General features: G+C 70.6%; 44 protein-coding genes, 1 other RNA gene, 1 pseudogene and 1 riboswitch (1 of these 47 running past the window's edge). Of the genes and pseudogenes, 18 read left to right on the forward strand and 28 right to left on the reverse strand.

All coding sequences use genetic code 11. The features are described from left to right. Both ACIBAG_RS35010 and ACIBAG_RS35015 read left to right on the forward strand, forming a co-directional pair. Positions 1-471, forward strand: partial view of an RHS repeat-associated core domain-containing protein gene (locus tag ACIBAG_RS35010; RefSeq protein WP_399110931.1) — the 3' portion only. Its footprint begins 69 nt before the window's first position; 471 of the gene's 540 nt are visible here — the last part of the coding sequence; the start codon falls outside the window, past its left edge; it ends in the stop codon at positions 469-471. Positions 472-484: 13 nt separating this feature from the next. Then, positions 485-832: a hypothetical protein gene (locus tag ACIBAG_RS35015; RefSeq protein WP_399110820.1), complete on the forward strand. Its 348-nt coding sequence runs from the start codon at positions 485-487 to the stop codon at positions 830-832. 313 nt (positions 833-1145) lie between these two features. On the opposite strand, the gene ACIBAG_RS35020 is transcribed toward ACIBAG_RS35015, so the two are convergent. From ACIBAG_RS35020 to ACIBAG_RS35035, 4 genes are read right to left on the reverse strand one after another with little or no spacing between them, the layout of a single operon-like run. Further along, positions 1146-2447, reverse strand: coding sequence for a TIGR02679 family protein (locus ACIBAG_RS35020; RefSeq protein ID WP_399110821.1), 1302 nt, complete (start codon positions 2445-2447; stop codon positions 1146-1148). Beyond that, positions 2444-6619 (reverse strand): TIGR02680 family protein, encoded by a 4176-nt coding sequence (locus tag ACIBAG_RS35025; protein WP_399110823.1) that lies wholly within the window; start codon positions 6617-6619, stop codon positions 2444-2446. The genes ACIBAG_RS35020 and ACIBAG_RS35025 overlap by 4 nt, the downstream gene beginning before the upstream one ends. Further along, positions 6616-7959, reverse strand: coding sequence for a TIGR02678 family protein (locus ACIBAG_RS35030; protein WP_399110824.1), 1344 nt, complete (start codon positions 7957-7959; stop codon positions 6616-6618). Before ACIBAG_RS35030 ends, ACIBAG_RS35025 begins: the two co-directional genes overlap by 4 nt. Then, entirely contained in the window at positions 7959-9566 is a 1608-nt protein-coding gene (locus tag ACIBAG_RS35035) for a TIGR02677 family protein (protein ID WP_399110826.1), read from the reverse strand. The genes ACIBAG_RS35030 and ACIBAG_RS35035 overlap by 1 nt, the downstream gene beginning before the upstream one ends. Before the next feature lie 688 nt (positions 9567-10254). Between ACIBAG_RS35035 and ACIBAG_RS35040 the strand changes: the two genes are divergently transcribed. After that, the gene (locus tag ACIBAG_RS35040; protein WP_399110827.1) at positions 10255-10383 is read left to right on the forward strand and encodes a DUF6408 family protein; all 129 of its coding nucleotides are present in this window, start codon (positions 10255-10257) and stop codon (positions 10381-10383) included. A gap of 52 nt (positions 10384-10435) precedes the next feature. On the opposite strand, the gene ACIBAG_RS35045 is transcribed toward ACIBAG_RS35040, so the two are convergent. The 3 genes from ACIBAG_RS35045 to ACIBAG_RS35055 all read right to left on the reverse strand — a co-directional run bounded on the left by ACIBAG_RS35045 (position 10436) and on the right by ACIBAG_RS35055 (position 20905). Beyond that, positions 10436-12442, reverse strand: a complete 2007-nt coding sequence (locus ACIBAG_RS35045; RefSeq protein ID WP_399110829.1) for a DNA/RNA helicase domain-containing protein — start codon at positions 12440-12442, stop codon at positions 10436-10438. 290 nt (positions 12443-12732) lie between these two features. Continuing rightward, positions 12733-14643: a DNA/RNA helicase domain-containing protein gene (locus ACIBAG_RS35050; RefSeq protein ID WP_399110831.1), complete on the reverse strand. Its 1911-nt coding sequence runs from the start codon at positions 14641-14643 to the stop codon at positions 12733-12735. Positions 14644-15364: 721 nt separating this feature from the next. Then, positions 15365-20905, reverse strand: coding sequence for an AAA domain-containing protein (locus ACIBAG_RS35055; protein ID WP_399110833.1), 5541 nt, complete (start codon positions 20903-20905; stop codon positions 15365-15367). A gap of 309 nt (positions 20906-21214) precedes the next feature. Here ACIBAG_RS35055 and ACIBAG_RS35060 point away from each other — a divergent pair, with 309 nt between their 5' ends. Beyond that, positions 21215-21550: a hypothetical protein gene (locus ACIBAG_RS35060; protein WP_399110835.1), complete on the forward strand. Its 336-nt coding sequence runs from the start codon at positions 21215-21217 to the stop codon at positions 21548-21550. 1255 nt (positions 21551-22805) lie between these two features. Here the strand turns inward: ACIBAG_RS35060 and ACIBAG_RS35065 are convergent. The 5 genes and pseudogenes from ACIBAG_RS35065 to ACIBAG_RS35085 form a co-directional block, all read right to left on the reverse strand. Further along, positions 22806-23582 carry a DUF5677 domain-containing protein gene (locus ACIBAG_RS35065; RefSeq protein ID WP_399110836.1) on the reverse strand — a complete coding sequence of 259 codons (777 nt, stop codon included), beginning with the start codon at positions 23580-23582 and terminating at the stop codon, positions 22806-22808. A 193-nt stretch (positions 23583-23775) separates the two neighbouring features. Next, positions 23776-24189: RNase P RNA component class A (rnpB, locus tag ACIBAG_RS35070), an RNA gene on the reverse strand. Between the two features lie 103 nt (positions 24190-24292). Next, positions 24293-25072, reverse strand: a pseudogene (locus ACIBAG_RS35075) (DMT family transporter); the annotation flags it as partial. A gap of 19 nt (positions 25073-25091) precedes the next feature. Then, on the reverse strand, positions 25092-25916 hold the full coding sequence (locus ACIBAG_RS35080; RefSeq protein ID WP_399110838.1) for a helix-turn-helix domain-containing protein: 825 nt from the start codon (positions 25914-25916) through the stop codon (positions 25092-25094). A gap of 43 nt (positions 25917-25959) precedes the next feature. After that, positions 25960-26535, reverse strand: coding sequence for a Uma2 family endonuclease (locus ACIBAG_RS35085; RefSeq protein ID WP_399110840.1), 576 nt, complete (start codon positions 26533-26535; stop codon positions 25960-25962). A gap of 113 nt (positions 26536-26648) precedes the next feature. Between ACIBAG_RS35085 and ACIBAG_RS35090 the strand changes: the two genes are divergently transcribed. Then, on the forward strand, positions 26649-27413 hold the full coding sequence (locus ACIBAG_RS35090; RefSeq protein ID WP_399110842.1) for a MerR family transcriptional regulator: 765 nt from the start codon (positions 26649-26651) through the stop codon (positions 27411-27413). Continuing rightward, positions 27413-28042, forward strand: coding sequence for a hypothetical protein (locus tag ACIBAG_RS35095; protein ID WP_399110933.1), 630 nt, complete (start codon positions 27413-27415; stop codon positions 28040-28042). Before ACIBAG_RS35090 ends, ACIBAG_RS35095 begins: the two co-directional genes overlap by 1 nt. On the opposite strand, the gene ACIBAG_RS35100 is transcribed toward ACIBAG_RS35095, so the two are convergent. Then, on the reverse strand, positions 27984-29429 hold the full coding sequence (locus tag ACIBAG_RS35100; protein WP_399110844.1) for an RNB domain-containing ribonuclease: 1446 nt from the start codon (positions 29427-29429) through the stop codon (positions 27984-27986). The two genes, ACIBAG_RS35095 and ACIBAG_RS35100, sit on opposite strands and share 59 nt — an antisense overlap. 73 nt (positions 29430-29502) lie before the next feature. Between ACIBAG_RS35100 and yaaA the strand changes: the two genes are divergently transcribed. Further along, positions 29503-30285: a peroxide stress protein YaaA gene (yaaA, locus tag ACIBAG_RS35105; RefSeq protein WP_399110846.1), complete on the forward strand. Its 783-nt coding sequence runs from the start codon at positions 29503-29505 to the stop codon at positions 30283-30285. 110 nt (positions 30286-30395) lie between these two features. After that, complete coding sequence (gene eda / locus ACIBAG_RS35110; protein ID WP_399110848.1) at positions 30396-31052, forward strand: bifunctional 4-hydroxy-2-oxoglutarate aldolase/2-dehydro-3-deoxy-phosphogluconate aldolase; 657 nt, start codon at positions 30396-30398, stop codon at positions 31050-31052. Here eda and ACIBAG_RS35115 read toward each other — a convergent pair. From ACIBAG_RS35115 to ACIBAG_RS35125, 3 genes are read right to left on the reverse strand one after another with little or no spacing between them, the layout of a single operon-like run. Further along, on the reverse strand, positions 31035-32381 hold the full coding sequence (locus tag ACIBAG_RS35115) for a bifunctional RNase H/acid phosphatase (protein ID WP_399110849.1): 1347 nt from the start codon (positions 32379-32381) through the stop codon (positions 31035-31037). The two genes, eda and ACIBAG_RS35115, sit on opposite strands and share 18 nt — an antisense overlap. Positions 32382-32392: 11 nt before the next feature. Beyond that, the gene (locus ACIBAG_RS35120; protein WP_399110934.1) at positions 32393-33136 is read right to left on the reverse strand and encodes a zinc ribbon domain-containing protein; all 744 of its coding nucleotides are present in this window, start codon (positions 33134-33136) and stop codon (positions 32393-32395) included. Beyond that, on the reverse strand, positions 33133-33990 hold the full coding sequence (locus ACIBAG_RS35125; RefSeq protein WP_399110851.1) for a Nif3-like dinuclear metal center hexameric protein: 858 nt from the start codon (positions 33988-33990) through the stop codon (positions 33133-33135). Before ACIBAG_RS35125 ends, ACIBAG_RS35120 begins: the two co-directional genes overlap by 4 nt. A gap of 269 nt (positions 33991-34259) precedes the next feature. Between ACIBAG_RS35125 and ACIBAG_RS35130 the strand changes: the two genes are divergently transcribed. Together ACIBAG_RS35130 and ACIBAG_RS35135 are read left to right on the forward strand one after the other, a co-directional pair. Next, the gene (locus tag ACIBAG_RS35130; RefSeq protein WP_399110852.1) at positions 34260-35459 is read left to right on the forward strand and encodes a hypothetical protein; all 1200 of its coding nucleotides are present in this window, start codon (positions 34260-34262) and stop codon (positions 35457-35459) included. Positions 35460-35554: 95 nt separating this feature from the next. Beyond that, positions 35555-35719 (forward strand): hypothetical protein, encoded by a 165-nt coding sequence (locus tag ACIBAG_RS35135; RefSeq protein WP_399110853.1) that lies wholly within the window; start codon positions 35555-35557, stop codon positions 35717-35719. 64 nt (positions 35720-35783) lie between these two features. Here ACIBAG_RS35135 and ACIBAG_RS35140 read toward each other — a convergent pair whose 3' ends face one another. From ACIBAG_RS35140 to ACIBAG_RS35150, 3 genes are read right to left on the reverse strand one after another with little or no spacing between them, the layout of a single operon-like run. Next, positions 35784-36722 (reverse strand): 3-oxoacyl-ACP reductase, encoded by a 939-nt coding sequence (locus tag ACIBAG_RS35140; RefSeq protein WP_399110854.1) that lies wholly within the window; start codon positions 36720-36722, stop codon positions 35784-35786. A gap of 11 nt (positions 36723-36733) precedes the next feature. Further along, positions 36734-37810, reverse strand: coding sequence for a Zn-dependent alcohol dehydrogenase (locus ACIBAG_RS35145; RefSeq protein ID WP_399110855.1), 1077 nt, complete (start codon positions 37808-37810; stop codon positions 36734-36736). A 29-nt stretch (positions 37811-37839) separates the two neighbouring features. Continuing rightward, positions 37840-38715 carry a MaoC/PaaZ C-terminal domain-containing protein gene (locus ACIBAG_RS35150; RefSeq protein ID WP_399110857.1) on the reverse strand — a complete coding sequence of 292 codons (876 nt, stop codon included), beginning with the start codon at positions 38713-38715 and terminating at the stop codon, positions 37840-37842. 375 nt (positions 38716-39090) lie between these two features. On the opposite strand from ACIBAG_RS35150, the gene ACIBAG_RS35155 reads away from it, so the two are divergent. Continuing rightward, positions 39091-39723: a response regulator gene (locus ACIBAG_RS35155; protein WP_399110935.1), complete on the forward strand. Its 633-nt coding sequence runs from the start codon at positions 39091-39093 to the stop codon at positions 39721-39723. 28 nt (positions 39724-39751) lie between these two features. Here ACIBAG_RS35155 and ACIBAG_RS35160 read toward each other — a convergent pair whose 3' ends face one another. After that, positions 39752-41200 (reverse strand): MFS transporter, encoded by a 1449-nt coding sequence (locus tag ACIBAG_RS35160; RefSeq protein ID WP_399110858.1) that lies wholly within the window; start codon positions 41198-41200, stop codon positions 39752-39754. A 196-nt stretch (positions 41201-41396) separates the two neighbouring features. Here ACIBAG_RS35160 and ACIBAG_RS35165 point away from each other — a divergent pair, with 196 nt between their 5' ends. The 5 genes from ACIBAG_RS35165 (at position 41397) to ACIBAG_RS35185 (ending at position 47119) form a co-directional block, all read left to right on the forward strand. Beyond that, positions 41397-43142, forward strand: coding sequence for an MFS transporter (locus ACIBAG_RS35165; protein WP_399110859.1), 1746 nt, complete (start codon positions 41397-41399; stop codon positions 43140-43142). A 180-nt stretch (positions 43143-43322) separates the two neighbouring features. Continuing rightward, positions 43323-43973, forward strand: a complete 651-nt coding sequence (locus tag ACIBAG_RS35170; RefSeq protein WP_399110861.1) for a class I SAM-dependent methyltransferase — start codon at positions 43323-43325, stop codon at positions 43971-43973. A 93-nt stretch (positions 43974-44066) separates the two neighbouring features. Next, on the forward strand, positions 44067-45023 hold the full coding sequence (locus ACIBAG_RS35175; RefSeq protein WP_399110863.1) for an N-acetylmuramoyl-L-alanine amidase: 957 nt from the start codon (positions 44067-44069) through the stop codon (positions 45021-45023). A 164-nt stretch (positions 45024-45187) separates the two neighbouring features. Next, the gene (locus tag ACIBAG_RS35180) at positions 45188-46009 is read left to right on the forward strand and encodes a hypothetical protein (protein WP_399110864.1); all 822 of its coding nucleotides are present in this window, start codon (positions 45188-45190) and stop codon (positions 46007-46009) included. A gap of 99 nt (positions 46010-46108) precedes the next feature. Further along, entirely contained in the window at positions 46109-47119 is a 1011-nt protein-coding gene (locus ACIBAG_RS35185) for an LLM class F420-dependent oxidoreductase (protein ID WP_399110866.1), read from the forward strand. Positions 47120-47133: 14 nt separating this feature from the next. On the opposite strand, the gene ACIBAG_RS35190 is transcribed toward ACIBAG_RS35185, so the two are convergent. The 3 genes from ACIBAG_RS35190 to ACIBAG_RS35200 are packed head-to-tail and all read right to left on the reverse strand — an operon-like array spanning position 47134 to position 50730. Next, complete coding sequence (locus ACIBAG_RS35190) at positions 47134-47913, reverse strand: hypothetical protein (RefSeq protein ID WP_399110867.1); 780 nt, start codon at positions 47911-47913, stop codon at positions 47134-47136. Next, positions 47900-49474, reverse strand: coding sequence for a substrate-binding domain-containing protein (locus ACIBAG_RS35195; protein WP_399110869.1), 1575 nt, complete (start codon positions 49472-49474; stop codon positions 47900-47902). The genes ACIBAG_RS35190 and ACIBAG_RS35195 overlap by 14 nt, the downstream gene beginning before the upstream one ends. Beyond that, positions 49471-50730 (reverse strand): hypothetical protein, encoded by a 1260-nt coding sequence (locus ACIBAG_RS35200; protein ID WP_399110870.1) that lies wholly within the window; start codon positions 50728-50730, stop codon positions 49471-49473. Before ACIBAG_RS35200 ends, ACIBAG_RS35195 begins: the two co-directional genes overlap by 4 nt. Positions 50731-51023: 293 nt before the next feature. On the opposite strand from ACIBAG_RS35200, the gene ACIBAG_RS35205 reads away from it, so the two are divergent. Next, positions 51024-51317, forward strand: a complete 294-nt coding sequence (locus tag ACIBAG_RS35205; protein ID WP_399110872.1) for a hypothetical protein — start codon at positions 51024-51026, stop codon at positions 51315-51317. 43 nt (positions 51318-51360) lie between these two features. Here ACIBAG_RS35205 and ACIBAG_RS35210 read toward each other — a convergent pair whose 3' ends face one another. The 3 genes from ACIBAG_RS35210 to ACIBAG_RS35220 all read right to left on the reverse strand — a co-directional run bounded on the left by ACIBAG_RS35210 (position 51361) and on the right by ACIBAG_RS35220 (position 54729). Next, positions 51361-52431, reverse strand: a complete 1071-nt coding sequence (locus ACIBAG_RS35210) for a prenyltransferase (RefSeq protein ID WP_399110873.1) — start codon at positions 52429-52431, stop codon at positions 51361-51363. Continuing rightward, on the reverse strand, positions 52428-53162 hold the full coding sequence (locus ACIBAG_RS35215; RefSeq protein ID WP_399110875.1) for a class I SAM-dependent methyltransferase: 735 nt from the start codon (positions 53160-53162) through the stop codon (positions 52428-52430). The genes ACIBAG_RS35210 and ACIBAG_RS35215 overlap by 4 nt, the downstream gene beginning before the upstream one ends. 64 nt (positions 53163-53226) lie before the next feature. Next, on the reverse strand, positions 53227-54729 hold the full coding sequence (locus tag ACIBAG_RS35220; protein WP_399110876.1) for a glycosyltransferase family 4 protein: 1503 nt from the start codon (positions 54727-54729) through the stop codon (positions 53227-53229). A 221-nt stretch (positions 54730-54950) separates the two neighbouring features. Here ACIBAG_RS35220 and ACIBAG_RS35225 point away from each other — a divergent pair, with 221 nt between their 5' ends. Further along, positions 54951-55571 carry a TetR family transcriptional regulator gene (locus ACIBAG_RS35225; protein WP_399110878.1) on the forward strand — a complete coding sequence of 207 codons (621 nt, stop codon included), beginning with the start codon at positions 54951-54953 and terminating at the stop codon, positions 55569-55571. 60 nt (positions 55572-55631) lie between these two features. Further along, a riboswitch (TPP riboswitch) is annotated at positions 55632-55810 on the reverse strand. 65 nt (positions 55811-55875) lie between these two features. Here ACIBAG_RS35225 and ACIBAG_RS35230 read toward each other — a convergent pair. Beyond that, positions 55876-56109 (reverse strand): ferredoxin, encoded by a 234-nt coding sequence (locus ACIBAG_RS35230; RefSeq protein ID WP_399110880.1) that lies wholly within the window; start codon positions 56107-56109, stop codon positions 55876-55878. Between the two features lie 2 nt (positions 56110-56111). Next, positions 56112-57572 (reverse strand): aldehyde dehydrogenase, encoded by a 1461-nt coding sequence (locus ACIBAG_RS35235; protein WP_399110881.1) that lies wholly within the window; start codon positions 57570-57572, stop codon positions 56112-56114. Positions 57573-57671 lie beyond the last annotated feature (99 nt).

Below are 57671 nucleotides of genomic sequence, written 5' to 3' on the forward strand. Positions count from 1 at the left end.
CCCGCCACCGCGCGTTATACCAGCCCGGATCCCCTCGGCCTCGCGCCTGCCGCCAACCCTGTGGCATGGGTCCACAATCCCCACACGTGGGCGGACCCGTCCGGTCTCGCCGGCTGTGAGGTCGCTTACGGCAGGACAGCGGGTGAAGGCGAGAACCTCAAACGGTGGGCCAAAGTCGGCGACGACGACTGGCAGTTCAACACCGGACACGGCTATGACCGTGAGCACACAGGGCCCGGTGGGGTGAAGAACGACCTACGGAGCACCGGCCTGTCCGCGGACCAGATTGAGAAGTCGATCGTCAGGGATGTATACGATTTCATCAAGGGCGGAGGAACCGTTCCGCAACCTGGCCCAGGGGTTCGGCCCCTGGAGGGGGCTGTTGACATAGACGGACACAGCATTGGATATCGCGTGTCGCAGACGCCCGACGGTACATACCGGGTTGCAACCTACTGGTTGAACCCATAACGGAAGGCTGACTGTGTCTGAACTGACGCAACTCATGTCACAGGTCTCCACGGGCGGGGTGAATGACGGCGCCATGGGAATCCCCGTCGAGGTCCAGCGATTTATCGAGAAACTGACTTTCGCGGATCCGGACGATATCTGGGAGTCGCTGCAGGAATCCCTGGCCGAAGACTGGATGGCACTCCCGGTCTGGGCGCGCAACCTGGCTTTCCGCCTGCTGTGCCTACAGCGGCCAGACGACGCCGAAATCCTAGGGCAGGCCGGAGCGGATCTCCTGAGCTTCGGCCCCGACTGGGATGAGTTCGCCGAGAAATTGCTGGCTCGATCCGAGGCGCTGAAGGCTAAGGGGAATGACCAGTAAATAACGCTCAACTGAGGCGCCGTCAAGTGATCAAAGTGCAGACCTCCGAGGGCAGCGTGGAGCTCGACGACGAGGACCGGTTCCTGTTCCGGGCCATCGTCCGAGAGATCAGACAGGCCTCGTACATCTTCGAGGAAGATGCGGCCTGGACCGGATTCCTCGCACTGCTGTCTGCCGTGCGCGCCGAGCGCAAATCCGCCGACGTGCGGGGCGAGATCAGCACAGATCAGATGGAGTGGCTCGGCGAGCTGGCGTACCGGACCTGTGAGCACTTGGGTGCCGCGGAGTTCTGGGCACGCCGCTCCCGCAAGGGTCAGCTGAGGTCCTCCAGGAGCAAATCGAGTGCCGCCTCCTCGTGGAGGGCGACGCCCAGGGCCTCCATGGCCGGGGCCAATTCCGCATCCCACACAGCCTCTACGCGCGGGCCGGTGAGGAGGAGCTGCGGGGTGCCGTGAACCTGGGTGCGGGTGGCGAGGTACTCGTAGTCCCCCGTCCTCATGCGCCACGCCTGCGCGCCGTACCGCTCCAGGACACGATTGGCCAGCGCGATCCCCGGCCAGTCGAAGTCACCGTGGTACGCGAAGGCGCACCCGGCGGCGGCCAGCGCGTCCAACAGGGTGAGGACGACTGTCGTCGCGCTGCCCGAGGTGCAGACCAGCGGGCCGGTGCAGCCGGCGTCGGCGGCGGCTTCGACCACGCGTGGGTTCTCGCAAACGTGGATCCGGGCGCGGGACGGCATCTCCAGGTGCAGGGCACGCAGTTCGCGCAGGGTGAGATGGGTTTCCAGGTTGTGGTCCGCGCGTTCGCGCAGGGTTCTCTCGCCCCAGGTCGCGCCCGTCGGCCGCAGGCCGTAGGTGAGCACGGTGCTGGACACCTCGTCCGGGGTGACCGAGGCCAGGCGCCACAGGGCCCGGCGGCCCGGTGCGTCGACGGGGAAGTCGGTGCCGGACGCCAGGGCGATGCCGCGCAGGACCAGGCGGGAGAGCAGGGTGCCGTCGTCCAGGCCGTGGGCCGAGCCGGTGGTGCGGGTGGCCAACTCGCCGCGGCTCCAGACGGCGGGGGTGGGCTCTGCGGCGGGGCCGGGGAACAGCATGGCCAGGGTTTGGATCGCCTGCGTGAGGACCGTGGCCGCGGTGCTCCCGTCCTGGCGAGCGACCGTACCCGCACGCCGTGTCTCCTCCAGCCATCGGGCCGCCCAGGGCTGGGCCGCCAGTGGTGTGGCGGCGAGGGTCGCCTCCGCCGCGGACCACAGCCCGGTCCGTTGCGCCGCCGCCGCGTCCCTGGCCGCTCGGCGGTCGGTGAGGGCCGGGCCCAGTTCCGCCAGTGTCTCGGCCAGGCCGCGGCCGACCGCGCTGGCGCGCAGGCGGGTGTCCAGGTCCGGCAGGTGGATCGTGGCGGTGGAGGTGGTGAACGGTTTCGCGAGGAGGAGGGAGAGGGCCTCGCGTTCGTGTGCGTCCATGTGCTGGAGCTTGATCGTGCCGGTCGGTTGCAGGCCGTTGCGTTCGAGACGGGTGCGTGCGGCCGCCCAGAGGCGGGTGAGGCCGGGCCGGGTCAGGAACGCCAGCGTCTCGCCGTCCAGGGGCGGCGTCCCGTCCAGTGCTCGAGGGCTCGTCATACCGACACCAGCCGCCTCTGCCGCCCGTTCCAGGTGTAGTGGAGGGTCGCCACGCCTCTCACGTGCGGATCGCGCAGGCACTCGTAGATGTGCAGCGAGGGCACGTCGGGCCAGTTGCCGATCAGGCGTTCGCTCGTGAGGACGAAGTCCAGGTCCAGGTCGACCAGGATGCGGCCGAGGCGCGCGTGGGTGGGCTCGTCGACCTTGGCGAACGCGTCGTCCAGCAGGATCAGCCGAGGCGCGTGCGGGGCGGTTTCGGCGAGGCTCGTGAAGTGGGCGGCCGCGGCGGCGAAGAGGACCAGGTAGGACAGGACGCGTTGTTCGCCCTGGCTGAGGCCGGTGCGGCCGGAGAGTTTGCGGCGGCTGCCTGGGGCGGCGTCGTTGACCACCCAGGGGGTGAAGGTGAACCAGTCGCGGTAGTCGAGGGCGGTGCGCAGATGGGCCGCGTAGCCTGCGCCGGGGTCGGCGCGGCGGGCGTCTTCGATACGGCGCTGGAGCACGTCGCGAAGCTGCTCGGACTGGTCGCGGGTGCGCAGGCCGGACGGGCTGCGCAGGAGGTCGACCGCCGCCTGGACGTCGGCCTCCACGCCGTCCGCCAGCTTCCAGTCGAGCGTGACGCCCAGCCCGTGTGACGTCCGTACCGTGGACAGGGTGCCGTTCAGGGCGGCCACCAGGGCGCCCGCGGCCAGGACCTGACCGGAGAGGTGGTCGCCCAACTCTCCGGTCAGGAACCGCTGGAACACCTCGCGCTCACGCTCCGTCAGCCGTTCGCGGGCCTCGGCGGCCTGGGCGGCGATGCGCTCGCCGACCCCTGCGATGTCATGCGGGCCGTGGTCGTCGACGAGACGGCAGACCTTGATGCCGTCGTGTTCCTCCAAGGTGGCGTCGTAGCCTCCGGAGAGCTGGTCGCGCAGGTCGGTGTGACGGTTGAGGAGGGCGGTGTCGGAGAGGTCGCGCCGCTCGGCGTCCAGGCGGCTCCGTACGGCTTCCACGAGCCGGCGCAGCGCCTTGGTGCGGTCGGATGCGTGGTCCTCGGAGAAGTGCGCCTCGCCTTCCTCGTCCTGCGCCGTCATGTCGAGGCCCGCACCCCTGGTCACACCCGGCATGGCCAGCGCCGTACGCAGTCGCCTGCCAGTCGCGACCGCCTCGCCCTCCTGCGCGGCCAGCGCCTCCCGCCGTACTCTCTCGTCCTCCTCCGCACGCACGCGTTCGTCATGGACCTCTCGCAAGTCCCGCTCGGCACCAGGGAGTTGACGCCCCACCGCCTCCAGTCGTCGCTTCGCCCCGTCCTCGCGGGCGAGGATCTCCTGTTCCGGCGCATCCAGCGCTTCCTCCAGGCCCCGGACCGTGCGGTGGGCGGCGTCCAGGCGGGCGAGCGGCTCGGCGTAGTCGGACTCCGCTTCCCTAGTGGACGTCAGGGCGCGCTCGTAGCCTTCGCGGCTCTGGCGATGGGCGTCGGCGGAGGAAGCCACCGCACGCAGCCGCCTGCGCAGTCGTTCCGTGCCCGTGCCGAGGCGATCCAGACACAGGCGTACGGAATCGAGCGCGGCCGGGTCGACAGGAAGGTCGTTCGCGCTCGCGCTCGACTCGGCCTCACGCCGGGCGGCGACCGCGCGGGCGCGCGTCTGCTCCGCCTCGCGGGCGGCCGCGGACGCCTTGCCGGCCAGTACCTGTGCGGCGCGCTGGGCCTCGGTGGTACGGGCCCATGCGTCGGTCAGTGGGCGTGCCGCGGGCGGGTGGCTCAGCGTGTCGGCCACTTGCGAGCGGTGCTCCGTCAGGATCCGCAGGCCTCTCTCCTGCTCTGTCAGCTCCTGCTGTACGTCTGCGAGTTGCCGGTCGAGGTCGGCCAGGGCTCGGCGGCGGGTCTCGGCGCGTACCTCCGCGCCGACGTACTCCGCGGTCTGCTTGGCGTGACGGCCTCGGGCGACGCCCAGCTTCCAGGAGCCGTCAATACCGATCGCGGATTCCGCCGCGGTGCCCGTGGTCCCGTCCGTGACCAGGGCCACCGCGTGGAGCACGCGCTGGACCTGCTCGGTCGTCACCCCGCTGTCCGGTGCCATGACCGGGCGCAGCACCTCGGCGAGCGTTGGTCCGGCGGGCGGTGTGCCGGGCGTGAGGAGGGTGTCTCGCGTGGCCGGGTCCAGGACGGTGCCGTCGGCGCACACCCACGCGTCGAGCAGGCCGCTCGCTTCGAGTGCGGCTTCCAGGCCCGCCCGGGCCACCGGCTCCAGGCCCTCGGCGAAGTCCACGAGCCGGTACAGGGGTGCGCCGGTGCCGGGTGTACGGGGTGCCGAACGGTGGGGCGGGGGCGCGGGCTCGGGGTCGGTGCGGGCTTCCCAGTCGTTGCGCTCACGCCTCAGGCGGTCCTGTTCGGTGGCCAGCTCGCGGATCGCCACCGCACGCGCGTCGCGCTGTTCGCCCAGGTCCGCCAGCCACGGCTCGACGGCCGACCGGGCGGTGTCGGCCACCGCGTCGGGGGCGTGGGCGGGCAGCGGGCCCTCCGACGGGTCGTGGGCGGTCAGGACGTGTACGGCGTCGAGGGAGACGCCGGTGAGGCTTTGCAGCCGCTCGGTCCAGGTCCGCACGGCGCCCGCGTAGGCCTCCCCTTCACGTGCCGTCTCCTGCCGTCGGCGTCCGGCCCGCTCACGTGCCTCGTCCGCCTGCTCCTCCAGACGCTCCCGAGCGGCATCGGCCTCGTGCGCCGCTGCCTGGGCCCGGCGCGTCTTGTCGAGGAGCGCGGTCAGTTCACCCACGGCTCGGACGCGGTGCCTGATCACCGGCCCAGCGGCTTCCAGTTGGGTGTCCCAGGCGTGCAGGGCTCTCGCGCAGGCCTCCGTATCGACGGCCAGCACCTCGCCGTGCCGCACGAGGTGGAAGTCGCCGTCCGGGGACGTCAGTTCGGCCGCCGCCGCACCCGCGACCGGGGCGACGGCGACCACCGCGGGCTCGCCCAGATGCACGGGGTCGAGGCCGGAGCGCTCCGCCTCGCGCAGCAACTCGCTGTGTGCCGTGCCGAGCTCGACCAGTTCTCCGCCGAGCCTTCCGGCTTCTTCGGTGAGCCGCCGTCCTGTCTCTTCCTGACCGCTGTGGGCCTGGCGCAGGGCCTTGAAGGCGGTCGCCGCCGCGCTGTGCAGGGCGGTCACCGTGGCACGTTTCTCCCCGAGTTCCTGCAGGCTGCGGTAGGCGGCGCTGGCATGCAGGGCGGCGAGATCCGTCTCCGCCGCGTCCGCCTCCGCCCTGAGGACATCGAGGCGGGCGGCGCGTTCGTCCTCGCTCGTACGAAGCTTCTGCGCCTTCTTCGCCGCCTCGCCCGCCAAGCGTCGACGCTCCGCCAGCCGTTCCAGTTCGCCGTTCACCTCGTCGGCCCGGCGGCGCAGCGCCCCGTGCAGGTAGCCGCGGTAGCCGGTCAGGAAGGTCCGCAGCGCCTCGTCGGTCCGCTCCAGGCGCCCGAGGTCGGTGCGTACCGCGTCCAGGTCGTCGAGGTTGCGGGCCACCTTCTCCACGACCTCGTCGTCGAGCGCAGGCAGCGTCTCCGCGAGGACGGAGACCAGACCGCCGGAGTCGATGCGGTCGCCGATGGTGGGGCGCCGCAGGCGGTGCAGCAGGTGGAGCAGGTTGCGGTAGCGCGCCGGATCGGTGAGGCCGAACAGGTGGCGGGCGACGCGGGCCCGGTGCTCCACGGCACGGTCGGTGACGTTCTGCGGCCCGACGAGCGACTTGAGCTGGTCGACCGGCAGCGGCTGGCCGACCGGGGCCAGGTGCAGGTCCTCGCCCACCCGCAGCGGGGTGACGAAGAAGAACGGCTTGGCCGTCCTGGTCGACTGGGAGGCGCGGATCGCCACACCGAGGGTGAGGTGGTGGTCGTTCCCCTCCTCGTCCGTCCGCGTGAACTCCACCCACAGGTAGCCCAGCCGGTTGGTCTGCTCGAAACCGTCGAGCATCAACCACAAGAGCGTGGTCCGGCCGGTCCCGGTGGCATCCAGAGCGCGGGCGTCCCCGTCGAGGAGGTACGGCAGCAGCATCTCCAGGGCCTTGGACTTGCCCGCGCCGTTCTTGCCGCGCAGCAGCAGGCGGCCGTCGCCGAAGGAGAACTCCTGCTCGTCGTACTGCCAGACGTTGCGGATGCCGGCGCGGTGCAGGCGGTAGCGGTGCGGGGACTGGGGGTGGTTCACCGGGTCGGCTCCTCGGGCTCCTGGGAGACGTCGTGTGCTGGGGCCTGTTCGGTGCGGGACGCGACGGCCACGGTGGTGGCGAACCGGGCGGCCGCGGCGAGCAGCACCCACCCGCCCGCGCCTTCCTGCCCTCGGGCGCCCGAGACGTCCGTGACGGACCGGCCGTCCACCGCTGCGTCCTCGTATCCCTCGGGCAGGCCGTGGCCGTCGGCGCGCACCGGACCGGCGGGCGCCATCAGGCCCATGCGCACCAGAAGGTCGAGGACGGCGGCGAGCAGCCCGCCCCGGTCCTCCAGCAGGCCTCGCTGCCAGTTGCTGCGTCGCCCGTACTCCTCCACGAGCTCATCGAGCAGTTCGGGCAGCAGCCCACCCGGGACGGGCACGCCGATGACCAGCCTCCCGCCGACTGCGGGGTGGCCGGGATCCTCGGGGCGCAGCCGGTCGACCAGCCGGCCCACCAGCAGCAGCGCCGCCTGGGCGACGGTGCCGGTGCCGGGCAGGTGCAGGTCGGTGAGGTCGCCGTCCGGGTCGACGAGGGCGATGCCCTCGGCACGGATCTCCGCTTCCAGACCCAGAAGTTCGGAGAAGGCCTGGGCCTCACGCCGCTGCCGGGTCCGCAGCCATTCCCGCTCGGCGCCGGTGAGGTCGTCGAGGTGGACGGCCGGTGTCTCGACGAGGCGTCTGCGGACGTACGTACGCGGGCCGCCGAAGCCGGGATCGGCGGCGCGGCGTACAAGATCCGCTCCGTCGCGGCTCTGCGCCAGCGGTCCGGCGACGACCGCGCGGGCGATCTCGCGGTCCACGCTCAGCAGCGCCTCGCCGCCCCGCTCCTCGGCGACGGCCGACACGTGGCCCTCGGTCTCCGCCAGCACGCCCCAGTCGACGAGTTGGCGCAGCGCGGCGGCGAGCGTGCGCCGCTCCGCCTGACGCCCGGTGTCACTGATTTCGATCCCGGCGTCCACGGCCGTGGCCCTCAGGTCGGCGACGAGCTGGGAGAGCAGGAGCTGCTCCGGGGCGGTGACGAGGACCGAGAGGGCGAGGGCGAGGTAGGCGTACGTCCGTGGAGTGAACGGCGTGCCGGTGGACGGCCGCTCGAGGCGGTGGCCGCAGCCGGGGCCGAGGCCGGCCTTGAACAGGCGGGCGTACGACGCCTCGACGAGGAGTCGGTAGCCGAACACCTGCTGGAAGCGCTGGGCGAGCCAGTCGGCGTGGCGGCGGATCAGCGGGAAGGTGTCGCTGTGCGGGCCGTTACTGGTGACCAGGGGGTGGGCGAGCAGCAGGCGGGCGGCGGAGCGGCGTTCGGCGGCGAGTGCCACGTCGTAGGCGGAGGGCAGGGGCATCAGGCGCTCGCCTCCTCGGCTGCGGCGGGCGCCGAGGCATGCTCAACAGTCAGGGTGAGATCGTCCACGGTCAGGTCGCCGTCCGCAGACCGCAGGAGGGTGTGCCGACCCGGGGTGCGCCACGCCGTCAGTCTGATGCCCAGATCCGCATCGCCTGCCTGGGCGCCGTCGAGCTGGAAATCACCGGCCTCCTTGTGCAGTTGGGCGTTGCCGAGGGCGGCGGTAAGCAGTTCCAGCAGCAGCCGCATGGCCGCGGAACCCAGCCTGACCTGGTCGAACCGGCCGGATGCGCTGCGCAGTTCGGCGGCCGCGGCCTGGCGGGCGGCGGCCTGCTCGCGAGCCTCTTCCACGAGGCGGCGCTTCTGCTCGCCGTGGTTCTCCACCGCCGCGGCCCGCCCGCGCGGGGCCCGGCTGCCACGCTCGCGCAACGCCACCGGCACGTCCACGACGGGTCCGGTCCACCAGCTCACGTACGCCGGTACGGACCGGTCAGGGTCCGGCGCCACGCCCAGATGCCGTGCCCCATACAGCCCGAAGGCGGCGACCGCGATGTCGTGCGCCTCGTCCGGCTCCGCGGCGTCGAACCAGGCGGCGAGCCTGAGCAGGTCCTTGCGGCGGGACATCTCGCCCGACGCGGAGCGCAGCATCCGCTTGGCGTTGGCGAGCAGCGACTGCAGGGCGCGCAGGGTCGCGTCCCGGAGCTGGTCCACCTGGCTGCCGTGGCCGTCACTGTCGGCGAACCAGTCGCGCAGCCCCTCCCAGTCGGCCAACTCCCGTCCCCGGCTTCGCTGTACCCGCGTCTCGGGCAGCGCGTCCGAAAGTGCCCCCAGGCCGGCCGCATGGGCATCGATGCAGCTCAGCAGCGTGGGCAGGTGGGGCCAGATCGCGCGCAGATGGGCGGCGATGCGCGGGGCACGGAAGGACACGTCCTCGGTGATCGCCTCTACGTAGTCGAGGAGCAGTTCCTTGAACCCTTGATACTCGGCTCCGTCGAGGTCGTAGCGGGCGAGTACTTGTCCCAGGTAGGCGTAGAAGTCCCGTACCGACTCGGCGAATTCGGCGAACTGCGCGAAGAGGGTGCTGATCTTTTCCAGTGCCTGCTGCGGGTCCGCGCCGCCCGGCGCGGCGGCCAGGACCGCGATCTCTTTGAGCCCCCGGTCGACGAGGGTGAGCAACTCACTGCTGACCTCACGCGCGGCGTCCGCTCCCGCCAGCACCTCGTCGGCGTCGCGCTGCACCCGTTCGCCCAGTTTGGACAGCTGGTAGCGGGAGCGGGAGCGTTGGTACTCGGCGATGCTGGTCGCCGTGACCGTGTGCGTGCTGCGCAGCAGATTGCCCCAGCGCACGAGCTGTTCGAGTCGAGCGGTGAGTGTCTCCGCGTCGAGCGCTGCCGCCGAGTGATCTGCCTGTGCCAGCTTGGCGCGCACGTCGGGTACGGCGAGGTCCGCGAGCAGGGTGCCGCAGAACACCCGCATCACCGCGACGTACTCCAGCCGCTCGGGCGCGCTGAGGTAGGCGTAGGCACTCAGCCGCTGCCAGGTCTCGGCACCGCTCTCCCCGTCTGGCCGCTCATCATGTGATTCTTCGCGCAGTTCGTCCCCCACCATGCTGTCGAGCGTACGGACCGGCACTGACACTCCGAAGAAGGTTCGGGGAATCCGGCTTGGCCGTGTGGGCTCTCGGGCTCGGGCATGTTCACCCCGCCGATGGCCGGGGCGGCGAACGTGGCTGCAGCCCGGACTCCGGTAGTGGGTGGTGCTGCTGGCCGGCGCCGCGTTCGACCCGCATGCCTGTTCCCCGCTCCTCGTGTCCCACAAGGGCGACCGTTCCCCACGGTCTAACCCTTGACGCAGATCCCAATGGCTGGCCACGCCATGAAAAGAGATGGTGAAGGACGGGAGTGCAGGACATTCCCTCCTTATCACCCGACTCCGGTGAGTTGTGGTGCGCGGACCACCAATATCCTGGAGCCTCGCCCACGCTCTCAGATGAGGATGCGCAAACTCCACACAGCCGAATGTCATCGCGATCGACGCGTCCAGTTCGGCGCCATCGCTTCCGGCGCCCGGGCGGAGATGCCGTGGCGTCCAAAAACCGATCTGCGCCAACTGGCGTGTGCACTAGTGTGGTTGCCCGCTGCGCACCTTCCCGGAGGGTACGTCGACGGTGTTCCAGGTGCCGGTCCTCGGCGCTGAGCGACGAATGGTCTCCATCGCGTGACACACGCGATGTGACTGCGGATGCCCGGTAGGGCGATCCCTGCCATTCCCAGCTCACGCTCAGGAGTGGAGACCGATGAACCCCGTTGAGTACAAGCCTGCACGTCGTGACCGGATTCGTCAGATTCTGGTCGACGTCACGGTGGGAGTCATCACCAATCTGGTGGTGACGGCCCTTGCCGTGGTAGCGCGCCTGGTCTTCTGACCGGCAGGTGGCGGGCCCGGGAGCCCGCCACTCCGCCTACCGGTCCACCGTCTCAGAAGAGAAACATCTCTCCGGGCGGAGTGCCCTTCTTCTGACGCTTCCTGCGGCGGCGCCCTCCTCGGCCGGGTCGGGGCAGATGTGGCTGTCGCGCCTGCTCCGGCAGATTCTCCCAGGTGGGTCGCAGACCGTGTATCTCGACGTCGCCGACGAGCCCCTTCAGGTAGTCCCGGGTCTCCTCGTCCGTGGAGTAGAGCACGGTCGCCCGGCTCGCCCGGGTCATCAGCACGTGGTACGCGTGCCGGACAAGGCGGGCGAACTCGTCGTCGTCCACGCTCTTCGGCTTCACCTTGGGATCGAACGACCCGGGAACGGCTACCCGCTTGACGCCCGCCTCCTTGTCGGCCGTCTCCTTGCCCCGGCGGAACACCCAGCGGTCGCCCCGGCGCACCATGTCCTCGCCCATGATCACGCCGCACCAGTCCCACTCCAGGCCCTGCGCGGTGTACACACAGCCGATCTGGCCGAGGCCGTTCTCGTGCACGGACCAGATCTTGGAAGGCGGGACGGTCTTGTTCTCGCAGAAGGAGTCGCTGTCCGCGTTCCACGGGCGGTGCCAGTCACCTATCCGGACGTCGGGCTCAAGTCGCTTGTCCTTGCCCAGGGGTTTCGTCCAGGGCCAGCAGTAGCCGGCGACCATGCGCGCGGACGCTCCCGCCCCGGCCTCGGAACGTATGATCCGCTCGAGTTCCTCCGGGCTGTCCACGACCTCGACATGCATCAGCCCGTCCGGGGTCCACGGCTCCGGCTCCGCGTCTGACACTCCCAGCGCGCCGCGCACCCAGCGGATGTAGGCGTCGCTGCCGCCGCACCGGAACTGTTCGCGCAGGCGGCACCGGACCAGGTGGGCGTCGTAACGCCGTGCCGCGTCCTCCACGAGGGCGGCGGTGCCGACCTCCTGCGGGCGCACGGACTGGCCCTCGTCGAGGAAGAACACTGTCAAGCGGGAAGCGTCGAGGAGTTCGTCCACCTGAGGCTTGGTCCCCCAGTCCTCGGGTTTCCAGAAGCGGTTGGTCGAGCGGTCGCGCAGACGGTGGGCCTCGTCGCAGATCAGCACGTCCAGAGGCGGGTCGGGCGGGGTGACGAAGTTGCTGAAGTAGGTGAAGGTCTCCTTGAACTCCCGGTCGCCGTAACCGACATGCTCCTGCAGGGCGCCGTTGAACGCCCTGCTCCCGCTCGCGTACTTGACCGTGCGGCCCTCCGCCTCCAATGCGGCCTTGAGCTGGAGGCCGATGGCGCTCTTGCCCGTGCCGGCACCGCCCGTGACGAGGAACACCACCCGTCGATCGTCGGGGATGAGCGCGGGCCGCCGGGGATCGGGAAGCACCTTGGCGGCCGTGTCGAGGATCTGGTCCGCGACCTTCTTCTGACGGCCGCGCAGGGTGAAGACCGTGTCCTCGCCGCTGGAGCGGATCATGGCGTCGAGCAGCGGGGTGTTGCGCAGGCCCATGCTCCGTAGCAGGATCTCGGCCGCCGAGTCGGCACCGTCGGCGGCGAAGCTGCTCCGCAGGTCCGACAGCAGTTGGGCGCGGCGGTCGCTGGTGTAGACACGGGCGTAGGAACCGGTCGGCGCGTCCACGCCGACCAGTGGGAGCACTGCGGCATCGGTGGCGTTGTGCAGATAGGCGAAGCCGCCACACTCGAAGTCCAGTCCGTGCAGCGGCCCTCTGTCACTCGTGAACGCCTCGTAGTACTCCCGCAGTTGCAGTGCCGGATGCTTCTTCTCCCCCATACCGGGGACATGCACCAGTTCCGCGGTGGCTCGCTCCACCCGGGTCACCGTCGACCAACGCTTCAGCTCGACGAGTTGGACGGACAGCCCGTTCTCTTCGGGATGATGGCCCACGAGGACGACGTCGATGAGCCGCGGGTCGCCGGCGCGGTCGGTCTCGTCGAGCGTGGCCGCGCACTCGACGATCATCTCGACGTTCCCACGGTCGGCGGCGACCAGATCTTCGGCAAGATGCACCAGGCTCTCCGCCCAGGCGGAACGTTCGGTCAACGAAGCCTCTGTGCTGAGGAAGTGCTTCCATCTCGCGGCGAGGTGGGGCACCATACGGCGCCTTGAGTTCAGGTTCAGCAGATCCTGCGCTGCCAGTTTCAGCAGGAGCATGGACACGAGGTGGATCCCCCAGGGCACGAGTGACTCGTGCGGATGGGGGCGTGTCCACGTGGGGAAGCCCGTCGGGCCGCAGTTACGCCTGGGATCTTATGGAAGCGACGTCCCGTCCCGGCCCATATGACACATCAGTCGGCTGGAAGCACGGACAATCATGGCCGGATATCACGTGCTCACGGCCGCAGAAGGGGTTCCTCGGTCGTGGCAGGCCGTGGCTCCGGTCGGCCGGACACCAGTTCCCGTAGCTTCGTTCGGGTCTCCGGGTCGGTCGAGTACACGATCGTGCCGACCATCCCCCGCGTCAGCAGCACTTTGTACGTGTTCCGAATGAGACGGTCCACGTCGGTGTCCGGTGTGGACTTCTTGAACACCGGGTCCTTGGACGCGGTGCGGTCGGTGACCCAGCGGTCGCCCCGCCAGACCAGGTCGGGACCGATGATGACGCCGGACCAGTCGTACTCGAACCCCTGAGCGGTGTAGACGCAGCCGATCTGCCCGAAGCCCGCAGGGTCGGTGGCCCACAGCGCGGACGGGGGCGCGCCGGAGACCGACCGGTCCCCGCGCAGGTTCCAAGGCCGGGCCCAGCCCCCGATGACGACGTCGGCAGGCAGGGGATCGCCGGGCTTGGGCTCAGGGGACCACCGCCAGCAGTAGCCCGCGGACATCCGGGCACCGTATTTCTCGGCGCGGCGGGCGTCGAGGAACGCCTCCAGTTCTTCAGGGCTGTCGGCGACCAGCAACTGCATGCGGTCGTCGGGCTCCCACACGACCGGCCCGCCGGGCTCGAGGCCGAGGAGCCGGACCACCCAGCGCAGGTAGGCATCACTGCCTCCACAGCGGAACTGGCTCTCCAGGGGGACGACATGGCACTCGATGCCCCGTCTGCCCGCGGCCTCACGGATTTCGTCCACGGTGCCCATCTCGCCGGGACGCACCACTTGGTGCTCGTCGAGGAAGAAAACCGGTACATGGGCGACGTCGATGAGTTCGTCGATCTGTGCCCTGCCGGTCCGCAGTGCCGCGCGGGTGTAGCGGTTTGCGGAAGTCTCCCGGATGCGGTGCGCCTCGTCGCAGATCAGGGCACCCAGGCTGTTCTTCTCCGTGGTCATGAAGCTGTTGAAGTACTTGAAGAGATCCTGGACTTCCCGTTTCCGGGAGCCGGCCACCTTGCGCATCGTCTTGGTGAACGACTGCGAGCCGGTCGCGTGGACGGCGGCCACACCCCTCCGGTACAGCTCGCCGAGCAGTTGGAGCGCGATCACGCTCTTCCCGGTACCGGGACCGCCGGTGACGATGACGACTTCCTTGTGGTCAGCGCGCTTCGCCCTCTCCACCGCGTTGAGCACCATGCGGTAGGCGACCTGCTGCTCGTCGAGGAGGACGAACTGCTGTCGCTCCCGCACCTCCTGAGCTGCCACGGACATCAACTGCTTCGACGGCACGGTGGCGCCCGCGAGCAGTTCGTCCGCCGCACGGGCACCGGGCTGCTGGTCGCTCAGCCTCGACCGGAGGTAGTCCAGGAACGCACCGCGCCCCTCCCCCGTGAAGAGCCGTCCCTGCCCGTCGCGCTCGATCTCCCGCAGCCCCGCCACCCCAAACTCGGTGGCGTTGTGCAGAAAGGCCACTCCGTGGATCCGCTCGCCGTGCTCAGCCACCGCGCCGTTGAAATTGACCAGGTAGTCGCAGTATCGCCGCACCTGCTCGATCGGGTTGAGCACGGGGTGCGCGTAGGCGTCGACATGGCACAGGGTGGGGTCATCCTCGTGCGGAGCCGCCTGGCTCCACTGCTTCAGCTCCACCACAACGTAGGACGGCTCCTGCGTGACCGGGTGCAAGCCGGCGAGGACGACGTCGGCACGCTTGCTGTTCAGCGGTAGCGCGTACTCCAGCATGACCTCGACGTCGCCCAGGCCGGCGTCGTTGAGCGCGGCGGTCAGAAGCGGGATGCTGCGCTCCCAGGAACGCATCTCCGAGGCTCCGGGCCGGTAGCCGTGCATGTGGACGAACTGCTCGGTGAGGTGCAGGAACAACGAACCGTCGAGTGCCATGACGGCGACCGTTTTCGCGGACGCGCGGAACAGCAAGGACTTCCCCCAGGCAGCACGAAATGACTCGTGCGGGTGGGGGCATGTCCTTCAAGACTCCACCGGGGCGGAGCGGAAGCCCGTCGGGCCGCGTTGACGACGTGTTTGAGGGTACCTGGCGGTGCTGGCAGACACGGTGCCCGGCCTCCCCTGCCACCGCCCACATATCCATGGTCATCAGTCAGCGGTGCGTTTGTGTCGGCACCGTGCCGACTCGCTATTCCGGGGCGTCCGGTTCTTCGTGATCCGGAGAATATGGGCTATGGCCTGTGGAAATGCAGGCGGCAGACGAGTCGGGCTATACGCCGGGTTCTGCTCCGTTCAGGGAACGATCACGCTCTGACCTGTACGTTTATGGGCATCCGGCGGCGGGCTCAGCCTTTGTGATTTCTCAGGGACTTTCAGCCGAGGTCCGTGGACCACGCCTCGATGGCGGACAGTCCCCGCGGGCTGGCCGGCGGCATAAAGTGCGTGTGCGTCCGGAGGGTGAACGCCGGGTCCGAGTGCCCGAGCCACTTCGCGAGCGAGATCGACTCCCATACACGCGACGGCTTCTCGCCCGGTTGCCGCTTGGGCAGCGGCGGGATGACTCCCACGTCGGCGAGCGCGGGCTTCCATGCCTTGAGCTGAAACCGATCACCTCCCCCTGACGGAGCCCGCACCCGACCCTGAGGTCGACCGGGATCCGGGCACGGCGGTGCCTGCGGATCCCGCACAGCTCTCAGTCCTGGATGTACCGGACGACGACGCGCATGCGGGTGCCCCGCTCCATCTGCCAGCTCACCTCGTCCCCCACCTCTCGCCACATCAGCGCCTTCCCCAATGGAGTATCGGGGCTCAACCGCTCCGCCTCATTACCCGCGAGCATCGCGATCTCGTACGTCATGATCCCGGGCTCGTCCGGGTCCTCAACTCCGACGAGGCTTCCCGGGACGACCATCGTCCCTCCCGTCAGGGAGGAGTCAGGGACCACCTGGTCGAGCACGGCACGCAGGTGGCTGCGCCGCTCCTGCAGGGCTTGGCGCCGCCGGTCGTGGTCGGCGAGCTGGGCCTTCCTGGAGGACGAGTCCACGGCCACGATTTCCGGAAGCGGCTGGTCCAGCGCGTCCTGCACGCGCTGGAGCTCGCGCTGCACCCGTCGATGAGCGGCGATGCTGAACCGGTCGATCGGGAGACGGAGGGAGGACCCGGTACCGCCGGGCACCGCGGATCCCGTGACGGCGGCGGGTTCGTCGCCGCGGGTTGGCTGGCGCGGCACAGCCGGAAGACCCTTCACCGGGGCCCGGTCGGCCGCCGGTCGTGCACGCAGCAGTTCTGTCGTACGGCCGTCGGAAGCTCCTGAGGAGCCGGGTGCGTGGTGCCGCGCCAGCCCCACCTGACCGTCGTCTCCCAGTACGGGTATGTCGGCATGCGCGATCGCGGCGCGGATCATGGCATGCGCCTCGGGGTGGGCGACCCGCACGACGGCATGCCCCTCGCGCAGGATGTCCACGGCATCGGCCCCCGGGAAGCCCGGCGCACCCGCTCCTGCGAGAAACCGTGCCGTCCCGCGCACGGTCGCCCGCATGCTGAACGCATGCTGGGCCGCATTGACCTCGTCGCGGTGCAGCCGTGCAACGGTCACGAATCGGGGCTGCGCCTCGTCCGTGCCGTGCGTGGGCTCGAGTTGGATGTTGTGTCGCCCGACGGACGGGGCAGCAGAGGGGGCGGGCTCCGCGTTGCCGGTGGGTACGACGTCGCCGTCGTCTGTCGGGACCGTGCTGCCTTCGCCGGTCGGGCCCATGTGGCTGTCCTCAGCGGCTCGGTTTGCGGGTGGGTTCGCCGCCGACTCGATACCGAGTCGGTCGAGTTCCGCCCACAGCGGTTCGAGTGCCCGTTCCGGGGCGAGGAAGAAGCGGCTACCCCGGATGCGGACGAACGTCCAACCCACGCGCTCCAGTTCGCGCTGGCGTGCCGCGTCCGCGTCGGCATTCTCCTCCGTGTGAAACGCGTCGCCGTCGCACTCCACGGCAAGGCGTCTGCTGCCGCCCTCGACGACGAGGTCGATGCGGTAGCGGCCGGCGGGATACTGCGGCCGCACCCGGTAGCCCCTGGCCCGCAGGGCCAGGTAGACACGCTGCTCGAAGAGGCTGTCGAAGGCCTCGTGCGGAACGTCAGGCCGGACCTCGCCGAGTCCGAGGCCGTCCTGTTCCTCGGCCGGGCGGGAGAACCAGTCCAGATAGGCACGCCGCAGATCGGACTCGCCGAGTTCGGTGAGGGTGAAGCTGTGGAACAACCACACCTGGTCGCGGGCGCGGGATGCGGCCACGTTGAGGTGCTGCCGGTTCAGGGAACTGCTGAAGGAGCCGACGCGGCGCGGCCCGTCGGGACCGGTGAGCGACACGACCGTACTGATGAAGACGATGTCGCGCTCGTCGCCCTGGAACTCCTCGGCGTTGCCCACGCGCAGGCGTCGGCGCTGTCTCTCATCCAACGGGATCCGGTCGGCCAGCAGATCTTCGATGAGGTACTTCTGCCCCGCCCCGAGCAGGGTGATCACGCCCATGGTGCGCCCCGCGTAGGCGGGGTCGGCGATGCGCCGGGCGACCTCTTCCACCAGCCGCACCGCCTCGGGCCGGTTGACCTGCTTCTGTCCACTGCCTTCGACGTAGCCATCGGGCACATGCACCGGTCGCAAGGGCGGCAGCCGGTCGGCGCCGTACTGTCGCAGTGGCTGAAGCCGGCGGCCGTAGCAGAGCTCGTTGGAGAATCCGATGATCTCCGGCATGCACCGGAAGTGTTCCTGGAGCATCAACCTGCCGCGGCCTCCGGCCAGACCGGACGCGATGTCGAAGAGGCTGGCGGTCGGGGTGAACAGGTTACGGCGGGCGGCGGGCAGCTCGGCGAGAAGCCGTCGCTGGAGTGCGAACTGCTCGTCGTGGTCCACGCCTACCTGGGCGGGACTGACCTGCTGGTCGTCGCCGACGACAATCACCTTCGCGCCCAGCCAAGCGAGCAGCAGCGCCTCGGGGCCGGACTGGCTGGCCTCGTCGACGATCACGACGTCGAATCGCCCGGCTCGGTCCATCGGCACGGTTTCGGTCACCTGGTGCAGCGGCATGATCCAGGCGGGCACCGCCGCCTGGCTGGCCTGAAGACTCTCACGGGCCTGTCTGCGGTAGGTGGCTGCGTACTTGCCGGTGCCCTTGCCCAGTTTGCGGACGTTCTGCTGGTACGAGGTAAGGGCCACGGCCTGGTCGTCCGTGAGCCGGGACAGACAGCTGAACCAAGCCTTGTCGGCCGCCAGCCGTTCCAGGCCGATGCGAATCTCGACGTCCGCCTCGGCGAGCAGCCGCAACTGCCGCTCCTCGGCCTCCGGGTCCGTCAGCTCCGTCATACGGTCGTACCAGACCGACCACGCCCACGCGGCCTCGAAGTCCGCGAGCCGGGTGTCCCACTCGTCGTCCTCAGGTGTGGATTCCAGGCCGTCTGCGAGGTCCGGGAGTTCGGCCACGACCAGCCGGTATGCGTCGTCGCACGCCTTCTTGCGTGCCAGCGCCTCCCGCAGGTCGTCCACGTCGTTCACCGCCGCGCTGTAGGCCGCCGGATCGCGGGACTCGACTGCGGCGCGGGCCCGTTCGAGGGCTGCCGAGGCGCCCCTGCGGTGTGCCGCAGCGCGCAGTACGCGCAGGGCCTCGTCGATCAGGGCACGGGCGGGGTCGGCGGCCCGGCGTGCCGCTCTGGCCCGCAGGATGCTCCGGACGGTGTCGGCCCGGTCTTGGTTGTCCCAGTCGAGGCCTGCTAGTCCCGGCGTGGCCGAGGTCGCGTGAACCACGGCGTGGCGCAGGTCGGCGAGGGTGGTCAAGGCGGTGAGGGTGGCGAGGTCCTGGCGCAGGCGGGCGGTGCGCCGAGCTGTGGCCTCCCACGCGTCGGGGCCGTCGCCCCACTCCCGCTCTATGTCCTGAAGGTGCCGCTCCAGCGTGACGCGGTGCAGCACGGCGGACGCGGCGGACGCTGTCTCCACAGCGCGGCCGTCGACCCGAACGGTCTCGGGGAAGGCGCCGACCGCTTTGCGCAGCCGGGTCTTCAGGCCCATGGCCCCGCGCAGTTTCTCGCCGGACGTGAGCCCGTCCCGGAGGGTGGCAGCCAGCCCGAGCGCCGTCGGCACGTCGTACGCCTCCAGCCCAGTGACCAGCGCGGAGCCGAGTGCACGCGCCGCCTCCTCGATCGCGGTCAGGGCCGCGGTGGTGCGCTCGTGGCGGCTGCGCGCGCCGAGATCCTGCCCGGCGAGGATCTCGTCGCGCAGTTCGGCGGCCCAGGCGGCCGGCATCGAGGTGGACGCCCGGGCCGCTGCGGTGAAGTGGTCGAGTGCGCTGGTCAGCTGGTTCTGCTGTTCTGGGGTGAGGGCGGACACGGCGTCGTCGAGGCGGGAGAGGGAGCCGTCCTGCCGGAGTGCGGCGAGGTCGGCCTCCGACGTCTTGATCGTCTCAACCGCCTCGGCGAAGGCGGGCGCTGTGGGCAGCTGCCCGGGCTCGGGCAGTGCGGCGCTGACCGCTGCGGCGAGAGTTCGGTGTCGGTCGGTGAAGGCGAGCGCCGCACGGCGCAGGCGCGTAAGAGCCTCGGCATCCAGCGTCGGGGATTCGGCGGGAACGGCGCCGATCCAGCCGAACCGCGTGTACTCCTCGGCGAGCCGCTGGGCGATGCGGGCCAGGGTTCCCTCGTATGCGCCGATCTCGGCCGGATGGTGGTATGTCTCCTGCTCCCGCAGTGCTCGCAATGCCTTCAGGGCGAGCGCCTGCGCAGACCGAGCGGATCTGAGGCGCTCTTCGTGCTCCTGGATGCGTCGTCGGTACGCCCGTGAGGAGAAGTCGCCCTGCCGGTCGAGGATGGCCTTGACGGACTGCTCCAGTTCCAGTTGCCCGGCTCCGTCGTCGGTACGACTTACGCACAACTCGCGGATGCCAGACGGGAGTTTGTCCTTCAGGACCTTCAGGGCACGTGCCGTATGGCTGGTGATCAGTACGCGGTTGCCATGCGCGAGAAGGTCGGTGACCAGGTTGGCGATGGTGTGCGTCTTACCAGTGCCGGGCGGTCCCTGGACCACGACGAGATCCCGATCCCGAAGCCGCTCGGCGATGGTGCGCTGTTCGTCGTTGGAGGGCAGCGCGAAGTACAGCTCCGGCGGCGGTCCCGCAGCGTCACCGCTGCCTGGTTCGCTCGGTGGGCGGTCACCGTCCGCACCAGCGATCGCCCGCAGCAGAGCGGTGGGCTCGGCGCCCTGCTCGATGGACAGGGCGACACTGCGGAGTGCTTCGAGCATGCTGCGCCGGGTGCGCTCCCTGAGCAGCAGCACCGGCGCGAAGCTGACGACCGGTACGGCGGGGTCTCCCGCTGCCCGGTGCCGATTCAGTGCGCGGTCGAAGCGTCCTGCTTCATGGGCCGCGATGATCCAGGTGGTCAGGGCCCGGTGCAGATGGTCGGCGAGCTGCGGATCCGTGGTGTCGCCGGCGGCTTCCAGCTCCTGCCGTACGAGGGCACGGATTTCCGCCCGCGCCTTCTGCCCTGCGTCGAGCATGGACTCCTCCAGCACCGGGCTGCCGTGCTCGGGGTCGGGCCCGACGGTGATGGCTCCGGTGTCGGAGTCAATGGTGATGACGGCCCGGCAGGTGACGAGATGGCGACGGATCGGCTCGCTCTGCGCCGACCAGGTGAGGTAGCCGAATCCGACGACCAATTCGAGGCTCTCGCCGAGTTCGGAGGCGTCCACGCACAGGCGGTAGAGGCGGTCGTAGGCCCGTACGACGGGCTTCATGACGCGGTCGCGACGTGCCCACCCTTCCCATTCACGGGACCAGGCACGGTACTGGGCGTACACGGTGTCACGCTGAGGCGAGTCGGCCAGGGACACGGTGATGTGCCGGGTGCGTGCGCTTCCCTCGGCGGAGATCTCGTCCGCCGGTATGTCCGTCTCGGCCAGCAGCTCGGGGGGCGTTTCCCTCGCCGAGTCGCGGATCTCCCGGTCGTTTAGCCAGTGGGCGAGCGGCAGCAGTGGAACCGGCGGTTCGTGCCGTACGGGGCGATCGGCCCGCAGCCACAACGGCGTGTCGCCGGGGACGGCGTCGGTGAGGAAGGAGCTGAACTGCGCGGGCAGGTCGGCGAACCACACCTGGTGTCTGGCGTCGTCGTGCGTCCGCACCGGCTTGGTGCGGCTCTCACCCACCTCCGCGAGGTAACGGAAGACGTGGCGGACAACATCGTCGGGCGTCACCGCGGATGCGGACACGAGTCACCTCGCTGAACTGATGGAACTAAAGCATGAAGATTGTGCGCATCCTATGTGCGTAGCGCGTCGGAGAGGGCGGATATCGCCTCTGATGAGCTGCGACGTCATCAATGAACAGACAGTGGATGCACGTCCAAGCTGGCGCGTGCGACTCGAAGGCTGCATGCATTGCGAGCCGGGGGTCTCGGCGTCTTCTGATTGCGTCCCGACGCTGCCTGTTGCGGCCTAACGAGCCGTGCCGAGACGGTTGCGGAATGTCTCAACCAACAGGACGGTGCTCGGCGCGTCGCCGGGCCCAGAGTGCGGGCCATGCTCCACACCCGCAAGGCGTGGGCGTACGCGGCGATGGGCCGCACCGCCACCTTCCAACGAGCCACCACCCAGGCAGCCGAGGCAATGATGGATGCCCAGCCGGGCGAAGAGCCGTACTGGATCGCCTACTTCAACGAGGCCGAGCTCGCCATCACCCCTGGCGGTCGACTCCTCGACCTAGCCGACCTGACCGGGTTCCCCTCCATCCCGCTAGCCTTCGACGCGTGCCCCATCAGCGTCGACCTCGACAAGCTGTTCCCCAAACGCTCCTCGTTCGACGTCTACGGGCGGAGTTCTGGAGCAGGAAGCCGTCCACCGCCGACAAAGGCATAACAGTTGTTGTTGACTAGTCGCCAGTAGTCAGGTGGAGCCTTCTGGCGACCGAGACGGAGAGGGCACCGCTTAGGGTGGCTCCGGAGTCAGCCGTACGTGTGCTTTGGCGGCCGGCCTGCGGCGCTAGGCTCAAGGTATGCCGAACGCGCGCGACCTCGACGGACGAATGGTCCTCCCCCGCCAGCGACTTGATGCGTTGGGCGAGATACTGCGTCTTCGGGCGGAGACCATGGAGGCTGGCAAGCTGCCGCACCCTGAGGACTGGCCGCTTCCGTTGTGCCCAGAGTGCCACGGTGCCGTGCAGGAGTGGGTTTCCGGCAGTGGCGTCGGCTTGCCAACCAGCTACTGGTTCTCACCGTGCGGCCACGGCATTGTCGCCGACCAACCGTAGGGCCTTCGTAGCAGTACGACAGCGGCCGGCCCTGAAAACGGCAGCCACTCAATGCGCGGCGCAGCAGCAGAACGAGCCGCGGCGCGTGTAGCAGCGTGGACGCCCGACGCATCGGCACGACTGCCCGCAGTTCACCGGCTCGGTGTGCAACGTGACCTCGTCCGGGTTGCCCGGTTCGTACGCGACGTGGCAGTCCCGGCAGGCAACCCACCCAGGCGGGAGGTCTTCAGCGCATGGCGTCGGAGGCGGCTCCATGGCCGGCGATGGCCTGAGGTCCCGCTGCGTGTCCGGGTCCTCATCCTCGAAGAGGCGAAACACCTCGATGGGGCTCCACTGGTCGGGCATGGCCGCATCCTCCCAGACAGCCGCCGTCTTCGACGCCGCTCCGCCAACAGGCCGCCGCAGACCCACACAGCTGGTTTCACCCCCTCCGGGGGCGCTCAGTACTCCATGTCCTGCCGCATCTCGGCGTAGTACTCGGGGCTCTGGGCGTACGCCTTGTCGGTCCGTTGCATGGTGAACGTGTGCTGGGCCGCCACCTGCTTGAAGTCCACGTGATTAAACACCCGGGGGGATGTGGTCCAGGATGGCCCGGATCATCGCGGCGCAGACGTATGGGTTCCCGGCCGCGTAGGCATCGTTCAGTGCCTCGCACAGCGCGATCAGCTGGTGCACCCGCCACCGGGTCGTCTTCGCCGCCTCATCCAGATCCTTTAGGAGGCCTGGGTCGACGTACGGCGCGCGCGGGCTCGGCGGGCAGCGGCGGCGGCTACACAACGGTGACAGGCCCGTACTGGGAGGCCGCCTTGGTGACGGTCTCGCACGTTTCTCCACATCCTCACGGAGAGCACGTGAGTCCGGCCGTCACGGGCGCTTCGGAACCAGTTCCTCGGGCAACCCGAGGTCACGACATGCCTCTCTGATCAGCTTCTTCATGGGATCGCCCTTCAATAGGGGGCTCATCACGCTCGCTGCTTGAAGCAGTGGAACGGGCATCCAGCACAGATCGGCGAGCCGATCGGCAGGCGACTGCTCGTACAACGTGACCTTGTCGTCATCGACACCTGAAACGAACGCCGAGGCCGTGAGGTCGGTGGTGTGAGCGTACGAGGACAGATTCCGGTAGACCGGGTACATCATCGCCGTTCCGTACGCCTTCACCATGTTGTCGAAGTTGGACAGCTCGCCGACGAGTCGACCGTGTCGCTTGCGTTCCTCCTCTGTCCTGAACCCGAAGTCGGGCTTCTCCCCGAGATCGACACTCTCGGCCAGTTGCCACCCCACACCCTCCAGATTGGTCAGCAGCTTCTCTCTGGACTTGTAGGACTCGGCGACCAACGCCTTGTAGGCGTCGTCGCCGTTGTCGGCCAACCAATTGATGGCGTAGGCGTGGCCCACCAGGTTCCTCATCAGGGGCACTGCCTCAACTGTGAAACCCTGGTCGTAGAGGGCGATCATGGCGTCTGCCGTTCGGTTGGTGAACCGCCACCACCCTGCGAGAACCGCAAATACGGACGTCGAGGTATCAGCCGACGCCAACTCCTGCACGCGTAGAGCAGCCCCGGCCCCGGTAGTCAGCTTCGGCACGATCGCGCGCACTCGCTTCGCGGTCTTCTCGTCGGCTCGATACGCAAAGGTCATAGCGAGCGACGCTACGCCTCGCGGGAGCAGCCCCTCAGCCGAATATGGCCAGGTCGCCGGGCGCGCGACGATAACCGTCTGTGGTGTGCATGGTCCGCGCCATGCTGAATAGCCCCAGTGCACAGGCTGAATCGCAGGACCTGAGTCGCCACGTCGAGGTCAAGGTCACGCGACGGTCATTGGCACCTAGCGGCAGACGAGTCGGGCTATACGCCGGGTTCTGTTCCGAGGGGTCCTCACGAACCCCCCGGCGACGGCCATCCATCTAGGACCGGCGTTACCACCGGCCTCCTGCGGTCTACCCGCGGACTCGGGCGGGCAGCCCTCGAACGTCCGCGCAGGGTCGCCCCCTCTTGCGAGAAGGCGGCCCCTCTTGACCTTGCTCCGGGTGGGGTTTACCTAGCTGCCCAGGTCGCCCTGGGCACTGGTGGTCTCTTACACCACCGTTTCACCCTTACCCAGCACCGAAGCGCTGGGCGGTTTGCTTTCTGTGGCACTGTCCCGCGGGTCACCCCGGGTGGCCGTTAGCCACCACCCTGCCCTGTGGAGCCCGGACGTTCCTCGGGAAGCCCCTGAAGGGACTCCACGCGGCCGTCCGCCCGGCTCGTCTGCCGTGTGGACCATGTTACCGGCCTGCGAGGGGCCGCCGTCGCCAGGACGGAGCCGGCGAGGATCAGGGCGAACGCGGCCAGCACCTCAGCCGTCAGGGGCTCGTCCAGGAACAGGGCCCCGGCGGCCACCGCGACCGCCGGGTTGACGTAGGTGAAGACCGTCGCCCGTGTCGGGCCGACCTCCTTGATCAGCTCCAGGAACGCCACGAAGGCGACCGCCGTGCAGATCACGCCGAGGGCGGCCAGGGCCGTCAGGGCCTCGGCCGAGGGCATCGAGGACGGCCAGGTCAGCGCCGCCGCGGGGGCGTACACCAGCGCCGCCAGGGTCAGGCAGGCCGCCGTGAGGTGGAGGGACGGCACGTCTCGCAGCCACCTCGCCGCTATCAGCGGAGCCGTCGCGTAGCCCAGCACCGTCAGCAGCACCTCCGCCAGTGAGCGGGCGTCGCCGCCGGTCAGGTGCGGGACCGTGAGGGTCGCCACGCCGGCCAGACCCAGGGTGAGGCCGGTCAGGCGGCGGACGCCCAGGTGTTCCGTGGCGCCGAAGAAGCGGGCCAGCGCGACGCCGACTATCGGTACGCCCGCGATGAGCAAGCCCGCCGTGGAGCTGGAGAGGTGGCGTTCGGCGTCCGTCAACGTCCACCAGGGGCCGATGATCTCTATGCACGCGAAGGCCAGCATCGGGCGCCAGTGCGTCCGGACCGTCCGGGTCAGGCCTCCCTGGCGTATCGCGAAGGGGAGCAGGAGGGCTGCGGCCAGAGCGCAGCGCGTGAACACCACCACCGACGGGGAGACCTCCCCCACCGCCACCTTGATCATCAGGTACGGGACGCCCCAGACCACGCCCATCAGGGCGAACAGAAACCAGCCGCGTGCAGTCATGCGGCGAGTTTCGGACCCCTCACCATGAGCTGTCTTGAACGCTGTTGCGGTACGCCGCCGGGGTCACACCGAGGACACGGCGGAACCAGCGGGTGAGGTGCGCCTGGTCCGCGAAGCCGACCATTCCCGCGACCTCGGCCGGTCGCAGGCCGGACTCCAGGAGGCCGCGCGCACGGGCCACCCGGTACTGGGCCAGCCAGGCGTACGGCGGTATCCCCATCGTCGTACGGAAGGCACGCAGGAGCTGGTAGCGGGACAGGCCCAGGTCGGTGGCCAGGGCCGCGAGGGAGGGTGGGGCCGTGAGCTCGTCGGCGAGGCGGTCGCGGACCGTCCTCGCTATGTGGTCGGCGCCTGGCACGGCGTCGTCCGCCGCGCGGGCCGTGGAGTGGCGGCGGGCCAGGGCGGACAGGAGCCAGGGGATACGGGACTCCGCCTCCAGTGGGTCGGGGCAGGCGGCGAGTTCGGCGTGCGTGATGCACAGCGCGGTGGACAGTTCGGGGTCGTCGAGGAGGGGATCGCGGAAGTGCGGGGCGGCGGTGCCCAGGGCGCCGTCCGTCAACAGCGACGTCTCGGCGTACAGGGCTCGGTAGGCGTAGCCGCCGGACTCGGCCGGCCCGCCCGTGTGCATCTCGCCCGGTGCCAGTACGACGATGGAGCCCGGGCCGGGACGGATGCGGCCGCCGCGGTAGTCGATGATCTCGCTGCCGCCTACGCACACGCCGATCGTGAACTCGTCATGGGCGTGGGGGGCGTACACGTGCCGGTCGAAGCGGGCGGTCAGAAGGTCGAGCGGGGGGCCGTCCCGGCCGAGCCTCGCCCTGGTCCACAGCGCCTGTTCACCCACTTCGCGCCCCTCTCGTCGCCCTGGAGGCGCAACACCGGGAGCGTCAGAGAAAGTCCGCCGTGTCCAGCTCGAAGGCGAAAGGCTCGGGCAGAGCGAGCTGTTTGCCGAAGGCTACGGCGCGGAGCTCCTGGTAGTCGCCTGACTCCGGGCCGCTGAACAGCGTGATCCACGAGGTCTCTCGGTCGACGACCAGGTAGAGCGGAATGCCGCCGCGGGCGTAACAGCGGCGCTTGATCTCCCGGTCTGTCCGCGGCTTCGAGGACGTGACCTCCAGGACCATGGCGACTCCTTCGCATGGCATCCCGGGATCGGCCCCCCGGTAGAGCCTCAGCTCCTTGGGAGCGAACGTGCCGTCCGGGACCACGTGGTCTTGTGGGTAGCCTTCCGCGTTCTTCAGTTGCAGCCCCTTGTTCGCCGAGAACTGCATCTTGGTCTGACATCGCCGATGCATTTGACCCACGATCCGGCTGATGCAGTGCTCGTGGTGCCCGTCCGGCACCGGGGTCACTACGAGTTCCCCCTCGACGAGCTCTGCCCGGAGCCCTTCCGGGGTGTCCAGGTCGACAAACCAGTCCAGCAGGAGCTTCTGCGTGATCGGATCCTGTTCCATGGCGCCCATGGCACACCCCTCCAGCAACTCACTGGAACGGAACAGCGGTTTGGTCACCTGTACGAAGGCCGCCGGAGCCGTCCCCTTGACCCTGCCGCAACGTCAACGTTTCTACTGATCCCATGCGGATCGGAGAACTCGCCGCCACCGTCGGTGTCACCACGCGCACGGTGCGTCACTACCACCATCAGGGCCTGCTGCCCGAACCCGAGCGGCGGCCAAACGGGTATCGGGAGTACACGCTGCGGCATGCCGTCGTGCTGGCGCGGATTCGGCGGCTGACCGAGTTGAGGCTGGGGCTCGCGGAGGTGCGGGACGTGCTGGCCGAGGATGCCGGGAAGGATCTTGTCGAGGTGCTGACCGAGCTCGATCAGGATCTTGCTCGGCAGGAAGACGCCATCCGGGAGCGGCGGGCGCGGCTGCGGGCCCTGCTGGAGACGGAGGGCGGGCTGCCGGCGGAGGGGCCCGTGTCGCCGCAACTCGCCTCGCTCTTCCGGGACATGGCTCATGTCTCCGACTCCCCCATGGCCGCCAAGGACCGCGAGATGCTCGCGCTCATCGAGACCACGGCCGATCCCGAGGGGCGGGACCAGCTCATGGGTGCCCTCGGGGGTGCGCTCGCCCGACCCGGCGGCAAGGAGCGGGCCCTCGCCGCCTACGCCCTGCTCGACGCGCTCGCCGACGCCGAACCCACCGACCCGCGTGTCGACGAGGCGGCCCGCGCCCTCGCCGACTGCTTGCCCCGCGACCTGCTCCCGGAGCCGATGGAGGTCGACCCTGACAACAGCTTCCTGCGCGCCTTCTACGCCGACTTCGCCCCGGCCCAGGCGGAGGCCATCCGCCGTACCTTGCACATGCTCACTGAGACTGAAGGGGACGGGCCGTGATGGGGACCATGGGCGTTCTGCTCCGGCACGAGTTGCGGCTTCTCGCCAGTATCGGGCTGTGGGTGGCCCGGCGGCGGCACGGGCTCGGTGGCGGCACCGGCTTCGGGTACTCGCGCGGGCAGAGCACGATGATGTTGGGGTTCGGGTTCGTGATCGTGGTCGAGTCGATCATGATGTCCCTGCTGCTGCGGAACTACCCTGCCGTACAACGGGCCTGGTTCATGGTCGACATGTACACCCTCGTGCTCATCATCGGGATGCACGCCGCCTCCGTCGTACGACCGCACGTCCTCGACGCCGGCATCCTGCGCGTCCGGCGTGCCGCGCACGTCGATCTGCGCATACCGCTGGAGAAGATCGCGCATGTGCGGCGCGAGCTGCGCCATACCCATGAACGGGCCGAGGGTGAACTCAATCTCCCCATCGCCGCGCAGACCACCGTGGCGCTCGAACTCGCCGAGCCTGTCCCCCACTTCACCTTCCTCGGCCGTCGCCAGGACATCCGTCTCGTGCGCTTCCACGCCGACGACGCCGACAGCCTCGTAGAGCTGGTGAAGCACGCAAAGGAAGTCACACAGGCTCGAAGCGCACCTTCCCCGCTCCCGGATTCCCCGGATCCGACTGCGTGAGGCGAACCCGCAACCGCTCCCCCAACGGCAGCCCGTCCGTGCCCTCGACCCGGCCGATGACCGCCGGGGACTCCAACTGCACCACCCCCACGGCCGGTTGACGCTCCGACACGTCCACCACCCAACCGTCGAACTCCTCCCCCACCCGGTCCTTCAGCAGCGCCGCCTCCACGATGTCGACGCACTCCCGCTCGACCCTGCCCGCGCGCCGCGTGCCCTCGGTCATCCGGGCGGGCAGCTCATCAAGGGCGGCCGTCACCCAGTCGGGCACCGGCCGGCCGGCGATGACCGCCAGGCAGATCTCCGACGCGTACCGGTCGGCGAGGCGGCGCAGGGGGGCCGTGCAGTGGGCATAAGGGGCGGCGACGGCCGAGTGGGTGGTGATGGGCGGCAACGCCCCGTCGCGGAACACCGTGTAGCCCGCGCCTCGCAGCAGTGTCGTGCATTCCTGCAGAAAGGCCGCGTGGTGCGGCAGGTGCGGGTCGAGGGAGCGGACCAGCGAGGCGTACGAGACGTGGTGCGGCCAGTCGATGTGCAGGGCCTGTGCTGTGCGGCGCAGGCGGCCTACCGCGCCGTCGGGGGCCGCGGGGAGGGTGCGCAGGATGCCGGTGCCGGCTGACAGCATCAGGTCGGCGGCGGCCATGCCGGTGAGCAGGGAGATCTGGGCGTTCCAGCCGTCGGCGGGGTGCGGGGCCCGGTACGCCAGCTCGTACGCGTGGTCGCGCGCGATGATCTCCTGCTCGGGCACGCTGAGCGAGATCCCGCCCCGCGCCACCTCCAGTCCCTGCCGCAGCTCCCCGATCTCCTTCAGCAGCGCCAGCGGCTCCTCGGCGGACCGGCCGTCGATCTGTTTCTGCACGCCCTCGTAGTCCAGCTTGGCCCGGCTGCGGACGAGGGCGCGGTGGACGTCGACGGCGAGGGTGCGGCCCTCCGCGTCCAGGTCGATCGTCCACAGGGCGGCCGGGCGGTCCTGGTCGGGGAGCAGGCTCGCGGCGCCCTCGCTCAGCAGCTCGGGGTGGAGCGGGATCCGTTCGTCGGGGAAGTAGAGGGTGGTCACCCGCCGGTGCGTCTCGCGGTCGAGGGCGCCCGACGGTACGACGAAGGCGGCGACGTCCGCGATGGCGTACCGGACGCGGTAGCCGGTGCCCTGCCGGGACAGGTGCATGGCCTGGTCGAGGTCGGTGGAGGTCGGGGGGTCGATGGTGAAGAAGGGGATGTCCGTGGCGTCGTGGGGAGGGGGTACCGGGGACTTCGCGGCGCGGTCCGCCTCCGCCAGTACCTCGGGCGGGAAGCTGCCGGGGACGCCGAGTTCGGTGCGCAGTGCGGTGAGGGCGGCCCTGAGGGGGGCTTCGGGGGCGCCGGTCACTCGGATGTGGCGGCGGGGCATAGGACGAGCGTAGGGCGGGGGCCGTCGGGTGGCACGCCGTACCCTGTGGCGGAGTTCGATCGAAGGAGTACGTGTGCTTGTCCTGCTGCCGCCTTCCGAGGGGAAGGCCTCGTCCGGTCGGGGTGCCCCGCTGAAGCTGGAGTCCCTGTCGCTGCCCGGGCTCACCGACGCCCGTGCGGCCGTGCTCGGTGAGCTGGTCGAGCTGTGCGGCGGTGATGAGGGCAAGGCGCGGGACGTACTCGGGCTCAGTGAGGGGCTGCGGGGCGAGGTCGCCAAGAACGCCGAGCTGCGGACGGCGGGGGCCCGGCCCGCCGGGGAGATTTATACGGGGGTTCTGTACGACGCCCTCGACCTGGCGTCGCTGGACGCGGCGGCGAAGAGGCGGGCGGGCCGGTCGCTGCTCGTCTTCTCGGGGCTGTGGGGGGCTGTGGGCGTCAATGACCGCATCCCCTCCTACCGCTGCTCGATGGGCGTCAAGCTCCCGGGCCTCGGGGCGCTCGGCGCGCACTGGCGGGCGGCGATGGCGGATGTGCTGCCCGAGGCCGCCGGGGGCGGGCTGGTGCTGGATCTGCGGTCGTCGGCTTACGCGGCGGCCTGGAAGCCGAAGGGCGACATCGCCGGGCGGACGGCTTCGGTGCGGGTGCTGCACGCGCCGACGCGGAAGGTCGTCAGCCACTTCAACAAGGCGACCAAGGGGCGGATCGTACGGAGTCTGCTGTCGGCGGGGGTTGCGCCGAAGGGGCCGGCCGAGCTGGTGGAGGCGTTGCGGGATCTCGGGTACGAGGTCGAGGCCACGCAGCCTGCCAAGGCGGGGGTTGCCTGGTCGTTGGACGTGCTGGTGGAGGAGATCCACTAGCCGCCTCGCTTGAGGACTGATCCTCACGGCCCTATTGGAGCCTACTGGAGCCCATTGCAGTATGTGCAACGATCTTTGCGCATACTGCACCGCGGCGGCAGGATGTCGCCATGACATCCGTGCTGGACCTCGCCCCCGTCGTCCCCGTCGTCGTCATCGACGACGCCTCCGACGCCGTGCCCCTCGCTCGTGCGCTCGTCGCCGGGGGGCTGCCCGCGATCGAGGTCACGTTGCGGACGCCGGTCGCGCTGGATGCCGTACGGGCGATTGCCGGGGAGGTGCCGGAGGCCGTGGTCGGGGCCGGGACGGTCGTCACGTCCGAGCAGGTGGCGGCGTCGGTGGCGGCGGGGGCGCGGTTTCTGGTCAGCCCGGGCTGGACGGACGTACTGCTGGAAGCCATGCGGGCGTCCGGGGTGCCGTTCCTGCCGGGGGTGTCCACCGTGTCGGAGGTCGTGGCGCTGCTGGAACGCGGGGTGCGGGAGATGAAGTTCTTCCCGGCGCAGGCGGCGGGCGGTACCGCCTATCTGAAGTCGATCGCCGGGCCGCTGCCGCAGGCCCGCTTCTGTCCGACGGGGGGCATCGGTCCGGCGAACGCGGCCGAGTATCTGTCCCTGCCCAACGTCGGCTGTGTGGGCGGGACTTGGATGCTGCCCTCGGACGCTTTGGCGGCGCGGGACTGGGGGCGCGTCGAGCGGCTGGCCCGGGAGGCCGCCGGGCTCAAAGGTTCACGGGCCGCCGGGCTCAAAGGTTCACGGGCGCAGGTGTGACGTGTCGTTGAAGAGCCGTACGCTCGCGTTGCCGTCGGCGTAGTACGCCACCGCCGAGAGGGAGGCCGCCGAGAGTTCCATGCGGAACAGGGACTCGGGCGGGGCGCCCAGGGCGAGGCGTACGAACGTCTTGATCGGCGTGACGTGCGTGACGAGGAGGACCGTGCGGCCGGTGTACGCCGCGATCAGCTTGTCGCGCGTGGCGGCTATGCGGGTGGCGGTGGCCGCGAAGCTCTCGCCGTTGCCGGTGGGGCGGGCCTCGGGGTCGGCGAGCCAGGCGTTGAGGTCGTCGGGGTAGCGCTCGCGGACCTCGCCGAAGGTGAGGCCCTCCCAGGCGCCGAAGTCGGTCTCTATCAGGCCGTCCTCGATGGTCACGTCGAGGCCCAGGCGCGCGGCGACGATGCCGGCGGTCTCCCGGGTGCGGGTGAGGGGCGAGGCGAGGATGTGCTGGATCGTGCCGCGCCTGGCCAGGGCGGCACCGACGCGCTCGGCCTGCTCGCGGCCGACGGCGGAGAGGGACGGGTCGGTACCGCCGCTGCCGGAGAACCGCTTCTGGGGGGTGAGGGGGGTCTCGCCGTGGCGGAGCAGTACGAAGGTGGCGGGGGCGCCCATGTCGGCGGGGGCCCAGCCGGACGAGGGCGTGGCGACGGTGCGGGCCGCCCTGACATCGGCCTCCGCCTTGGCATCGGCCTTGGCGTCGGCCTCGGGTTTGGCATCCGCCTCAACCTTGGCGGGGGTGGGGGTCGAGGCCCGTCCCTCCGCCAGGGCCGCGCGCGCTCGTGCCGCGCCCGCGGTCGCGTCTCCCGGCGGGCCGGACGGCTCCGGCTCAGCTGCGGTCTGCGCCGCCCTCGCAGCCCTCGCAGCCCTCGCGTCAGCCGCCTGCAGTTCCGCCGTGGATGCCTCCGCCGACCACTGTTCGCCGCGCTTGCCCGCGTCCATCGCCTCGTTGGCCAGCCGGTCCGCGTGCTTGTTCTGCTCCCTCGGAATCCACTCGTACGTCACCTGAGCAGCCGGGAAGACCCGTGCCGCCTCGAACGCCAGCGGCTTCATGTCGGGGTGCTTGATCTTCCAGCGGCCCGTCATCTGCTCGATGACCAGCTTGGAGTCCATACGGACGTGGACCGCGGCCGTGGCGTCGAGTTCGTGTGCCGCCCGCAGGCCCGCGAGCAGGCCGCGGTACTCGGCGACGTTGTTCGTGGCGACGCCGATGTACTCGGCCGCCTCGGCCAGCGTCTGGCCCGTCGCCGCGTCGATGACGACCGCACCGTAGCCCGCGGGCCCCGGGTTGCCCCGTGACCCGCCGTCGGCCTCGACGATGAACTCCCGCACGGCACAGTCTCCTAGAGGCCCGACTCGGCCGTACGCACCAGGATCCGGCGGCAGTTCTCGCACCGCACCACGGTGTCCGGCGCGGCCGAGCGGATCTCGTTCAGCTCGGTGATGGCCAGCTCCTGGCGGCAGCCCTGGCAGGTGCGCTGGTACAGCTTGGCCGCGCCGATGCCGCCCTGCTGCTCGCGCAGCTTGTCGTAGAGCTTGAGCAGGTCCGCGGGGACCGAGGCCGCGATGACCTCGCGCTCCTTCGTCACTGCGGCCACCTCGCCGTCGATCTCCTCGAACGCGGCGTCCCGGCGCGCGGTCGCGTCGTCGACCTTCCCCTGCACGGCACCGACCCGCTCGGTCAGCTCGGCGACCCGCTCCTGCGCGGACTCACGGCGCTCCATGACCTCCAGGACGATGTCCTCCAGGTCGCCCTGGCGCTTGGCGAGGGAGGCGATCTCGTGCTGGAGGTTCTCCAGGTCCTTGGGGGAGGTGATGGCCCCGGAGTCCAGGCGCTGCTGGTCGCGGGCGGCGCGCTGGCGCACCTGGTCCACGTCCTGCTCGGCCTTGGTCTGCTCGCGGGCGCAGTCGCTCTCCTCGGTCTGCGCGGCCACGAGCAGGTCGCGCAGCTGGGTGTGGTCCTTGGTAAGCGACTCGATCTCGGCGTGCTCGGGCAGGGACTTCCGCTTGTGCGCGAGCTGCTGGAGGCGGACGTCGAGGGCCTGGACGTCGAGGAGTCGGATCTGGTCGGCCGGCGCGGCGTTCAGTTGGGGGCTCCCGTAGTGCTAGTGGGCGGGTTGGACGCCGCGTGGGCGGTCCAGGGGTCGGTGACCGTCTTCGAGACGTGGACGCGCAGGTCCCATCCGTTGCGGTCGGAGATCTCGTCGAGCTGGGCGGCGGCCAGCTCGCACCAGGGCCATTCGGTGGCCCAGTGCGCCGCGTCGAGCAGCGCGAGAGGCGTGTGGGCGACGGCCTCGGAGGCCGGGTGGTGGCGGAGGTCCGCGGTGAGGAAGGCGTCCACGCCGGCCGCCCGTACCTGGTCGAAGAGGCTGTCGCCGGAGCCGCCGCTGACGGCGATCGTGCGGACCGTCGCCTCGGGGTCGCCGGCCACCCGGATGCCCTGCGCGGTGGCGGGCAGCCGCTCGGCGGCCCGGGCGGCGAGTTCGCGGACGGTGAGCGGGTGGTCGAGCTCGCAGACACGGCCGAGGCCGCGGCGCCCGGACGGGTCGGTCGGGTCCGGCACCAGGGGGCGTACGACACGCAGGTCCAGCGCCCCGGCCAGCGCGTCGCTGACTCCGGGGTCGGCCGTGTCGGCGTTGGTGTGCGCCACGTGCAGGGCGATGTCGTTCTTGATGAGGGTGTGCACGACCCGGCCCTTGAAGTGGGTCGCCGCGACCGTCGTCGTACCGCGAAGGTAGAGCGGGTGGTGGGTGACCAGCAGGTCGGCGCCCAGCTTCACCGCCTCGTCCACGATCTCCTGGACCGGGTCGACGGCGAACAGGACCCGGGAGACCTCCTGGTCGGGGTCGCCCACGACGGTGCCGACCGCGTCCCAGGACTCGGCCCGCTCGACGGGCCACAGGTTCTCCAGCGCGGCGATGACTTCAGACAGACGGGGCACGAGGGACAGGCTACCTGGCTGTCCCGTACGGCTGTACCGGCGCCGGAGCAGGGGGATCACCCCCGGCGTCGGCCCTGCCGTGTCCCCGGCCGTCGGCCCCGCGCGCACCCTCGGTGGCCACCCGGGGCCACCCCCGCTCCACTCAGCACAAGCACCCCCGTTTCCTCAGGCGAATCGTTCCTCGGCCACCCCTTTGTGTGAAGCGAGAGCCCGCCGATTCCCCGCCTGTGCGTGCGAAAACTAGCTTCGTCACTGGAGGTGACCGGACGATGACGGCCTGTGCGATCGAGCCCGCGGCGGAGTCCGACAACGGCGACGCGCCTCGGGCGGAATGCACCATCACGGCGGACGGTTCCTACGCCGCCCGCCTCGCGCTGAACGGTGACTGCTGGTTCCCGGAGCGCTGGACCCTGGACGGCCCCGAGCCCTACGCCGTGCCACTGCCCGCCCACCAGCCGGAGGAGCCCGGCACCGAGGTGCAGCCGATGGGTGACGGGCGGGTCCTCATCCGCCGCCCGACCGACGGACGGCACGTCTTCTCGCTGCTGTACCCGACCGGGCCCGGCACGGGTGAGCTGCTGCTGGGCGCGGTCCAGTGCCCGGAGGAGGGGGCCCGGCTGCGGATGCTGCCGCCGGCGCCGGGCGGCGACAAGGCCTACGCCCTCGCGGTGGGCCGGCGCTCCAGCGCGGTGTGGCTGGTGGCGGGGGGCGCCTTCGGGCCCGAGCAGGTCGCGGAGGTGCCCGGGCGCTGCTCGGGCGGGGTGTGGCTGGACCGGAGCGGCGGGATGCTGGCCCTCGACCGGGAGTCCGGGGGGCGTACGAAAGCCGTCGTGGTGGACCTGGGCCGGGGCGGCGAGGTGTCGCCGCTGCTGCAGATCGCGGACGGCAGCGACGACCGGCTGCTGCTCGCCGACCCGGACAGCGGGCTGCTGCTGATCCGGTCGGACGCGCCGTCGCCGGGGCAGGAACGGTTGGGCTGGGGGGTGCTGGGCAGCACGCTGCCGGTGCGGTTCCCCGAGTGCCTGCGGATGGCGGAGTGCTCGGTGACGCCGTTCGCGATCCAGCCGGGACAGGTGCTGACGCCGGAGAGCTGCGGGGTGGCGCTGCGCGTCGACGGGCCGGTGGGGAGCTGGGTCGGCGTGTGGCGGCCGGCCGAACGGCGGGTTCGTCATCTTCCGGCGCCGGAGGGGTGGTTGGCGGGTGCCGGGTTGTGGACGCGGGACGGGGTGCTTCGACTGCCGTATGCCACGCGGGAGGTGCGCTGTGGGGTGGCGCGGGTGGAGGTGCCGTCGGCGGAGGCCGGCGCGACCTCCACCGCAACGGGACCGGGAGCGCCGACAGGAAAGTTGTGGTCGGAAACGGAGTCACGGGAAGCGGGTCCTCCAGAGCCCGCGGTGCCCACGGAGCCCGTCGCCGCCCGCCCTGTGCCCTTGCAGCAAGCCCCGTTGGGCAATCTTGTAACGAAGTAGTGGCGGTTGGTGTGGCCGTCTGGATTCGGTCCGTGGTGTGCCGGTTAAACTCGCCCGGCTGTAAGAAAGATCATGTTGACGGGGTGAGTTTTCCGATGAGCAACGCCAGCACGACCCAGCCGGGGCCGGCCGACGTTCACGACGTGCAGAAGGTCTCCGGTCACGGCAGGCACCGGGGCCCGGTCTCGGCCCACGACAGCGAGACGGCCCCTCGCGGCCGTCACCGCAAGCCGGTCGAGGAGACCGAGACGGCAGCCTGACGGCGCGCGCCGGCAACGGCGTAACGGCCCTGTTCCTCCTTGAGGAGCGGGGCCGTTCCCGTGCCTAGCCTCTCTTCAGGCCGAGCACCTCGGCGGCCGCGAACGTCTCTCCCGCCGGCCGCTCCGCGTAGTGCGGGGTGAGCAGCGCGTCCAGCTCGTCGTAGGTGAAGGCGTCCTGCTTGCTGTCGAACTTCGCGGACACTCGGGGCCGTTCGACGATCGCCACCATGCCGCCGTGCACGACGAACAGCTGGCCGTTGACGTGGGCGGCGGCCGGTGCGGCCAAGTAGCCGACGAGTGGGGCGACATGCTCGGGGGCGAGGGGGTCGAGGCCGTTCTCCGGTTGTTCGAGGCCCGCGAAGACGTCCTCGGTCATACGGGTGCGGGCGCGTGGGCAGATGGCGTTGGCGGTGACGCCGTACTTGGCGAGTGCGAGGGCCGTGGAGGTGGTGAGGCCGACGATTCCGCCCTTCGCCGCCGCGTAGTTGGGCTGTCCGGCGGATCCGGCGAGGAACGCCTCGGACGAGGTGTTCACGATCCGCCCGTACACCGGCCCTCCCGCCGCCTTCGACCGCTCGCGCCAGTGCGCGGCGGCGAAGCGGGTGGTGTTGAAGTGGCCCTTGAGGTGGACCCGGATCACCGAGTCCCACTCCTCCTCCGACATGGAGAAGACCATGCGGTCGCGCAGGATGCCCGCGTTGTTGACGAGAATGTCCAGCTTGCCGAACTCACCGATCGCCAAGTCGGTGAGCCCTGCGGCCTGTTGGTGGTCGGAGACGTCCCCGGTGTGAGCGAGGGCCTTGCCGCCCGCCGCGCGGATCTCGGCGGCGACCTCCTCGGCGGGAGCGGCGGAGGCCTCACCGGAGCCGTCCCGCCCGGGCCGTCCGTAGTCGTTGACGACGACCGCCGCACCGAGCCGGGCGAGTTCCAGTGCCTCGGCCCGGCCCAGACCGCGGCCGGCGCCGGTGACGATGGCGGACAGTCCCTCAAGTGGCAGCGACACAGGCACTCCCGTCAGATCTCGATGCACGTACGCAGTGCCGTGCCCGTGCGCATCTGGTCCAGGGCCTCGTTGATGTCGGCGAGCGGCACACGGTGGGTGATCAGGCCCGCCAGGTCGATGCGGCCGGCGCGCCAGAGCGTGATCGTCCGCTCGTAGGAGGTCAGGACGTCGCCGCCGCCGTACATGGACGGCAGGATCCGCTTCTCGTCGAAGAACAGCTCGAACATGTTGAGCTGGAGGAAGTCGTCCATGGCGCCCGCGCCCACGATGACGAGGGTGCCGCCGCGCCGGGTGTTCTCGTACGCCGTGCGGGCGGTGGCGGACCTGCCGACGACCTCGAAGACGTAGTCGAAGCCCTCGCCCGCGGTGACCTGCTGCTTGGCGTCGGCCAGCTCGTCCGGGGAAACGGCCCTGGTGGCGCCGAAGTTGAGCGCTGCCTCCCGGCGCGAGGCGACCGGGTCGACGGCGACTATCTCTGCCGCCCCCTTGAGCCGGGCGCCCTGGATCGCGGAGATGCCGACGCCGCCGCAGCCGATGACGGCGACGGACGAACCTGCCGTCACGTCGGCGGTGTTGAGTGCGGCGCCGAGCCCGGTCGTCACCCCGCAGCCGATGAGGGCGGCGATGTCGAAGGGGACGTCGTCGGGGATCGGCACCGCGCAGCCGGCGTCGACGACGACCTCCTCTGCGAAGGTGCCGGTGCCGGCGAAGCCGAAGACGTCACCGCCGGGGCGCTTGAAGTTGGGGGTGCCGGCGTTCATGAACCCGGCCAGGCACAGCTGGGTCTGGCCGCGCTTGCACGCGGGGCAGGCGCCGCAGGCGGGCAGCCAGCAGACGGCGACGCGGTCCCCGGGCTTGAGGTGCCGTACGCCTTCCCCGACTTCGAGGATCTCGCCGGCACCCTCGTGACCGGGCACGAAGGGCGCCGGCTGCGGGAGCACCCCTGCCATCGCGGACAGGTCGGAGTGGCACAGCCCGGTCGCCCGCACCCGGACCCTCACCCTGCCGGGTCCGAAGCCCACCGCCTCGACGTCGTCGAGGACCTCGAGCTTGTCCTGGCCGATCTCGTGCAGTACGGCTGCTCGCATGGTGCGGCTCCCCTCGGAAGGCTCCTGGCTCACGAGTGCTGGACGATGGTGTCGGCGAGAACGGACGCGTCGTCCCGCTCGACCGCGCCCACGGCGACCCGGACCCTGCCGTCCTCCCGCCACATGCGGATCCGCAGGGTCTCCCCCGGGAACACGACCCCGGCGAACCGTGTGACGTACGACCGCACCCGGGTCACGTCCCCGCCGAGCAGCGTGTCGACGACCGCCTTGAGCGTGATGCCGTAGGTGCACAGCCCGTGCAGGATGGGCCGCTCGAATCCGGCGATCTTGGCGAAGTCCGGGTCGGCGTGCAGGGGGTTGAGGTCGCCGGAGAGGCGGTAGAGGAGGGCCTGGTCCGCGCGGATGGGCCGCTCGACGACCTTGTCGGGGTCGCCGGCCGGTGGTTCGAGGCGTGCGGAGGGACCGCGGTCCCCGCCCCAGCCGCCCTCTCCCCGTACGAAGATCTGGGCGTCGTTGGTCCACAACGGGCCGTCGGCGTCGGCGACCTCGGTGCGCATGACGAGGACGGCCGCCTTGCCCTTGTCGTAGACCGCGGCGATACGGCCGGTCGCGGTCGCCGTGCCCGCGACGGGCACCGGTCGGTGGACGGTGAGCGACTGCCCGCCGTGCAGGACACGGGCGAGATCCACCTCGATGCCGGGCATGGACAGGCTGCTGATCACGCCGGGTGAGCCGGCGCCGGCGACGGTGGCGAAGCTGGGCAGGACGTGCAGCCGGGACTCCAGGGTGTAGCGCAGCTCGTCGGGGTCGGTGGCGGGGCTCGCGATGTCCGGGCGGGCGCCCGCGCCGATGCCGAGGTGGTAGAGCTGCACGTCCTTCGGGGTCCAGGAGATCTCGCCGGTCCGGGGTTCGGCGGCTACGGCCTTGGCGGCGTCGATGGGCATGGGGCTCCTGACAGACGGGGCATCCGGCAGATCGGGCAGTTCCGGCAAGACCTCGGTACGGCCGTCCGCACCGTCGGCCGCACCGAGGTCGTCACGGGCCGTTCTAGAACGCGTTCCAGTCCGGCGACCTCTGTATAGCCGAGCGCAGTGCACTTGTGAAGACTCCTGACGCCGCATCAGATGCGGTTCGCCGGGTCGGGTGTCTTCCTCGCCGACCGTCTGCTGCGCCGACCACCCTGCGCGGCGCTCTGACGGCGGCCTGCGGGTGGCGTTCGCCGCGCGCGCCTCGGGATCGACAGGGGTCGGCTCGTCGTTCACCGCGCCGCGGTCAGGTCAAACGTGGACCCCCGCGCCTACCCTTGGGCCGTGAACGAAATGCCCCGGGACCACCGGCCCGCGAAGTCCATCAGGGTCCTGCTCGCCGAGGACCAGGGCATGACGCACGGGGCGCTCGCCTTACTGCTCGGGATGGAGCCGGACATCGAGGTCGTGGTGCAGGTGTCGGCCGGGGAGGCGATCGTGGACGCCGCTCTTGCCTACCGCCCCGATGTCGCCCTCCTCGACGTCGAACTCCCGGGCCGGAGCGGCCTGGACGCCGCGGCCGAGCTGCGCGACCAGGCGCCGGACTGCCGGGTACTGGTCCTCACCACCCACAGCCGACCCGGGCTCCTCCGCCGGGCCATGGACGCGGGCGCCGCCGGTTTTCTGGTCAGGGACGCCCCGGTCGAGGAACTTGCGACCGCGATCCGCCGGGTCATCACCGGCGAGACGGTCATCGACCCGGCCCTGGCCACCACCGCTCACGACGCCGGTCCCAACCCGCTCACGGCCCGGGAGTGCGACGTCCTCGGAGCTTCGGCGGACGGTGCGACCATCACCGACATCGCCACCCGACTGGGTCTCCCCGAGCCGACGGTCCGCGACTGCCTCGCCTCCGCCGCCGCCAGGACGGGCACCGCCGACCACATGGAGGCGCTGCGGGAGGCACGGCGGCGGGGGTGGCTGTAGTCGCCGCCGCTTCCGGGCCGGGCGGTGATCAGGCCGCGGAAGCCTTCCTCGGCAGCCACAGCAGCATCAGCAGCGCCCCCGCCAGCAGCAGCACCGCCGAGGAACGGAACACCAATGCGTACCCCTCCGTCAGAGCCTGCGGCGTCTCCGTCAGCGCGTGCGGCCCCCCGCTCCCCTCCGAACGCCCCGCCGCGACCGTCGACATGACCGCGAGCCCCAGCGAACCGCCCATCGTCCGCGAGGTGTTGACCAGCCCCGACACCAGCCCGGCCTCACCCGGCCCGGCCCCGGACGTCGCCAGCGACGCGAGCGGCGTCATCCCCAGGCCCGCGCCCAGCATCATCAAGATCCCCGGCACCATGATCGAGGTCAGATACCCGCCCGCCACGCTCAGCGTGGACTGCCAGCCGAAGCCGACCGCCGCGACGACCGTGCCCAGCACCGCGACGTTGCGCGCGCCGACCGCCCGCATCAGCCGGGGCGCCAGCTTGGAGCCGACGACCACGGCCAGCGAACTCGGCACCAGTGCCAGGCCGGCCTCCAGCGGGGTGTAGTGGAGCACGTTCTGCGCGTACAGCGTCATGAAGAACCACATGCAGAACATCGCCGACCCGGACAGGAACATCGCCACGTTCGCCGACGCCACCGCCCTGAGCCGGAGCAGTCCGAGCGGCATCAGCGGAGCCGCCGTACGCGACTCCACGACGAGGAAGACGCCGAGCAGGGCCGGGCCGACGAGCAGCGGGACGACCGTGGCGGGCGCCGTCCAGCCCGAGGCCTCCGTCTGCGAGATGCCGTACGCCAAGGTCGCCAGCCCGGCCGTCACCAGTACCGCACCCGGCAGGTCCAGTCGCCGCCGGTCACCGGCCCGGCTCTCCGCGAGCCACCGCACCGCGCCGGCCAGCACCACCGCCCCGATCGGCACGTTGATCAGCAGCACCCAGCGCCACGACAGCACATCCACCAGCACCCCGCCGACGAGCCCGCCCGCCGCGCCACCCCCCGCTCCCACGGCGGTCCACGTTCCGATCGCCCGCGCCCGAGCCGCCCCCTGCGGCACCGCAGCCGTCAGGATCGTCAGCGTCGAGGGCGCCAGCACCGCCGCGCCCAGCCCCTGCACGGCCCGCGCGACCAGCAACTGCCACTCCTGCTGGGCCAGCCCGCCGGCCAGCGAGGCCAGGGTGAACAGGCCGAGCCCGACGAGGAACATCCGCTTACGGCCGTACAGATCCCCGGCCCGGCCGCCGAGCAGCATGAACCCCGCGAAGGCGATCGCGTACGCGTTCACCACCCACTGCAGCCCCTGCGCGCTCAGCCCCAGATCGGCCCGCATCGACGGCAGCGCCACGTTCACGACGGACACGTCGAGCACGACCAGGAACTGCCCGGCGCACGCGAGGGCGAGCACCAGCCAGGTGGGCGGGGCGGTACGGCGAGGGGCGCGGGTGACGTCGGCGGCTTCGAGCATGAGTGTCATGCTCTCAACGACCGACGCTCCTGGCATCGGGAATTCGGTCCAGGACCGTTCCGCATTGCGCCCTAGGCCCGTTCCCGTCGCGCCCTAGGTCCGTTCCCACTGCAGCCCAGGCCCGATCCCCAAGAGAAGGTCAAAAACTCGTTAGCTGGCCAAAGCATCGGAATAGTTGCCCAGGCGTACCTGGTTGATCCCCCACATGACGCAAACGACTGACGACCAGCCCACCAGCAGAGCGACCTCCGGCGCCCTCGTCCCGGTCCTCGCCTTCGCGGGCATCGTTGTCGCGGTGATGCAGACCCTGCTCGTCCCGGTCATCAAGGACCTGCCGCAGTTGCTGAGCACCGCACCCAGCAACGCCACCTGGGTCCTGACCTCGACCCTGCTCTCGGGCGCCGTCGCCACCCCGATCATGGGCCGACTGGGGGACCTCTACGGCAAGCGGCGCATGCTGATCGCCAGTCTGGCCGTGATGGTGATCGGCGCGCTGGTCAGCGCGTTCACCAGCACCCTCCTCCCCATGATCGTCGGCCGTACCCTCCAGGGCTTCGCGATGGGCGCGATCCCCCTCGGCATCGGCCTGATGCGCGACATGCTGCCCCGTGAGCGGCTCGGCTCGGCGATGGCCCTGATGAGCTCCTCGATAGGCGTCGGCGGCGGACTCGCACTGCCCGCCGCGGCCCTGGTCGCCCAGCACACCGACTGGCACGCCCTCTTCTACGGCGCCGCCGGCCTCGGCGCCCTGTCCATCGTCCTCACCCTCCTCGTCGTACCGGAGTCCAAGGTCCGCGCCGAAGGCTCCTTCGACCTGCTCGGTGCGCTCGGCCTCTCCGCCGGCCTGGTCCTCTTCCTCCTGCCGATCACCAAGGGCAGCGACTGGGGCTGGACCTCCGGCACCACCCTCGGCCTGTTCGCGGCCTCCGCGGTCGTCCTCCTCCTCTGGGGCGTCTACGAACTGCGCACCCAGGCCCCCCTCGTCGACCTGCGCACCACGGCCCGCCCCGCCGTCCTCTTCACCAACCTCGCGTCGATCATGGTCGGGGTCTCGTTCTACGTCGTCTCCCTCGTCCTGCCCCAGCTGCTCCAGCTCCCGAAGGCGACCGGCTACGGCCTCGGCCAGTCGATGGTCGTCGCGGGTCTGCTCGTCGCCCCGCTGGGCCTGACGATGATGTTCACGGCACCCGTCTACGCCCGCCTCTCCGCGAAGTACGGCCCCAAGACCACCCTCATCCTCGGCATGCTGATCATCGCGATCGGCTACGGCGCCGGCCTCGGCCTGATGAGCGCCCCCTGGCAGAGCCTGGTCATCGCGGTCGTCCTGGGCGCCGGCATCGGCCTCGCCTACTCCTCCCTCCCCGCCCTGATCGTCGGCGCGGTCCCGGCCTCCGAGACGGGCGCGGCGAACGGTCTCAACACGCTGATGCGTTCCATCGGTACGTCGGTCTCCAGCGCCGTCATCGGCATGGTGCTGGCCAACACCGCGAACACGGTCAACGGCGTCGAGATCCCGACCATGCACGGCTTCCGCGTCTCGTTCCTGATCGCGACCGCCGCGGTGGCCATCGGTCTGCTGATGGCCCTGTTCCTGCCGAGGCAGCGCCCGGCCGCCGCCCACCCTCAGCTGCGCGCCAGCAGCGAGGAGGACACCAATCTGGAGCACGCCGAGGAAGCTCTGCGAGGCTTCCGCGGCCGCGTCCTGGACGCCGAGGGCACGCCGGTGCCCCGCGCCAAGGTGACGCTCATCGACCGCCGGGGCCGCCAGGCGGGGGCCACGCTCTCGACCGAGGACGGCAGCTACGCCCTCGCCGTCCCCGCTCAGGGCGCCTACGTCCTGGCCGCCCGGGCCGACGGCCACGCCCCGCTCGCCTCGTCGGCGACGCACACGGGCGACGACAGCCCGGTCGAGCTCGACCTGTCGCTGCCGGGAGAGACGGTCACCGCGTAGGAGACGGTCGCCGCGTAGGAGACGGCGCCGCGTAGGAGACGGTCGCCGCGTAGGAGACGGTCGCCGCGTAAAGGACGGTCACCGGGTGAGGCCCGGCAGGTCACACCCCCCGTCGCACACATGACGGGGGGCGTGGTGCACCATGGGCGCCCAAACACCCGTACGACCGAGAGGACCCCCATGGCCCCGGCGCCCAAGCCCGAGATTCTCGCCGCCTTCGAGGCCGCCAAGGGCTTCATGCCGGTGCACGAGGGGCTCGCTCTGTACGCGGCGGCCGTCGAGGCCGGACGCCTGGGCCTCCCCCTCCTGGAGGTCGGCACGTACTGCGGCCGGTCCACGATCCTGCTAGCCGACGCCGCTCGCGAGGCCGGGGTGACGGCCCTCACGGTCGACCACCACCGGGGCAGCGAGGAGCAGCAGCCCGGGTGGGAGTACCACGACCCGGAGACGGTCGACCCGGAGATCGGCCTGATGGACACGCTGCCCACGTTCCGCCGCACGCTGCACCGCGCGGGGCTGGAGGAGCACGTCGTCGCCCTCGTCGGCCGCTCCCCGCAGGTGGCGAAGGTCTGGGGCAGCCCCCTCGGCCTCGTCTTCATCGACGGCGGCCACACCGACGAGCACGCCGGCGCCGACTACGAGGGCTGGGCCCCGCATGTCGCCGAGGGCGGGCTGCTCGTCATCCACGACGTGTTCCCGGACCCGGAGGACGAGTTCACCGGGCAGGCCCCGTACCGGATCTATCTGCGGGCACTGGAGTCCGGGGCGTTCACCGAGGTGGCGGTGACGGGGTCGCTGCGGGTGCTGAAGCGGACGGGGACGGGGGTCTGATCCCACGCCGGGTCCCCTGCCTGATCCCACGGTCGGCGGTGCTCGACCGTGCCGTACCCGCGGAGGGCGTGGTCGGCCCGTAAGGTGGCAGGCGTGTCGTACGTAGGACCGGACTTCGATCCACCCCAGCCCCGCCGCCCCCGCCGCCGCGCCCTGACCGTGGCGGCCGCCGCCCTCGTCCCGGGGGCGCTGCTCGGGTGGGTGATGTACGAGGCGATGGGTGACTCCGGCAACGCGGGCGGGTCGGGCAACGCGGCCGTACGGCCGTCGGGCACGACGCCGGCGATCTCCGGCACGAGCGACGACAAACCGCCGGGCCCGACGCCGACCACCGACTCCACCACCGACCCCACCATCGACTCCACGGCCGCCTCCGGCCCCCTCCAGGGCAAGGTCGTCGTCATCGATCCGGGCCACAACCCGAACAACTTCCGGCACACGGCCGAGATCAACCGCAAGGTGAACATCGGCACGAACTGGAAGGAGTGCGACACGACGGGTACGTCCACGAACGACGGCTACACGGAAGCCGAGTTCACCCTCGACGTCGCCCACCGGCTGCGCACGCTGCTCCAGAAGCAGGGCGCCACGGTGAAGTTCACCCAGGACGGCGACCGGCCGTGGGGCCCCTGCGTGGACGAACGGGCCCGCATCGGCAACAAGGCACACGCCGACGCCGTCGTCTCCATCCACGCGGACGGCGCGGACACCGACCAACGCGGCTTCCACGTCATCCTCCCGGCCAAGGTGTCCGAGGGCGCCGCCGACACCGGCCCGATCGTCACCCCCTCCCGCGAACTCGGCGAGCGCATCGCCGGCTCCTTCGTCCGCGTCACGGGCAGCGCGCCCTCCAACTACGTCGGCGACGGCACGGGTCTCGTCACGCGTAAGGACCTCGGCGGTCTCAATCTGTCAACGGTTCCCAAGGTGTTCATCGAGTGCGGCAACATGCGCGATAGCAAGGACGCGGCGTTGCTCACCAGTGGCGCGTGGCGTCAGAAGGCCGCGCGGGGGATCTCTGAGGGAATCGTGAGTTTCCTGCGCGGGTAGTGATCACCGGAGCGGTCCCGGCGGACACCCTCGTCGGTCGGACGATAAGGTCATCCCTACGATGAGGGGCCAGCCCTGCGCTTCACACCGGGGCCAGACGGCGACATGGTGACAGCGACGCCTCCAGCGATGCCGATGACGAGACGACTGACGAAGGACCTGAAGTGAATATCCGCTCCCTCACTCGAGGCGACGGCGTGGTGATCGGAGCAGCGGTGTTGCTGTTGATCGCGTCGTTCCTCGATCTCTACTCGATCGACGGAGTTCCTGACAGCGCCGACCTCCCGAATCTCTGGGGAAGTGGGCCGGTCGTGCTCAGCGTTGTCCTGGCCGGGGTGATCGGCGCCGCGCTCGTCGTAGTTTCCCGGGGACTGCCGCAGGTGCCCAAGGTCGCCGGTCTGGACCTCGGCCAGTTCGGCATCGCCTTCACGGTCTTCGCCGCCTGGAGCGCGCTCGGCAACATCTTCGACGTGGCGGGCGGCGCCGACAACGTGGGCTCGAGCACCGCCGCCGGCCCCGACCCGGGCATCGGCGTGATCCTGTCGTTCGTCGCCACCCTGGTCATGGCCGGCGCCGCCATCGCCACCCCCCTCGTCCCCGCCCTCCAGGCCGGCCTGATCCCGGCCCCCCGCCCCGCCGCCCCCCAGCCCTACGGCGGTCAGCCGCAGGGCGGTTACGGCTACCCGGGTGCCCAGCAGCCGCAGCAGCCCTACGGTGGCCAGCCGCAGCCCGGGCAGCCCTTCGGTGGGCAGCCTCAGCAGCCGCAGGCGCCGCAGGCGCCCGCCGCGGACTTCTCGCCGTTCTGGTTCGCCGTGCCCGTGCCGCGTCCGCTGTTCGCGGAGGACGGCTCGCCCACTCCGATCGCCGAACTCGCGCCGGGCACCTGGTACCTGGCCGTCGAGCAGCGTGGCCCGGCCCTGGTGGCCCAGACGCAGGACGGCCGTCGTGGTGTGCTCCAGGACACCTCGGGGATTCAGCGCGGCTGAGCCCACGGCAATCGCTCAACGGCCCCTCACCCTTCCCGGTGAGGGGCCGTTGTCGTACAGTCGCCCTCCCAGCTGACACTCCGTCAGAAGGAGGCAGGCATGCGGCTCGGGCTCGCTCTCGGTTACTGGGGTCGCGGCCCCTCCCCCGACCACGTCCCCCTCGCCCAGGAGGCCGAGCGGCTCGGCTACGACTCCGTATGGACCGCCGAGTCCTGGGGGTCGGACGCGTTCACTCCGCTCACCTGGATCGCCGCCCGGACCTCAAGGATCAAACTGGGTACGGCCGTTGCCCAGATGGCTGCCCGCTCCCCCACCACCACCGCCATGCACGCCCTCACCCTCGACCACCTCTCCGGCGGGCGCATGATGCTGGGGCTCGGGCTGTCGGGGCCGCAGGTGGTGGAGGGGTGGTACGGGCGGCCGTTTCCCGCGTCGCCGCTCACCGCCACGAGGGAGTACGTCGATGTCGTACGGCAAGTGCTCGAGCGCCGGGCCCCCGTCCGGCTCGACGGGCGTTTCCACTCCCATCCCTACAGCGGGCCGGACGGCACCGGGCTCGGCAAGGCGTTGAAGCCGATCACTCACCCCCTCCGCTCCGGCCTCCCCGTCCTCCTCGGTGCCGAGGGCCCCAAGAACGTCGCCCAGACCGTCCGTATCGCCGACGGCTGGCTGCCGTTGTACTGGTCGCCGAGCAGGCCGGACGCCTACGGGGACGCGGTGCGCGATCTTCCGCGGGACTTTCTCGTCGCTCCCATGGCCCGCGTCCAGGTGTGCGACGACCTCGCGGAAGGGCTCCTTCCCGTCAAGACGATGCTCGGCTTCTACATCGGCGGCATGGGCCACGCCTCCCGCAACTTCCACGCCGATCTGATGGCACGGATGGGGTACGAGGACGACGCCCGGCGGATTCAGCGGCTCTTCCTGGACGGGCGTCGGGAGGAGGCCGTCCTCGCCGTGCCCGACGCCTTCGCCGACGAGATCTCGCTCGTCGGGCCGCGTGAACGCATCGCCGAGCGGCTGGAGTTGTGGCGGAAGGGGCCGGTGACGGATCTGCTGGCGCTCGCACCGGACCCCCACACGCTGCGTGTGCTCGCCGAGCTCAACTCCTAGCCGTACGACGGGGTTCACAAAAAGATGCAGACCGGCTCAAGGGTGAGTTCGCTCCTCGTGCCGTTCCAGGTGCGCACCAGGCCCAGGCAGGTGGCCGAGAACTCCTCGTCCTGCGAGTAGCTGTCGACCCAGGTCTCGTCGCGGACCCAGGACCTCTCGCAGGTGATCTTCACATGACTGGTCGACCTTCCGTCGCCGTAGCGGGCCCGCAGCACGACGCCGCCGCCGTCGGCCCTGCGGATCGTGAAGAGGCCGGAGACCGAGACGTAGGTTCTCCTGATCGCGGTCAGCGGCGCGTTGTCCTCGTCGGCGGTGCCGCGCAGTCGGTCGGCGAGGGCCCTGGTGGGCACGAGCTGGCCGGTGGCGAGGTCGACGTCGACCACCTTGTCCTTCTCCCGGAGCTTGTCCATGATCAGGCCGATCGTCTTCATCGGCGTGCTGAGCTCCTCCGTCTCGGTGGTGGTCGTGGAGCCCGTGGTCTGCCCCGCCTTGGCGCCGGCGCCAGGGAGCTTGCTGGACAGTCCGAGGTCGCGGGAGACATCGACCTTGCGGGAGACCCGCAGGTCGGACCTCGGTATCCGGAGGAAGTCCGCGACTTCCTCCGCCCTCCTCTCGTGCAGATAGACGCACACGCCGGAGACCGGTTGTTCGTCGTCCTGGCGGGCGCGGCGATAAGCGGTCACCGAGCGGACCAGCGCGTACCAGAGCGCGACGGCGAGGCAGAGAGCCGTCACCAGCCAGAGGACCATCTCCGGCCACCACATGCTCCACCACTGGCTGTCAAATACACCCACGGATCTCCTTGAAGGCGTCGAGGAGCGAGGAACGGTTGGCGTCGACCAGCCGGCCGCCGGTCGCGTCGGCGGCCTTGCGCAGCGCCGCCGCGTCGGCTTCGCCGAAGTGGACGGGGAAGGCGGGTACTTCGCGGGCGTCCGCGCCGAGACGGTCGTACCGGCGCAGGAACTCCTCGTACGAGATCCCCGCGTTGCTCTCGCCGTCCGTCATCAGGACGATCGACACGGGCCGTTCGGGTGCCTCGCGCACGGCGTCGGCGGCGATGCGGTAGCCGTGGTCGAGGGCCGACCAGACGGCCGTGGAGTCGTCGGAGGGGGCGGTGGCGACGACTCTTTCGAGGGTGCGCAGATCGCCGTCGCCGCGCACGGTCACCGTACGTTCCTGGAGGACCCGACCGCCGAAGCGTACGACGGTGAGGTACTCGCCCCGGTAGAAGCGGGCGAACTTGCCGGTGGAGGTGGGGTCGGCGCCGCTGAGCCCGGCGAAGGCGGCGCGCAGGCCGGCGATGCGCTCGCCACGCATGGAGCCGGAGAAGTCGAGCAGGAATACCACCTGGTCGGTGGTGGTGCTCGCGGGATCGCCGTAGTCGGCGACCAGTCGCTCCACGATGGAGAGCCGGTCGGGGAAGGACAGGGCGTTGCCGACCGCCGCGCGCAACGGCTTTGACGGGGTGACGTCCTGGTTGACGGGACGCCGCCAGGTGCGCTGCATGAGCTTCCGCTGCACGTCGGGCCGCAGCAGCCAGTCGGCCGCCTTCCGGTACGCGGTCCGCTGCCCGGCGTCGAGCAGGAGCAGCGGGAAGTCGGACAGCACCATGCCGTCCTCGGGATGGACGATGCGCAAGGGCTCGCGCAGCTTCTTGCTCGCGTTGAGGGAGAGCAGCTCGGACTCGTGGGCGATCAGCGCGTTGGCCGCGCTCTGCCGGCCGGTGTACGACGCGATGAGCTCGCGTGAGCTGGCGGCGGTGAGGGTCTGGCCGGAGCGGAAGCCGCGCAACCGGTCGCAGGAGACGTCCTGTTCGCGCAGGGCGCTGCCGGTGCCGGCGGCCGCGGTGGCGACGCCGACGAGGGCCGCGCGCCCGGTGTCGCTGCGGCGCGGGTCGGCCATTCCGAACCGTACGGTGCCGTCGGCGGCCGCGTCCGCGATGTCCGCCCACGACAGGCGTCCGCCGGGCGCGGCGGCCCGCAGTTTGCCGGCGACCTGGGGGGTGAGGCCGACGACCACGGGTGAGCGCATGATCGGGGTCGACTCCGGCCGGGCGGCCCGCTCTCCCTCGTCCTCCAGCCGTAGCAGGAACGAGCGGTCGGACACGGGCCAGGCGAGGTCGTACGAGGAACTCCCGGCGTCGGACAGGTCGGCCGTCGCGCGGTAGTCCATGTCCAGCTCGACGCCGGTGTCGTCCTTCAGCTCCGCCAACAGGGGTTCCAGGTCGGCGAGTTCGGGGCTGGCGAGGACCCGGAGGGTGACGTTCTCGTCCCCCTGGGTGCAGGAGGTGAGGCCCGCGAGCAGGGTCAGGGTCACGGCCAGACAGGCGGTGAGGGTGCGCGCGTACCGCTTCACGGGGTGTCCAGCACGGGCGGCGGACAGGAGCCCACGAAGTCGATGATCTCCTCCAGGACGTCCAGTTCGGGTTCGTAGGCCTTGGTCTCGTCGCGGTTGGGCGTCGGCACCTGTATGCCGCGCTCGCTCAGGTACTTGTTGAGCTGGTCGCTCGTGCCGTCCTCGCCGGAGCGGACGCGGAAGCCCAGCTCGAGGGCGCGCTGGCGCAGGTCGGTGTCGTTCTCGATGACGCTGACCAGCCGGTCGCCCTTGTCGCTGAGGGAGATGAGCTGGGGCTCGGTGAGGGCGTAGGGGGTGGGGTAGAGCAGGACGCGGTCGGTGTCCTGCTTGCCGTGCTTGTGCTCGTACTCGATCTGGTGGGCCAGGTACTGGTGCTCGTAGATCAGTGAGATGGGCGCGATGCTCTCGCCGAGGTCGGAGAGGTAGCTGTCGGCCTGTTCGTCGGCCCACATGCCCTGGAGGTCGATGAGGGGTTTGATGTCCCGAGCGACCTGCCGGGCCTGCTCCATCGCCCTGACCTCGTCGGCCTGGCCCGCGCCGGGTGTGCCGCCATTGCGTACGAAGGCGAGGAGGCTCAGGTAGGTGCCGGCGGAGTTGGACTCGCAGACGTTGGAGGTGCGGACCAGGACCCGGCCGCTGTTGCTGCGCCCGCCGGGCTTGTCGAAGCCGATGCCGTTCCAGGTGTCGGCGCGTTCGTCGGTGCCGTCCTTGTCCTGGTCGCCCATCTCGCCGCCGCTCAGGTTCTTCTCACAGGTCTTGTCGTCGCCGTCCCTCCTGTCGAGTTCGCCGTCCTTCCCGTCGAGCAGGTCCATGAACGGGCACATCTCGAGGTCGTAGTAGAGCGTCTTGCCGCCACCCTTGGTGGGCTGCGGGGTGGCCACGCCCGCCTTCTCCAGGGTCTCGGCGTAGGCGCGGAACGTGCCGAGCACGAGCGGTGTGACGAAGGGGCGGGCCGAGTGCACCGACTGGTCCTGCCGGTCGAGGATCAGCTTGGCGGCGGGCTGTCCGGACGGGAAGACCGCGTCCATGCCCTTGAGGGACTGCGTGGCGATGCCCCGGGAGCCGAGTCGGTGGACGTTGACCCGCAGGCCGTACTTGAGCAGCAGCAGCCGCTGCACCTCGGGGTCTTTGAAGTAGTCGGACTTGGAGGCCATTCTGGCCTCGATCGTGGTGATGCGGTCGAGCGGGCGCAGGGCGTTGCCCGTGACGAACAGTGCGATCAGTCCGGCCAGGGCGCCGACCAGGGCGACCTTCACGCGCAACGGTAAGCGCGCCCGGGGGCGGTCCCTGACACGGGTGCGCAGTCGGGGTTCCTGTGTGGGGCGCGGTCTGTCTGCTTCGGATGTGGCGTACGGTCTGTCTGCTTCGGACACCGGCTCTCCTGCCCTCTCCGGGGGCAGGATCGTCGGTGATCATATTTACGGGCGAACGACCTTCCAGGGAACGGCAGTTGAACGTAGGGGCCCGTTCACGTTCCAGTCAAAGGGGTTCGATCGCGGGGGTTTCGGTCAGCAGGTTTCGGTCATGCCGACCCGGCTACCCGTGGGGCATGTCCCCTCGATATCGCAACGGTGCCAACCAGGCCGGCACGGTCATCGCGATCGTCGCCGACATCATGGCCGTCATCCTGGGCCTGTGGATCCTGATGTACCTGCTGGACGCCAACCGTGCCAACGACCTGGTCCAGTTCGTGCACGACGCGGCGCGCTGGCTGGCGGGCTGGTCGCACGACCTGTTCACCTTCGACGAGGAGTGGGCGAGGGTCGTGGCGGGCTACGGCCTGGCGGCGGTGGTCTACCTGTTCGTCGGGCACGCGATAGCCAATCGGGTCCACCGCCACTGAGCCGCCTCGCTGCGAGTGCACCGTCACTGAGACGAGCTCGCTCTCAGGCGCAGCAGTCCGGGTCCAGCCCCCTGGGCAGCCGGTCCCCGCCGAACACCGCGCACGTCGCCTCGTGTCCGCCCAGCGCCGCGACGGCGAGCAGCAGTGACCCCGCCGTCCAGGTCGTCAGCTCCTGCGGCCAGATCGCGCCGTCGTCGAAGACATAGCCCGTCCAGTACAGGCCGCTCTCCGGATCCCGCAGATGCTGGATGGACTGCAGGATCTCCAGCGCCCGGTCCGACTCCCCCATCGCCCAGAGTGCGAGGGCGAGTTCGGCCGACTCCCCGCCCGTGACCCACGGATTGGGGACGACGCACCGCACGCCCAGCCCGGGAACGACGAAGCGCTCCCAGCCCTCCTCCATCCGGGACTTGGCCTCGGCGCCGGTCAGCGCCCCGCCCAGCACCGGGTAGTACCAGTCCATCGAGTACCGGTCCTTGTCCAGGAACCGCTCCGGGTGCCGGCGTATCGCGTGCCGCAGCGCGCCCGCCGCCAACTCCCAGTCCGGCTGCGGCTCTTCCCGCTGCTCGGCGATGGCGAGCGCGCATCGCAGCGCGTGGTGGATCGAGGAGGAACCGGTCAGCAGTGCGTCCGCCGTCGCCGTCCCGTCGTCGTCGCGCCGCCAACCGATCTGCCCGCCCGGCTGCTGGAGCTGGAGGACGAACTCGACGGCAGCGTAGACGGACGGCCACATCCGGTCGAGGAACGTGTCGTCGCCGGTGGACAGGTAGTGGTGCCAGACGCCTACGGCTATGTAGGCGACGAAGTTGGTCTCGCGCCCGGTGTCGGTGACGTCGTCGAAGGCGCCGTCCAGGTAGGCGGCGTACCAGGAGCCGTCCTCGTTCTGGTGCGTCGCCAGCCAGGTGTACGCCCGCTCGGCGGCCGCGTGCTCACCGGCCGCGTCCAGCGCCATCGCGGCCTCGACGTGGTCCCACGGGTCGAGGTGGTGCCCGCGGAACCACGGGATCGCCCCGTCCTCCCGCTGTACCGCGAGGATCCCCGCCACGGTCGCGGCGGCCTGCCCTGCGGTGAGGACCCCGGGCAGGACGAGGTGTTCTGTCCGGGGGGTGGTCACCGCGCGTCCACCGCCGGCAGGTGGGGCTTGGTCGCGTACGCCACGAAGCTCTTGCCGATCAGCGGGTTCAGGGCCTGTTCGGCGACCCGGGTGGCCAGCGGTTTCTTCATGATGTCCCAGACCAGCAGCTTGTGGTACGCCCGTACCGGCAGCGCCTTGTCGTTGTCGACGCCGAACGCGCACTTCAGCCACCAGTAGGGCGAGTGCAGGGCGTGGGCGTGGTGGGTGCCGTAGGGCTTGAGGCCGGCCTCGCGGATCTTGGCGAGCAGTTCGTCCGCCTTGTAGATGCGGATGTGGCCGCCCTCGACCTCGTGGTAGGCGTCGGACAGCGCCCAGCAGATCTTCTCGGGGCCGTAGCGCGGCACGGTGATGGCGATCCGGCCGCCGGGCCTGAGCACCCGCACCATCTCGGCGAGGACGCCCTTGTCGTCCGGGATGTGCTCCATGACCTCGGAGATGATCACGACGTCGAAGGACTCGTCGGGGAAGGGCAGCGCGAGGGCGTCGCCCTCCATGGCGGTGGCGGTGGCTCCCTCCGGCGCCTCCCCCGCCTCCTTCATCGCCGCGAACCACTTCGCGACCTCGCGGATCTCCTCACCGTTCTGGTCCAGCGCCACGACCTGGGCGCCACGCCGGTAGCACTCGAACGCGTGCCGGCCGGCACCGCAGCCGAGGTCCAGGACGCGGTCGCCCGGGGCGAGCGGGAACCGGGAGAAGTCGACGGTCAGCACGTGGGCCTGCTTTCGCGGTCGGAACGGTTGGCGGGGCGGGGGGCGCCGGTCGGGTGCACGGCGGTCATTGAGCGGCCTCGGTGACGCGGGCGGCCTCTGTGACGCGAGCGGGCTCGGCGGGCTCGGTGGCGCGGGCGGCCTCGGCCGGCTCCGTCGCCCTTGCCGGTGCGGCAGCCGTGGAGGCCGCGGAGCGGCCGGGAGCCGGGGTCGCGGAGCGGCTCGTCGCTGTGGGCGCGGAGCGGCGTGGCGCCCCGCCCGCGGAGCGGGCTATGGCCTCGCGGTAGCGGGCCACCGTGCCCTCGGCGGCCCGCGCCCAGGTGAAGCGCTCCAGCACCCGCTCACGCCCGGCGCGACCCAGCCGCTCCCGCAGTTCCGCGTCCCCCAGCAACCGGCTCAGCCCGGCGGCCAGCGCCCCCGCGTCGCCCGGCGGCACCGCCAGGCACGTCTCGCCGTCCCGCCCGGCCACCTCCGGGATCGCCCCGCCGGTCGTGGCGACCAGCGGCGTTCCCGTGGCCATGGCCTCGGCGGCCGGCAGGGAGAAGCCCTCGTACAGCGACGGCACGCACGCCACCTGTGCCGAGCGCACCAGGTCGACGAGCTCCGCGTCGGAGATGCCCTTGACGAACTCGACGGCGCCTTCGAGGCCGTACCGTTCCATGGCCTGTGCGACCGGGCCCTCCTCGGGCCGCTTGCCGACGACGACGAGATGGGCGTCGGGGTGTTCGGTGCGGACCTTGGCCAGCGCCTCGACGAGGAAGACCAGGCCCTTGAGCGGGACGTCGGCGCTGGAAGTCGTCACGATCCGGCCGGGGATCTGCCGTACCGACGGATCCGGCGAGAAAAGGTCCGTGTCGGCCCCGATGTGCACGACGTGGATGCGGTCCTGGCGTACGCCGAGATGGTCGACGATCTCGTCGCGCGACGTGCCGGACACGGTGAGGACGGACGGCAGGCGGCGCGCCACCCGCTTCTGCATGCGTGTGAAGGCGTACCAGCGGCGTACCGACATCCGTCGCTGCCAGCCCTGCGCCGCGTCCAGCTCCAGTTGGCGGTCGACGGTGATGGGGTGGTGGATGGTGGTGACGAGGGGCGCGCCCACGTCACCCAACAGCCCGTACCCCAGCGTCTGGTTGTCGTGCACGACGTCGAACTCGCCGCGCCGGGCGCGCAGATGGCGGCGGGCGCGCAGGGAGAACGTCAGCGGCTCGGGGAAGCCGCCGGTCCACATGGTTCCCACTTCCAGCGCGTCGATCCAGTCGCGGTACTCGTCGCGCTTCGGGGTGCGGAAGGGGTCGGGCTGGCGGTAGAGGTCGAGGCTGGGGAGCTCGGTGAGGGTGAGGCGGTCGGCGTAGTCGTCGCCCTCGTCGAGGACCGGGTAGGGCTGGGAGCCGATGACCTCGACGCGGTGGCCGAGGCGGGCCAGCTCGCGGGAGAGGTGCCGTACGTAGACGCCCTGGCCGCCGCAGAACGGGTTCCCTTTGTAGGTGAGGAGGGCGATGTCGAGCGGTCGCTGCCCGTCGGCGGCAGGGTCCTGAGGAGACCCGGCCTCCCTGGCCTCAGCGGTCACTCCGGACCCCCTTCTCCCTGCGTGCTCCCTGCGATGTCCCGCGAGATTACGCGGGGACGCTAATCTAGAACAAGTTTCAGACTTGATCGTTCAAGAGGCTCTGAATCTACCGGCAGGTAGCGCCGCTGTGAGCGATGGATCAGGTGATTCACGCCACGGCCGACACCCTGGCATGCTCTGTCCGGTCACTCATCCTCACCGACTGTCACGGAACGGGATCCATGCCTGCGGAAGCCAGTAGCGCGAGCCCCTCCTCACCGCCCCTCACCGAGCGGCAGGAAGCCCGGCGCCGGCGCATCCTGCACGCCAGCGCGCAGCTCGCCAGCCGGGGCGGTTTCGACGCCGTGCAGATGCGGGAGGTCGCGGAGTCCTCGCAGGTGGCGCTCGGCACGCTGTACCGCTACTTCCCGTCCAAGGTGCATCTGCTGGTCGCCACGATGCAGGACCAGCTGGAGCACATGCACGGCACGCTGCGCAAGAAGCCGCCCCAGGGGGAGACGGCGGCGGAGCGGGTCGCGGAGACCCTGATGCGCGCCTTCCGCGCCCTGCAGCGCGAGCCCCACCTGGCCGACGCCATGGTCCGCGCCCTGACCTTCGCCGATCGCAGCGTCTCCCCCGAGGTCGACCAGGTGTCCCGGCAGACGACGCTGATCATCCTGGACGCGATGGGCCTGGAGAATCCGACCCCCGAGCAGCTCTCCGCCGTCCGCGTCATCGAGCACACGTGGCACTCGGCCCTGATCACCTGGCTGTCGGGGCGCGCCTCCATCGCCCAGGTGAAGATCGACATCGAGACGGTGTGCCGGCTGATCGACCTGACGGCACCCGCGGGCAATGAATGACCTGCCGCAGTGAACGACCTGCCGGCAGGCGCATGAAGGACCTGCCGGCAGACACATGAATGACCTACGAGACGGGTTCCCTGCGCCGGTATTACCCGGATCAGGTGGTTAGGGGTCGCCTTCCGGCCTGACTGCTGCCTTCCGGCCTCTCAGCCCGGACCGTCGATGTCGGCCCCAGCGGAAGCCATTGCTTCCCGCCAGAGTCGGCTACTCCGGTTCGGGCTCCCTCACTCGTCCCGTAGGCCTACTCCCATAATAGGACATCCAGCCCGAAACGAACCCCCTGAAGGGGATATTTCTGGCGCTATTCCTCGGGTGGAAACACCGGCTCCCCGCTCCCCAGCATCGTGATCACGATCGCCTCCACCGGGCAGCTCTCCGCCGCGGCCAGGAGCCGCTCGTTGGCGTCGGTCTCCGGGTCGGTGGGATGGGACTGACGGCCGGTGTCGAGGCGGAAACCGTCGGGGGCGTGATGGACGCACTGGGCCGAGCCGATGCACACCGACCGGTCGACCTCGACGTGCCAGCGGTCGCCCATGTCTACTCACGCCCCCAGCCCGCCGGGAGGTGGATCATCTTGTGCTCCAGGTACTCGCCGTACCCCTCGGGACCGAACTCCCGCCCCAGGCCCGAGTTCTTGTAGCCGCCGAACGGACCCAGCATGTCCAGGCTGAAGGTGTTCACCGAGTAGGTGCCGGTACGGACCTGGCGGGCGACCTCGATGCCGTGCGCGGTGTCGGCCGTCCAGACGCTGCCGCTGAGGCCGTAGTCGGAGTCGTTGGCGATCTTCACGGCCTCGGACTCGTCGCCGTAGGGCAGGAGGCAGATCACCGGGCCGAAGATCTCCTCGCGTGCGATCCGCATGGAGTTGTCGACGTCACCGAGGAGGGTCGGCTCGACGTACCAGCCCTTCTCCAGGCCAGCCGGACGCCCGCCTCCGGTCAGGACCTTCGCACCCTCCTCCTGCCCGATCCGGATGTAGTCGAGGCTGCGGCGCCGCTGGCGTTCGGCGACCAGCGGCCCGACCTCGGTGGCCGGGTCGAGCGGGTCGCCGACCTTGTAGGCGCTCGCGGTGGCGGCGAAGGCCTCGGCGAACTCGTCGTAGCGGCTGCGCGGCACGAGGATGCGGGTCTGTGCCACGCACGCCTGGCCGTTGATCATCCAGGCGAAGGGCGCGATGCCCGCCACGGCCATCTGCGCATCGGCGTCCGGCAGGATCACCGCGGCCGACTTGCCGCCCAGCTCCAGGGTGACGCGGGTGAGATTGCGGGCGCAGACCTCCATGACGCGCTTGCCCGCCGCGACCGAGCCGGTGAAGGAGACCTTGTCGACGCCGGGGTGCCCGACGAGGTACTCGCTGACCTCCCGGTCGGCGGGCAGGATCGACAGCACGCCCTCGGGGAGCCCGGCCTCGGTGACGATCTCCGCGAGCAGGTAGGCGTCCAGCGGGGTCTCGGGCGACACCTTCAGGACCGCCGAGCAGCCCGCGAGCAGCGCGGGCGCGAGCTTGGCGGCGGCGGTGAACTGCGGCACGTTCCACGGCACGACGGCCGCGACCACGCCGACGGGTTCGCGCCGCACCAGCAGCTTGCCGAGCACGCCGTCGCGGGCCTCCTCGTACGGGAAGCCGCGGGCGACGGTGATGGCCGCGTCCCAGGCCATCATCGAGGCGAGCGCCTGCACCATCACGGACGAGGTGTACGGGGTGCCGTTCTCGGCGGAGATGACCCGCGCCATCTCCTCGTGCCGCATCGCGATGCCGTCCTTGATGCGCGTGACGACCTCGATCCGCTCGTCGAGGCTCATCCGCGGCCAGGGCCCCTCGTCGAACGCCTTGCGCGCCACCGCGACCGCCCGGTCGACGTCGGCCGGCGAGGCGTGCGGCACACGTCCGATGACCTCTTCCGTGTGCGGCGAGATCACCTCGATGACGTCCTCGCCCAGGGGGTCGGTCAACTCCCCGCCGATGAACAGCTGTCCGTGTTCCACGAGCTCGGTCATGGCGACTGCCTCCCCGGAGCGTGCATTCCAACGATTCTGACGGCCCATCAGCTACACGGAACTGATACCAGTTCCACCTGGAGGAGTCCACGGACCGCA

Origin of the sequence: Streptomyces sp. NPDC051243, from assembly GCF_044455405.1 — a bacterium.
Lineage (GTDB): Bacteria > Actinomycetota > Actinomycetes > Streptomycetales > Streptomycetaceae > Streptomyces.

What these genes read in the sequence shown, in the direction of transcription:
- ACIBAG_RS35185 (WP_399110866.1), top strand. Translation starts at nt 46,109, where the DNA reads ATGCGGCTCGGGCTCGCTCTCGGTTACTGGGGTCGCGGCCCCTCCCCC.
- ACIBAG_RS35150 (WP_399110857.1), bottom strand. Translation starts at nt 38,715, where the DNA reads ATGCCCATCGACGCCGCCAAGGCCGTAGCCGCCGAACCCCGGACCGGC.
- eda (WP_399110848.1), top strand. Translation starts at nt 30,396, where the DNA reads ATGACATCCGTGCTGGACCTCGCCCCCGTCGTCCCCGTCGTCGTCATC.
- ACIBAG_RS35095 (WP_399110933.1), top strand. Translation starts at nt 27,413, where the DNA reads ATGGGGACCATGGGCGTTCTGCTCCGGCACGAGTTGCGGCTTCTCGCC.
- ACIBAG_RS35155 (WP_399110935.1), top strand. Translation starts at nt 39,091, where the DNA reads ATGCCCCGGGACCACCGGCCCGCGAAGTCCATCAGGGTCCTGCTCGCC.
- ACIBAG_RS35035 (WP_399110826.1), bottom strand. Translation starts at nt 9,566, where the DNA reads ATGGTGGGGGACGAACTGCGCGAAGAATCACATGATGAGCGGCCAGAC.
- ACIBAG_RS35230 (WP_399110880.1), bottom strand. Translation starts at nt 56,109, where the DNA reads ATGGGCGACCGCTGGCACGTCGAGGTCGACCGGTCGGTGTGCATCGGC.
- ACIBAG_RS35020 (WP_399110821.1), bottom strand. Translation starts at nt 2,447, where the DNA reads ATGACGAGCCCTCGAGCACTGGACGGGACGCCGCCCCTGGACGGCGAG.
- ACIBAG_RS35100 (WP_399110844.1), bottom strand. Translation starts at nt 29,429, where the DNA reads ATGCCCCGCCGCCACATCCGAGTGACCGGCGCCCCCGAAGCCCCCCTC.
- ACIBAG_RS35130 (WP_399110852.1), top strand. Translation starts at nt 34,260, where the DNA reads ATGACGGCCTGTGCGATCGAGCCCGCGGCGGAGTCCGACAACGGCGAC.
- ACIBAG_RS35225 (WP_399110878.1), top strand. Translation starts at nt 54,951, where the DNA reads ATGCCTGCGGAAGCCAGTAGCGCGAGCCCCTCCTCACCGCCCCTCACC.
- ACIBAG_RS35235 (WP_399110881.1), bottom strand. Translation starts at nt 57,572, where the DNA reads ATGACCGAGCTCGTGGAACACGGACAGCTGTTCATCGGCGGGGAGTTG.
- ACIBAG_RS35170 (WP_399110861.1), top strand. Translation starts at nt 43,323, where the DNA reads ATGGCCCCGGCGCCCAAGCCCGAGATTCTCGCCGCCTTCGAGGCCGCC.
- ACIBAG_RS35090 (WP_399110842.1), top strand. Translation starts at nt 26,649, where the DNA reads ATGCGGATCGGAGAACTCGCCGCCACCGTCGGTGTCACCACGCGCACG.
- ACIBAG_RS35085 (WP_399110840.1), bottom strand. Translation starts at nt 26,535, where the DNA reads ATGGGCGCCATGGAACAGGATCCGATCACGCAGAAGCTCCTGCTGGAC.
- ACIBAG_RS35040 (WP_399110827.1), top strand. Translation starts at nt 10,255, where the DNA reads ATGAACCCCGTTGAGTACAAGCCTGCACGTCGTGACCGGATTCGTCAG.
- ACIBAG_RS35160 (WP_399110858.1), bottom strand. Translation starts at nt 41,200, where the DNA reads ATGACACTCATGCTCGAAGCCGCCGACGTCACCCGCGCCCCTCGCCGT.
- ACIBAG_RS35065 (WP_399110836.1), bottom strand. Translation starts at nt 23,582, where the DNA reads ATGACCTTTGCGTATCGAGCCGACGAGAAGACCGCGAAGCGAGTGCGC.
- ACIBAG_RS35030 (WP_399110824.1), bottom strand. Translation starts at nt 7,959, where the DNA reads ATGCCCCTGCCCTCCGCCTACGACGTGGCACTCGCCGCCGAACGCCGC.
- ACIBAG_RS35205 (WP_399110872.1), top strand. Translation starts at nt 51,024, where the DNA reads ATGTCCCCTCGATATCGCAACGGTGCCAACCAGGCCGGCACGGTCATC.
- ACIBAG_RS35060 (WP_399110835.1), top strand. Translation starts at nt 21,215, where the DNA reads ATGCTCCACACCCGCAAGGCGTGGGCGTACGCGGCGATGGGCCGCACC.
- ACIBAG_RS35135 (WP_399110853.1), top strand. Translation starts at nt 35,555, where the DNA reads ATGAGCAACGCCAGCACGACCCAGCCGGGGCCGGCCGACGTTCACGAC.
- ACIBAG_RS35145 (WP_399110855.1), bottom strand. Translation starts at nt 37,810, where the DNA reads ATGCGAGCAGCCGTACTGCACGAGATCGGCCAGGACAAGCTCGAGGTC.
- ACIBAG_RS35165 (WP_399110859.1), top strand. Translation starts at nt 41,397, where the DNA reads ATGACGCAAACGACTGACGACCAGCCCACCAGCAGAGCGACCTCCGGC.